We start from the raw sequence: 56988 nt of genomic DNA on the forward strand, positions 1-56988 counted from the left end.
AAGATGGGTGCAAGAAACCGCCTGCAATGGAAACGGGTGCTGACCGATGCTAACGGATGGAACAATCCAAAAAATTGTGAGCTGTGGCGGAGTGAGTGGGCAAAGGTGTGTAATGAACATCTTCCTTTGCATAATCAGGTTGATCACCGTTCTTATGAAAAACAGGGAAAACTCCAGATTCCTACCATCCATGAAGGTGCTGACGCAAGAAAGATTGAACAAAAATTTCTTGCCGGGCAGGAAATAAAAGGTTCGTGGAAAGTAGCGGAAAATCAAATCATAAAACAGCAAAACACGTTATTGCAAAAGATACTGGACACCTTTGGAAAAGTATCAGGTGCATTATCATTATGGAAGGAGCGATTAAATGACATTAGAAGAAAGCCGGGAAGTCATTCCCATGATGGAATCAATGATAAACCAGATCGAGGAACAGCAGAACCTTATGGCAGAGATGGTACAGGAATTACAGGAAAAAGACAGACAGCTTCTGTCCTTTCAGGAGCAGAACCAGAGTTTGCAGATATTAAGCAGCGAGTTATCCGGACTGCTGAATCTTTTGCCAGATACAGAAGAACTGCTTTCCCAGATCGAACAGCAGAAAAACAGAATCGAACAGTTGGAAACCGAGAATCAGCAATGGCAGGAATTAACGCAGAAGCTGAACAACGAGAACAGCTTATTGCTGAAACAGAGCAGAGAATTACTGACCTTAAACAGCAGATAGAGAAAGTGAGGGATATAGATGCGAGAATGCGTAAACTTAGAGAACGTCGGTCAAGTGGAAGAACTTCTACAGATGACAGAACAGATGCAGGACGAACTGGATCAGAAAGACCAGATGATTATGGAACTGAACAGGCAGCTAAACAGATCGCTGACCTTGAACGAGAAATTGAACAGCGAAAACAGAGTCGAGAATATCGAAGCATTGCGGACAAGATTGAGGAAAATAGAAGAACAATTAGCCAACGAGACAGACAGCAGGAAAAGAGCCGACGCAGAAGTCGTGGCATGGAAATTTAGGTATGAAAAAGCGGAACAGGCAAAACGCTATGCACAGACACACCAAAAGACAACAGAGGTAGCTGTTGAGAAAAAAGTGCCCTATGAGAAATGCGATAACTGTGACCGCACTGCTTACCAAAAAGCAAAAGAAAAATGCGATAACCGTAAAATTCAGTTAGAGAAAAAATATAAAAATATGACGGCTGGTTATGAAAGTATCCTGTTTCTGCTGGCATGGTACAGTATAGCCATTACACTATTCACTGCTATCCTTTCTCCAGTTTTCTTTAGTGACTGTATTAGCTTTTTCAGTATGTTTGCTAAAGGAATCTTAAGCCTGTTTCAAAAATTTGTTGCAGGTGCAGATTCTTTCGGACAGTTAAGCAGTGGAATTTCAAATAGTATCATTTCAGGGATTGTGTACTGGCTGATTGTAAGTATTGTTATGGGAATTTTATTTATCATAACGGGATTGCTGATAATCGGGACTGGCTATCAGGTGGGGAAAATCTACCGGAAATATTGCTGGGATATTATCAGCATCATGGTGGTGATAATGAGTACAGCTATCATAATCTATTTCGGAAAATGGATAAAATCAATTATTCCGATAAACCTCATTATGTTGCTACTTCTGGTACATGCGGTTTATATCGGAATCCGATGTTATGTGAAAAACTGGCGAGGAAAACGAGGATATTTTTAAAGTAAAATGGGCAGGTAAAACTGCCTGTTTTTCACAAAACAAATATACTTATTTTTAGTTATCCAGATTTTTAGAGTCTGTGAAAACTGTTCTTTGATTTTTAACACTATTTTTTATAATCTTCCAAATGAATCTGTTTTGATTGATTGACAATTACCGAGCTATTCTAGTATATTTAATCCATAAAGCAGATACAAAATCGCAGATGTGCAGGTGAACAGACATGAAAAATATCCATAGCATTGAATTTTATACTGGAAGCAAGGAAGAACTGCTTCCCGGTTTTGAAAAAGATTTTCCCTATATCGCTTCAAGGGCAGAACTTGACAAGTATATCGGACATTATGTACCGTGGCACTGGCACAAGACAGTGGAACTTTTTTATATGGAAAGTGGTAGCGTTGAATATGATACGCCGGGAGGAAAACTGTTGTTTCCGGCTGGAAGCGGCGGCATAGTAAATTCCAATGTACTCCATATGACAAAAGCAATATCACAGAAAGAAAAGAATATACAGCTACTTCATATTTTCGATGTTTCCCTACTTGCCGGGGAACAGGGAAGCAGGATTGAACAAAAATATATTGCGCCTATCATAACAGCCCCACAGATTGAGGTAATTCCGCTTTTTCCAGGCAATGCAGAAGAAGAAAGGATTTTGAAACTGCTTGCCGCTTCATTTCGTTTATCCAGTGATGAATTTGGATATGAAATAAAACTGCGGGAAACCCTAACAGAAATATGGCTCATGCTTTTTGAACTATCCCGTCCTATGCGTGAAAAAAAGGGGGAACATAATAAAAGCAACGATAAAATAAAGCTGATGATGATATATATTCACGAACATTACAGAGAGAAAATCTCTATCCCGGAACTTGCGGCAGCAGCATACCTAAGCGAAAGGGAGTGTTATAGAGTGTTCCATGACTGTCTGCACATGACACCCGTAGAGTATATAAAGGCTTACCGTCTGCAAGCTGCCTGTCAGATGCTAGCAAAGGGTCAGGAAACAGTTACCGTTATCAGCCATGAGTGCGGTTTGGGGAGTAGCAGTTATTTTGGAAAGGTTTTTCGAGAATACACACATTGTTCACCCACAGAATATCGGAGAAAATGGCAGAATAGTGATAGATAAGGGCAGAAAAGAAATATTTTTTCTATTCCTTTTGCATTATAATGATACCTGTAAAGTAAATCCGTCATTTACAGGAGGTGAATGCAAAGTGGTAAAACTGAACATTCTGAACATGAAAAATTTTTTAGATACGGTCAATAGCTGTTCCGGCAAAGTAAATATGCTCTGCCCGGATGGTAAAAAACAAAACATCAATGGGGAAGAAAAGATACAGGGCAGTTTGTGGCGGCAATACTCCCAAAACAAAAACTGTTTGCGGCTTGTTTTAGAAGTTCCGAATCCAACGGACTATATGAACATTGTTTCGTACTATGCCGGGGATTGCTGATTTATCTGTAAATATTTCATCATAAAGGGGCTGGACAGTTTATCTTCCAGCCCCGCCCTTTTGAAAGGAGTTAAAAATGGAGTTGAACCTTCAAACCGCAGAATTGGCATTAAGGGAAGCGTCAGAATCCAATCCGGGAGCATGGGCAGATCATTCCCGGTTTGTAGCCGAAGCCTGTAAAAACATTGCATCACATTGTAAAGATTTATCTTCTGAACAGGCATATATTTTCGGGTTATTGCATGATATTGGCCGCTATGCCGGAGTGAGTTCGGAAAGGCATCTGATAGACGGCTATCGTTACTGTATGGAGCGTGGGTGGGGAAAAGCCGCACAAATATGTATATCCCACGCATTTATGATACAGGATATTGCCACATCTATCGGAGAGTTTGATGTCAGTGATGAGGATTACCTGTTTATGAAAGACTTTGTTGCAAATGCGGTATATGATGATTATGACCGTCTTGTACAGTTATGTGACGCATTGGCTATGCCTTCGGGGTTCTGTCTTTTGGAAAAGAGATTTGTAGACGTGACAATGCGATACGGCGTTCACCCAGCGACAATAGACAGATGGAAAAAGATTTTAGAGATTAAAGAACGGTTTGAGGATCAGATTGGCTGTTCTATCTATGCCCTGCTTCCGGGCGTTATGGAAAACAGTTTTCGTTAAGGGGGGATATTGTGTATTACGAATCCAGTGATTTTTTGGAAACAGCGGACAGCGATACGTTAAAGCAGATTGCCCGCACAAGGGAATTAACACGGAAATATTATTTTTCTGATTATGGAGATACAGAAAAACGCACTTCCATTCTTCGGGAGCTGTTGGGCGGAATAGGGGAAAATGTGGCAATCGACACGCCTTTTCATTGCGACTATGGAAAAAATATTTTTTTGGGAAATGATGTGATCGTCAATATGAATTGTACCTTTGTGGATAACAAAACTATCCGAATTGGCGACAGGGTATTGATTGCGTCAAATGTGCAGATTTATACATCTTCACACCCTGTCTTACCACAGGAAAGGTTTGTGCCGGATTGGAGGGAACGTCAGACAACATTTTTTAGAACCTATGCACGTCCGATAGAAATAGAAAGTAATGTCTGGATTGGCGGCGGCTGTATTCTTCTGCCCGGAGTCACTATAGGAAAAAACAGCGTGATAGGGGCTGGAAGTGTAGTTACCCTCCCTATCCCGCCTAATTGTGTTGCAGTAGGAAATCCATGCAGGGTGATACGTTATTTTGATACAGACAGGGAAAGGTGGCAGCATGAAGTATAAGCATATCGTTTTTGACATTGACGGCACTCTGATTGATACGGAATATGCTGTATTACATTCTTTACAGGAAACTATAAAGGGATTGTCCGGGAGAGAGATACCATGTTCTGAACTAAGATTTGCGTTAGGGATTACAGGAACAGACGCTTTGAAAAAACTTGCGATAAAAGACACTTCCTATGCGATAGAATTATGGGATAAAAATATGCGTAACTATACAAATAACATTAAAGTATTTGACGGAATCGTTGAATTATTGAAAAATCTTCTAAGTCTGGATTATGAAATGGGGATTGTCACATCAAAGACAAGGGAAGAATTTACACATGATTTTTGTCCGTTTGGTATCAGTCATTATTTCAAAACAATCATATGTGCAGACGATACACAGGAACATAAACCCAATGCCGCACCGATTTTGAAATATGTGGAATTATCAAAAACAGACCATAGGAAAGTACTTTATATCGGAGATAGCAAATATGACAGTAAATGTGCGGAAAATGCGGGAATTGATTTTGCTTTAGCAGTATGGGGCAGTCATAATAAGCACATAAAAGCAGATTATTTTTTAGAAAAACCTGCCAATCTGTTATCTGCTATCACTTCAGAGAAATTTTATTAGCGATGAAAGATCGACCGAAAATGACTCCGAGGTATATTAAAAAAACTTGCTTGATCAATTATGGTGATTTTGATTAAGTAGCCTGTATGTAAAATAAAGCATACAGGCTACTTGTGGTTTACAATTCCAAAGAATCTTCTGCATCTACCCACATTTGCATATTACCATCAAGATATAATCGTACATATTCAAGTGGCTCATCAATAGCAAGTGTATTTAATGCGCAGTCTGATCCAGGAGTGGTTTTTAAGTTCTTCTCAGCTTCCCAACAGTCAATGCGGAGCATATAACCGGCATTGGTATAAACATCAATGCTGTTTCTGTGTGGATTGTATTCTGCAAATATTGTTCTCATCGTATCTTATCTCCATTTTTTTAATAATCAGTTATAGAGTTAAATATCGAAAACATTTCAATCAGTTCACCATGTTGTTATTGTTATATGTTATACTGTGTTATGAAATTTTCTTTCCCTTAATTTTTCCCATATTAAGGTTCATGAAAGCTAATGGGAGAATGTAACACAAGGGAAAGAGTAAGGGAAAGTACACTTGCTACAAACTTAGTGTTTTCAAGGGTTTGCGAAGAATTTGATAATCAAATATAATAGTTATTAAATTTCCTAAAATAAGTGGAATATCAACTGGAATTTTCAAATTAGTCTTTGCAAATAACCTTTGAACCTTCACCATCAATTACAATTCCCTGACGATTGTTAATCGGGCATAGATTCAAATCCGAAAACTCAGTCATTATTTTCTCGGTAACTTTCTTAAATGGTGCTGTAAGATAATGCGGAAGAACATAGAAATCAATCAAATCAAGCCCTGCATCATCTTCTTGTGAGTAGTCCTCTGGCTTTTCATCCATTTGCTCGATATATTGGATGCTTGGAGCGCATATAATTGCGCCTGCCGACTCGCCGATCATCACTTTTCCATTTGCCAATTCCTTTTTCAGTAGCCCATCAGTTCCCGTTTTACGGAGCTGATCCATAAGAAAGAAAGAATTTCCGCCGGTAAAATATATCACATCTGCTTCTTCAAAAACAGACTGTATCGTTGAATAAGCCTCCGTTGAAATATCAATTTCAGTTACGATTGCTCCCAACTTTTTGAATAATTTTCGAGCCGGGCCGACATAACCGGTGTAGCCTTCACGCAGTGAAGCTGTTGGAATAAATGCGACTTTCTTATTTTCAATTTCTTCCTTTATCAGACTTCCCACACTTGAAAAGTGCGAACATAAAAATAGTTTCATCAATATTCTCCTTTATAAATCCCGATTTGTTGTTCCTTTCAGGCGCACCTGCGCCGCCTTTCTTCCTGCCGTTTCCGGCACTGTGGGGAAGGGTTTGGAAAGGGAAACCTTGTGTCCCTTTCCTCGTCTGCGGAGGTTTGGAACCCATTACGAAACGGGTTCCAAGTTTTTGTTACTTTTTAGCATAAAAAGTAAGGATGGAATGCTTTGTTTTGCCGTAAAAGCTCTAAACTGGCGAACCGCTAATGTTGGCTAACCATTCTATTTTGGCGCGACTGCGCCCAATCAGTGCGAAGCACTGCTAACCATTGGTTCTGAAATCCCGATTTATTGTTCCTTTCAGGCGCACCTGCGCCGCCTTTCTCCCTGCCGTTTCCGGCACTGTGGGGAAGGGTTTGGAAAAAGCGGCGCGGCTATACTTGTCTGCAACTTCCAATCGAATCAACATTTTTTCTCCGCACTTCATCGAATCAGATGCAGTGCATATTCCAGATCCTTCTTATGCACATAAATTTTATACTCCCATGCAAAGCTCTGGTTAAATCCTGCACTCCACATATTCGCCTTCTGCATTCCGCCCTGCATATTTGTTGTTTTTATCGTATAATCAATTCCGTTTTCAGCCAGAATCCTGCGCACCTCTGCCTGCCGTTCCATACTCAGGGTAACTAGCAATTCTCTCCTGTTCAAAATTGTCAGCATACGCATCCGCCCCCTTTTTCTTCCATTTTATCATATCCCCCTCCAAAAGAAAAAGCCATTTTCCACCGTTTCGATAGAAAATGGCTTTTTTTAGTTATTCCTCAAAATGCAGCACGCCTACATAAGGCAGATTTCTATATTTCTGGGCATAATCCAGACCATACCCCACCACGAAGGCATCGGGAATCGTAAAGCCTGTATAGTCCGCCTTGATATCCACCACGCGGCGGTCAGGCTTATCCAGCAGTGTCACCAGCTTCAGCTTTTTGGGGTTTCTGCTGATAAGAAGCTCCTTCAGCTTTTTCAGTGTTCTGCCGGTGTCAATGATATCCTCCACAATCAGCACGTTCTTGCCTGTAATATCCGCATCCAGATCCATCTTGATATTGATATTGCCGGAGCTTTCCGTACTGTTGCCATAGCTGGAAACGCTCATGAAATTCATGGTGACGGGCATCTTCATTTTCTTTGCCAGATCCACGATGGTCACAACTGCGCCCTTCAGCGCACAAACCAGCTCCACCTGCTCATCTCCAAACTCCTGATATAATTCATCTGCCAGCTCTGCCATTCTCCGGTCAATCTGTTCCGCAGAAAGCAATACCTCGATTCTCTCTTTCATTCCTGTACCCTCCGTATTTGAATCCATACTTTTCGGTCGGTCTGTTCCTCCGCACCAAAGGCTTCCTTCAGCCTCGGCACCCAAATCACCGTATCCCCTGCCACAAATAAGGGATATCGCTCCCGTTCGGCTCTGGGAATCTTTGCATCAATGAACAGCTCCTTGATTTTTTTCCTGCCCCTTCGCAGAGGAATCATATCCCCCTGCCTGCGCGTGCGGCAGAAAAGTGTATGCTCTATTTTATCATAATCAAATACATTCGTACAGGTTTCGGCAGAAATTTCAACTTTTTTTTCATCCAGAGAGACCAAAACGGCAATGCCTGCTTCGGGAATGAAGATTTCCTCCTCCAATGGCAGGGCATAGCAGAACCCCCTTGGCGCATCTGCCGCCCTTCGGGAAAGCACCAGTGTGCCATATCGGTTTTCTGCACGCAGTCCTTCGGGAAAATCAAGCTGTTTCCCGCTTTCCTTCCGAAGTAAATCCTCTAACGCCGCAAGCTGCTTTGCGGAAATATCCTTTTTCTGAAACTGCCCCACCGTCTGCCGCAGGATGCGCCGCCGCATGGCAGGATGAAGCGCATTTAGCCCTTCTATGGAAAGAGAAACCTCCTCAGGCAAGGAGGGCAGCTGTACCTCCTTCCAAAAAAGTGCCGTCTGCTGCTCCAGAAAATCCTCCTCCTCTGCCAAAAGAGAAGCCGTTTTTGCAATATGCGCCACCGCCTGCGGATTGATTTCCTCCAGAATCGGCAGAACGCGCAGCCGCAGCTTATTTCGAGTATAGGCTTCCTCTCGGTTTGTGGCATCCTCTCGCCACTCCAGTCCGTTTTCCCTGCAATAGTCCTCGATTTCCTCTCGGTCGCAGAACAGCAGGGGGCGGCAGATATTCTCTCTGACGGGTGCCATACCTGCAAGCCCCTTCAGTCCTGTCCCTCTGCAAAGCCGCATCAGAACGGTTTCCGCCTGATCCCTTCGGTGGTGCGCCACGGCAATGCAGCCATCCTCGCCTGCCGCCTGCCGAAAGGCGGCATAGCGCAGAAGCCGCCCCGTTTCTTCCTCGCCAAGCCCACGCGCCTTCGCCTCCGCACGCACGTCATAGTGCTTTACGATACAGGGAATCCCCAAATCGGCGCAGAAGCCTTCCGCAAAACGAGCGTCCTCGTCTGCCGCTGCTCCGCGCAGGCCATGGTGGATATGTACCGCGGTGAGGGAATCCCATGCAAATTCCTTTTGCAGGCTGTGCAGAACGTGGAGCAGTGCAACAGAATCCGCTCCACCCGAAAGCCCAATCACAAGCCTTGCGCCCTTCGGCACCATCTGAAATTGTCGCAGTGTGTTTCGTACCTTTTTCCGCATGTTCGTCTCCTTCTCGGAATCCTCTTTTTCCCCGAAAATTCCTCTTTCCCATTACTCTACACGATTGCGGAAAAAAAGACAACCCAAACGTAGTCTCAATTCATACCTGCTTCTGCCAGAATCGTCCGGCAAGAACGGTCATATCGTCCCGCCTGCCGTCCCTGCGCTCCTTTTTTGCCTCCTGCAAAATATATTCCGCCGCGTCCTGCGGGTTTGACATCGGGAAGGCGGTCAGCTTCGCCTTGAGCCATGCGCCCGTCTGCTCCTCGCCGCCGAGGGCATCGGTAATCCCGTCCGTCACCATCAGAATCATGTCCCCATCCTTGAGGCGCATTTCATTTTTCTCCGGCTCTACCTGCTTGAGGATGCCCGCAGGCAGCGTCACCGCACGCAGAGAGATGATGCGGTCTCTCCGCCAGATAAACGATGCCACCGCGCCCAGCTTGATGAATTCGGCATGCCCGTCAAACAGGTTCACATGGCAGATATCGAGGGTCGCATAGGCCTCCTCTCCCCTGCGCAGCAGAAGCGCAGAATTGATCATCCGCACCGCAAGCGCGCGGTCAAAGCCTGCCTCCGTGAATTGCTCCAGAAGCTCAATGGCAATGCGGCTTTCCTTCGCCGCCTGCTCTCCCGTCCCCATGCCATCGGAAAGAGCAAGCAGGGCGTTGCCCCGTTCCGTTTCCAGAAATGCCGCCGCATCTCCTGTCGGCCTTCCTTCCTCCGCAGGGGCATAAACCGCCGCCGTCGTGAGGGAAAAGGCAGGTGCCTCCCGAAACAGCAGGCTGCATTCCCTCCCCTTCGCATCCACCGAGCAGGTGCCCTCCTCCAGCAAAACCATGGGGCAGCCCATCGTTTTTCTGACCAGTGGCAAAACCTTATCCTTGCAGCTGCCCTTTCCGCCGCAGGCAGGCAAAACCACCCTCACCTGCTTGCGCCGATGAGCCTTTTCCTCTGTAATGATGACCTCCTTCGGGGAAAGCCCCTGCTTTTTCAGCGCATGGCGCAGCTCCTTTTCTGCACCTTCCAGAAAAATACAGTTCAGCTCCATCTGCCCCGAAAGGGATTCCATAATTTCTCCCACCGCCAGAAGCTGTTGTCCGACCAGCTCGCGGCACTCCCTCAGGCGGCTTGTCCATAAGCAGTCCCTTCTGTACAGTCCATACACCTCATTTATGGTGTCCACAAGGGTGTCCACTCTTGGACAGGTGTCCGCAAATTCCTGCGGCAAATCGGATGCCCGAAACCGCCCCAGACTGTCGCAGTGAGAAAGTGCGGCAAAGGTCATGCCATAGGTTTTGTATAAATCCTCCTCCCAGCAGAAATGCGCCAAACCGCAGTCCTGACAAGCCTTTCCCGCAATGGTATCAACCAGCCTTGCAATCTCGCCTCTGTCCTTTCGTTCCCCCTCCCGAACAAAGGTTTTCGCCAAAGCATCAAATGCCGCGGATACGCCCAGAAGCTTCTCCTCCGTCAGCTCCTTCATTTTTGTATACCTGTCTTGGGGGCCTTCCGTTTCCCGCAGACCGCCGTATTTTTCCAGCAAAGCCTTGGGGAACAGGGAAAACAGCAGCGCCCCGCTTATCAATCCTCCTATCCAAATCGGGTTCAGCAACGTCATATCTATGTAAAACAGAAAAATGCAGGGGGCTAGCAGCATTGCAAGGGCAGAGGCCAACCTGCCCAGATCTCTCATGCAGCCCGCCAACATTCCCCCTAAAGCGAGGGCAGCGAAAAGAGGCAGCTTGGCACCGCCGGAAAGCAGCAGCAGAAGCCCCAGAAACACACCGGCAGCCGCACCGCCGCCGATCCCCTCCTGCCTTGCGGCAAGAAGCAGAAAAAACGCAGATGCCATCGGCAGCAAAAATGCGCCGATCGGGCGGTTTTGCAGGGACGCAAGCCCTGCCAGAACGCCCCCTGCCAGAAGCAGGAGCGAAAGCATTTCCTCTCTGGAGGGAATCACGGCTTTCCCATGCTCCAACAGAAGCACCACGCCCTTCTGCAGCAGATAGCTGATGCCGAGCGTCAACGCGCCCTCCACAGCGGCAATGGCAAAATAGAACCCCAGACCCTGTCGGCTGACGGCAAAAAAGATACCTGCCAGCACCGAAGCAAAGGTGCCGAGAAGGGCCTTCTTTCCCATTTCCTGCCGTTCCAGAAAACGCCCCAACGTAAGCTGAATGGCAAGCGCCGCCGCAAGCCCTGCACCTGTTTTCAGCGGTGCATGAGAAAATGCCCCCAGCCCGACCGCAAGCCAGACCGCCCCAAAGAGCCACCCCTCCCCGAAAAAGGCGGAAAGATAGGCAAGCCCCATCGGGCGCAGCAGTCCCATCAGCTCAATCCTGCCCCAGAACAGCCCCATCAGGCAGAAGCCGCCGCCCTGCAGCAGGGTCTTCCACGGAAACGGCTTTTTCGGCTCCTTTTTCGGCAGGAGCATTTTGCCGAAGCGCGGTGTTTGTTCCGTATATTCCAATGTGATTTCTGTCTTTTCCATACTGCTTCCCTCCATACGCCCATTCTAAACAAACAGAACCGCTTTTTTTGTCAAAACGGGGCGAGGACGAAAAGAAAGTTTCGACAAAAGCCGCTACGCTTCATCCGCAGCGCATAAAGCCTTCTGTGCAGACGCAAAAAAGGGTATCTCCTCTCGGAGATACCCTTTCTTTATATACATTCTATTTTTAACTTACTTCATCTGTTCTGCAACGATTTCCTTTGCTTTTTCCAGTGCATCGGCAATCTTGGATGCGTCCTTGCCGCCTGCCTGCGCCATATTGGGACGACCGCCGCCGCCACCGCCGCAGACTGCTGCTGCCGCCTTGATGATATTGCCTGCATGTGCGCCCTTCTTCACAGCATCATCGGTTGCCATTGCCATCAGGCTTACTTTGCCGCCTGCCGCGCCTGCCAGAACGATTACGCCGCTGCCAAGCTTATTTTTCAGCTGATCACCAAGGGTACGCATTGCGTTGGCATCCATATCCTTGACCTCTGCCGCAAGCACTGCCACGCCATTGATATCAACCTTCTTGCTCAGCATTTCATCCGCAGCGCCGCCTGCCATTTTTGCTTTCAGCTTTTCCAGCTCCTTGGAAAGTTCCTTCTGCTCTGCCAAGAGCTGTTCCACTCTTGCCACCAGCTTATCGGGAGAGGTTTTCACCATCTGTGCCAGTGTACGCACCTCATCCTCCTGCGCCTGATAATGCAGGAGTGCGCCTTCGCCTGTCAGCGCTTCGATACGTCTGACACCTGCGGCAACGCCGTTTTCGGAAACAATTTTAAAGGAACCAACCTGTGCCGTATTTTTCAGATGTGCGCCGCCGCAAAGCTCAACGCTGTAGCCGCCCATATCAACCACGCGCACGATATCGCCGTATTTCTCGCCAAAGAGCGCCATTGCGCCCTTCTCTCTTGCCGCATCAATGCTCATTTCCTCCGCAACAATGGGATAGCTTGCGAAGATAGCTTCATTGACCAGTCTTTCCACCTCTTTGATTTCATCCGGTGTCATAGCGGTGAAATGGGTGAAGTCGAAACGCAGTCTGTCTGCGCTGACATAGGAGCCGGACTGCTCAACGTGTGTCCCCAGAACAGTTCTCAATGCCTTCTGCAGCAGATGGGTTGCGGAGTGGTTTCTTGCGGAAGCCATTCTGTGTTTTTTGTCGATTTCTGCACAGGCAATATCGCCAACGGTAACGGAGCCTTCCTCTACCACGCCCTGATGCGCGATTTTGCCGCCGATTACCTTCATGCAGTTTGTTACCTTAACAACGCCGTTTGCGGTTTTGATGATACCATGATCGCCAACCTGACCGCCGCTTTCTGCGTAGAAGGGGGTTCTGTCAAGGAATACCACAACGGAATCCTCTGCCTGCGCGCCTTCTGCAACGGCATCGTTTGCAACCAGAGCAACGATTTTTGCATCCACTACGGTATCCACATCATAGCCTGCGAATTTTGTTTCCAGATCGGTAGGCAGCTCATCGTATACGGTTACGGCTGCGCCCATGTAGCCCTCGCCGCCTCTTGCCTTACGCGCACGATCCTTCTGTGCCTGCATTTCCTTCGCAAAGGCCTCCTCATCCACGCGCATGCCTGCTTCTTCCAGAATTTCCTTTGTCAAATCAACAGGGAAGCCATAGGTATCATACAGGCGGAAGGATTTTTCGCCGCTCATCACGGTTTCGCCTGCGGCTTTCATTTCCTCCATATCCTCCTTGAGGATTTCCATACCCTTATCGATAGTCTTATAGAAGCTGTTCTCCTCGATGGAAAGAATCTTAAAGATATAATCCTGCTTATCCACCAGCTCAGGATATGCTTCGCCGCTACAGGTGATAACAGCCTTGGAAAGCTCTGCAAGGAATTCACCCTGAATACCCAAAAGCTTGCCATGACGCGCCGCACGACGCAGCAGTCTTCTCAATACATAGCCGCGCCCTTCATTGGAGGGCAGAACGCCGTCTGCGGTCATGATCGTAACGGAGCGGATATGGTCTGTAATGATACGAACGGAAACATCAATCTTATGCTCCTTGCCATATTCCACGCCTGCCTTCTGACAAACCGCATCGCGGATATATTTTACGGTATCCACATCGAAAATGGAATCTACGCCCTGCATGATGGTTGCCATACGTTCCAGACCCATGCCGGTATCTACGTTTTTATGATCCAGCTCGGTATAGGTACCGTCCTCATGCGCATCGAACTGTGTCAAAACCAGATTCCAGAATTCCATGTATCTGTCGCAGTCACAGCCAACGCCGCAGGTAGGGCTGTTGCAGCCATATTCGGGACCGCGGTCATAATAGATTTCCGTACAAGGACCACAGGGACCTGTACCATGCTGCCAGAAGTTATCCTCCTTGCCAAGCTTCTTGATTCTGTCCCAAGGCAGACCAACCTTTTTATGCCAGATTTCGCCTGTTTCGTCATCCTCCTCATAGATGGTGACATACAGCTTATCCTCAGGGATTTCCAGCCATTTGGTAACAAACTCCCAGGACCAAGGGATGATTTCGTTCTTAAAATAATCGCCAAAGGAGAAATCGCCCAGCATTTCAAAAAATGTGCCGTGGCGCGCGGTTTTGCCGACATTATCAATATCCCCTGTACGGATACATTTCTGACAGGTTGTGACACGCTTACTGGGGGGTGTTTCCTGCCCTGTGAAGTATGCCTTCATGGGTGCCATACCGGAGTTAATCAACAGTAGGCTCTTGTCGTTACGGGGAACGACGGAAAAGGATTTCAGACGCAGATGGTCTTTGGATTCAAAGAACTGCAGAAACAGCTCTCTGATTTCGTTTACACCGAGATTTTTCATAGCTTTTCCTCCTTAAAAAGATAAAAATATAATTCCCACAATAAAATCCTGTTTTTTGGGTAATGAAAAAAATCCCTGTTCCGAAGAACAGGGACGAATTTACCGTGGTACCACCCTAGTTACGGCTTTGCTGCCGTCACTCGAAATCGTTAACGCCGATTTACGCCGCAATATACTTTTTTATTCCACTGCGGAGCCTGTTTCCTTTGACGAAACAAGAGAAACCGAAAAGACTGCTTCCATTCTGTGCTGCTGAGGCTTTCCCACCAAGCTGCCTCTCTCTGAAAGTCCGAACCAAAATGTACTCCTTCTTTTCCTGACTTTTTTCTGTTTTTCTAATAATGATTTGATTATAGGCACTTGAAATCCGTTTGTCAAGGCAGTGTAAGAAATTTTTCCTCCAGCATGGCGCGAATCATATCCCCGATGCGCTTCAGCCCAACCTCTATCTTATCATCACTGAGGTTCAGGAAGCTGAGACGGATATGGCGATTTTCCTCGCCGCTGATATCATACTGACTGCCGGGGGTAAGAATGACGTTCTTTTCCAGCATACGGCTGCAAAGCGCTTCTGCGCCCACGCCAACGGGCAGCTCCACCCAAAGGCTGACACCGCCGTTTGGCTGTCCGTATTTCGCCACATCGGAGAGATATTTTCTTGCGGCGGAAAGCATTTTGCGGTATTTCTCGCCGCCGTAGCGTCTTGCCTGTGCGGCATGCTCCCCCCAGCCAAATTCGCGCAGATAATATTCCAAGGCTCTCTGGATAAAGCCGGAGGTGGAAATATCTGTCGTATATTTTGCTTCCATGACTGCCTGATGGATTTTCTTCGGCAACACAATCAGCCCCATGCGCAGACCGGGCATGAGGATTTTGGAAAAGCTTTTGATATAAATGACACGATTTTTATAATCTAACGCCTTCAGGGGAACAATCGGCTCCTTATCATAATGGAAATCGTAAAAATCGTCCTCCTCGATGATATAGGTATCGTATTTTTCTGCCAGCTCAAGCAGGCGGCGTTTTTTCTCCATGGAATAGGAGATGCCTGTCGGGGTCTGATAATATGCCATCATATAAATAAAACGCGGATGATACAGCTTGAGGAAATTTTCCAGAATGACCATATCCATGCCATCCTCCTCCAGAGGAATCTCTATCAGCTTGCCCCCACGGGACAGAAATGCACCCGCTGCACCGTAAAACGTGGGCTTTTCCACAAAAACAACATCCCCATAGCGCAGCATTGCCTTTGAAATGATATCAATGCCCTGCTGTGCGCCGGAGATAATCTGCACGTTTTCCGGAGAGGTTTTGATGCCATAATTCATAAGATAACGGCAAAGCTGCTCGCGCAGGGGGGCATAGCCCATGCTGTCCATATAGCGGAAGGCTCCGCCCTTTTCCCTATCCAGCACCGCATTGAACGCCTCCTTAAACGCATCCACAGGGAACATTTCATTCGGCAGAGAGGTGCTTGTAAAATTGATGGCATTTTCCATGGAAAGACCACTTTCAAAGGAACGGAGATTGCGGCTTGCCACAGGCTCCGGAATATGCTCCACAGGCAGGGGCGAAACAAAGGTGCCGCTGCCCACGCGCGAATAGACCAGCTGCTTTTTCTCAAGCAGCTTATACGCATTGACAATCGTAACAGAATTCACTCCGAAATGCTCCGCCGTTTTGCGGATGGGCGGCAGCTTGCTGTTGGCAAGCAGAACACCATCCGTAATCATCCCCTCAATGCCCTCTGCCAGCTGCTGATAAAGAGGAACGGCACTTGATTTATGCAGCTGTAGCTGAAAAATTTCTACCATATTAAATATACTCCAAATCGTTAAAATCTCATTTTACTTTTCTGCGTCATACCGCTTTCTGCCCGATGCCCCTGCAATGCCCATGGCTTCTCTGTACTTTGCAACGGTGCGGCGACAAATCTGCACGCCCTCCGCGGTCAGGCGCTCCGTCAGTTCCCGATCACTGAGGGGTTTTGTTTTTTCCTCCGCATCAATGATGGCACGCAGGCGGTTCTTGATGCTGTCCGCAGAAACATTTTCCGCCGCTTCCGTCTTTGCCATTGCCTTGGAAAAGAAGGTATGCAACGGGAACGCACCGCGTTCACACTGCAAATATTTTTCCTTGACCGCACGGCTGACAGTGGATTCATGGATATTGAGCTGCTCTGCAATATCCACCAGACGCAAAGGCACAAGCTGCCCCTGCGGCTCTGAGAAGAAATCCCTCTGCTTTTCCACGATGGCTTCCACCACCTGCTGTAAGGTGCTTTCTCTGCGGCTGATGCACTGCAATGCCCACTCGGCACGCTTCAGCTGCTCTGCAATATATTCCTCCGTCTGTGCATCCGCTTTTTCGCGCAGCAGCTTCACATAGCTGTGGCTGACGGTAAGACGGGGCATCACGGTTGTATTTGTAGTAACGATAAATTCCTCGCCCCTGCGCTCCACCAGAACATCCGGCACAACATACTGCACATTTCCCTCCCCCGCAAAGCCACTGCCTGGCTTGGGCTGACAGGAGCGAATTTCCTCCAGCGCACGCATCAGTCGTTCCATGGAAACCTTTTCTGCCTTCGCGATATAGGAAAGGCGGTTTTTCGCCAGCTCATCCAGATAATTTCTTGTGATCTTCATGGAAAGAGCAGAGGCGTTTTTCTGCTTCAGCTGAATGAGCAGACACTCCTGCAAATTTCTTGCCCCCACACCGGAGGGCTCCAAGGCTTGAAACTGCGCCAGAATTCTTGCGGCAGTGGATTTTTTCATCGGATATTTTTCCATCATCATTTCGATGGCATCCTTTTCCAGATAGCCGCTTTCGGCAGTACTCTCCGCCAGAAACCGCAGAACAGCCTTATGTCCTGCCGGAATTTTTTGTATATTTATCTGAAAAAGGAGAAATTCGCGCAGACTCTGCCCCTCTTTTCTGCCGAAGGCATTCGTTTCGCGCTCCTTTTCCTCCTGCTCATGCTCCATGCGGTAAAGGCTGCGGTTCTGCTCATCCGCCTCCTCAAGCCATTCCAGCTTTTGCAGCAGCTCCGTATTTTCCTGCTGCATGGGTTCCTTTTCCTCATTCCATTCCACAAGGGGGTTCTCCTCCGCAAATTCTCGGATATATTCGGAAAGGGTCACGGCATTCATCTGCAAAATCTCCACAGACTGCTGCATTTTCTGTGATAAAATCTGTTTTTGCTGTACCTGAAGCGACAGCTCCATAAAAAAATCCCCCTTTCTTGATGCTTGATTGCATTTATTTTATCATAAAATCTAATATAATCCCACCATTTTGTTTAATTATCCCTAAAAAAGCAGAGAAAATATGCCAAGATTATGGTAATAAATTAACATTTACTTTTATAGATAATAAGTGTAAACTATATGAGATGATTCATTCGCATACAAATTATTTTTTGTTTTGCGGATGTCTCAGCAATATTATAACGCAAAGATCAGATTTCGACATTATTTTGTGGAAGAAGGGTTCTTTTCTGGAATAATCAGGTGAAAATTTCTTTTGAAAAAAAGTTTTTTCGCCTTTTTTCTGCAAAATTATTGAGAAATTCTTATTTTTGTATTAAAATATTGCTGTTATATTATAGTTATTTTCTTACAAAAGTATAACTTTAAACCAGCGCCATCCCTGGCGCACGACAAATTTGAACAGAGGGGGATAATATGCAAGCTTTAACGTTCAAACGTGGTGTACATCCTCCTGATGGGAAAGAACTGGCAAAAGACCAGCCCATCAAGGTGATTATGCCCAAAGAAAACTCTGAGTTGTTCTACCCTATGAGCCAGCACATCGGTGCTCCTTGTGATCCACTGGTTGCCGTTGGCGATCATGTAAAGGTAGGACAGAAAATCGCTGAGTCCGGCGCATTCATGTCTTCTCCTATCTTCGCCTCCGTTTCCGGCGAAGTTGTAGACATCAGACCTATGCTCGTACCCGGTGGTGCAATGGTAAAGGCTATCGTTGTAAAGAACGACGGCAAAATGGAAGAGATCGAAGGTCTCAACGAAGGTAAGGATTACACAACCATGACAAATGACGAAATTTTGGCAGCAATCAAAAATGCCGGCGTTGTTGGTCTGGGTGGTGCAGGTTTCCCTACACACGTAAAACTGAACCCTCCCAAGGACACACCCATCGATCACATCCTCATCAATGCGGCTGAATGTGAGCCCTACCTCACATGTGACTACCGCCTGATGCTGGAAGAACCCGAAAGAATCGTAAGAGGTTTACAGATTATGCTGAAGCTGCATCCCAATGCAAAGGGCGTAATCGGTATCGAAATGAACAAGCCCGAAGCAATCGCTTCCATGCAGAAGGCATGCGAGGGCATTGATAACATCACTGTTCAGCCTCTGGTAACAAAATTCCCTCAGGGCTCCGAAAAACACCTGATTTACGCTATCACAAAGAGAGAAGTAAAATCCGGCGCACTGCCCGCATCCGCAGGCTGTATCGTAGACAACGTAGATACTGTTGTTGCAATCGAAAGAGCAATCTGCAAGGGCAGACCTCTGATGAGAAGAATCGTTACCGTTTCCGGTAAGGGTATCAAAAACCCCGGCAACTACAAAATCAGAATCGGTATGACACTGAGAGATCTGGTAGATGCCATTGGCGGTTTCAATGAAGAAAACCCTCCCGTAAAGCTGATTGCAGGTGGTCCTATGATGGGTCCCACACTGTATACTTTGGATGTTGCGTCTGTTAAGACAACCTCCGGTCTGCTTTGCTTCACAAAGGACGAAGCATACATTCCCGAAGAAAGAAACTGCATCCGCTGCGGTAAATGCGTAGAGCATTGCCCTATGGGCCTGATGCCCTTCATGCTGAATGCCTTTGCAATCAAGGGTGACGGCGAAGGCTTTGTAAAGCATCACGGTCTGGATTGTATCGAATGTGGTTCTTGTTCCTACGAATGTCCTGCGAAGCGTCAGCTGGCGCAGTCCATCAGAGCGACAAAGAAAATCGAAGCAGGCAAGAAGGCAGCAGCCGCTGCAGCAGCAAGAGCAAAAGCAGAGGCTGAGAAAAAGGCCGCTGAGGAAAAGAAATAAGAAGGGGGAGAATAAAACATGGCTAATTTTGTAGTATCCGGTACCCCTCACGTGCGTTCCAAAGAATCCATCCAGAGCATTATGCGTGATGTTATCATCGCTCTGGTTCCTGCAACAGCAGCGGGTATCTATTATTTCGGCCTGAGAGCACTGATTCTGATTGTAGCTGCAATCATTTCTGCTGTTTTCTTTGAATGGCTGTATGAAAAAATCACAAAAAAACCTGTTACAATCAACGACCTGTCCGCAGTTGTAACCGGTCTGTTACTGGCAATGAACCTTCCTGCATCTGCTCCCGTATGGGTTGCAATCGTAGGTAGTGCATTTGCTATCATTTTTGCAAAACAACTGTTTGGCGGTCTGGGCCAGAACTTCATCAACCCTGCACTGGCAGGTCGTGCGTTCCTGTTGGCTTCCTACCCCACAGAAATGACCACATGGGTTGTTCCCAACGGTCTTGCAGCAGATGCTGCTACATACGCAACACCCCTGGCACAGCTGAAAAACGGCGCACTGGATGCTTCCCTGAAGCAGTTGGTAATCGGTCAGGTTGGCGGTACCATCGGTGAAACCTGTGCAATCGCTCTGATTATCGGCGGTATCTACCTGCTGTACAAGCATGTAATCAGCTGGAAGATTCCCGTAATCTACATCGCAACCGTATTCATTCTGTTCGCAGTAATCGGCAGACACGGCATGCGTATGCCTTTGCAGGAAATCTTCGCCGGCGGCGTTATGCTGGGTGGTATCTTCATGGCAACTGACTACGCTTCTTCTCCCGTAACCCCTAAGGGTCAGGTTATCTTCGCTGTCGGCGCAGGTCTTTTGACTTACCTGATTCGTACTTTCGGCGGTTATCCGGAAGGCGTATCCTACTCTATCTTGATTATGAACTGCTGTGTACCTCTGATTGAAAGATTCACAGAACCTACAATCTTCGGTGCACTGCCTAAAACAAAGGAGGCGAAATAAGCATGGACTCTAAAGCAGTAGTTAAACCCGCGATCGTTCTGTTGCTTATCTCCGCTATCGCAGCCGGTATTCTGGGTGTTGTATCCGAAGTAACCGCTGCTCCTATTGCTGCACAGAACGAAAAATCTCTGAATGAAGGTATGCAGGCAGTTATGCCCGACGCATCCTCCTTCGAGCTGCTGGATGCTGATCTGACAGGCACAATCACAGCAGTATACAAAGGCGATAACGGCGGTTTCGTTATCACAACAGAGCCCGGCGGTTTCGGCGGCGCTGTAAAAACAATGGTTGGCATTGATGCTGACGGTACAATCACAGGTCTGCGTGTAACAGGTCACTCCGAAACAGCAGGTCTGGGTGCAAAGGCAACCGATCCTTCCTTCTACGAACAGTTCACAGGCAAGTCCGGTTCTGTTTCCGTAACAAAGGATGGCGGCGAAATTGTTCCCATCACAAGTGCAACAATTACTTCCAGAGCAGTTTGTGTCGGTGCGCAGGAAGCTCTTGATTGGGTCGCAGCGAATGGAGGTGCTTATTGATGGCTAACCCTATTAAAATTATCAAAAACGGCATTATCAATGAAAACCCTACATTCGTTCAGGTTATTGGTATGTGTCCTACTCTGGCGGTTACATCTTCCGCTATCAATGGTATCGGCATGGGCCTTTCCACAACAGCAGTACTGATTTTTGCGAACCTGTTTATCTCTCTGCTGAGAAAGGTAATCCCCGATACAGTACGTATCCCTTGCTTTATCGTTGTTATTGCTACATTCGTAACAATCATCGAGTTCCTGCTGAAGGCTTATCTGCCTGCACTGAACGCATCCCTGGGTCTGTACATTCCACTGATCGTAGTAAACTGTCTGATTCTGGCGCGTGCCGAAGCATTCGCTTCCAAAAATGGTCCCGTTGCTTCCGCATTCGATGGTATCGGTATGGGTCTTGGTTTCACCATCGCTCTGGGCTGTCTGGGTCTGGTGCGTGAATTCATCGGCAGCGGCACACTGTTCGACGTAACAGTTCTGCCCGAAGCATTCCCTAGAACACTGCTGTTCGTTATGGCTCCCGGTGGTTTCTTCACACTGGCTATTCTGATGGCTATTCTGAACCATTTCAGAAACAAAAAAGCATAAGAAGGAGGGGAAAATAAATGAATCTGATTTTGTTAGTATTGGCTGGCATTTTCGTAAACAACTACGTTATGTCCCAGTTCTTAGGTATCTGCCCCTTCCTCGGTGTTTCCAAGAAGGTAGATACAGCAGCCGGCATGGGCATGGCTGTAATCTTCGTAATGGCTCTGGCAGCAGCAGCAGCATGGTTGGTATACAACCTGATTCTGGTGCCTCTGAACATTACATTCCTGTATAACATTGCGTTCATTCTGCTGATCGCATCTTTGGTACAGTTCGTAGAAATGTTCCTGAAAAAATCTGCACCTGCTCTGTATCAGGCTCTGGGTGTATTCCTGCCCCTGATTACAACAAACTGCGCAGTATTGGGTGTAGCCGTTACAAATATGCAGAAGGGCTACAACTTCATCGAATCCGTTCTGAACGCAGTTGGTGGTGCTGCCGGTTTTGCTCTGGCAATCATCCTGTTTGCCGGTATTCGTGAAAGAATCGCTGACAATGAAACACCGAAGGCCTTCGATGGTTTCCCTATGGCTCTGATCACAGCTGGTCTGATGTCTATCGCATTCCTGGGCTTCTCCGGTCTGATCAAACTGTAATAGAGGAGGGTAAAAGAATATGGATCCAATGAGTATTTTATTTCCCGTTCTGAGTGTCGGCGGTATGGGCGTTGTTTTCGGCGCTTGCTTGGGTGTTGCGAGTGAAGTTTTCAAGGTTGAAGAAGACCCTCGTATCGGTCAGGTTTTGGAATGTCTGCCCGGCGCTAACTGCGGTGGTTGTGGTTTTCCCGGTTGTGGTGGTTGTGCATCTGCAATCGTTGCCGGTACAGCTCCTGTAAATGCCTGCCCCGTTGGTGGCGCAGCAGTTGCTGAAAAGGTTGGCGCTATCATGGGTGTTGCAGCTTCCTCTGCTGAACCCGTTGCCGCTTTCGTAAAGTGCGGTGGTACTTGCGATAAAGCAAAAAATAAATACGATTATTTCGGCATTGACGATTGTAACATGGCTGTTCAGCTTGCAGGTCAGGGTGCAAAATCCTGCTCCTATGGCTGTCTGGGTCTGGGCAGCTGCAAGAAGGCTTGTGCCTTCGGCGCAATCGAAATCGTTGACGGTGTTGCAGTAATTGATAAAGATAAATGTGTTGCCTGCGGCAAATGCGTTTCCACTTGCCCCAAACACATCATCGAGCTGCTGCCCGCTAAGAAGAAAGTGAAAGTACAGTGCTCCTCCAAGGATATGGGTAAGAATGTAATCCCCAACTGCTCCGTTGGTTGTATCGCTTGTAAGATTTGCGAAAAGAACTGTCCTTTCGACGCTATTCATGTAATTGATAACCTTGCTGTTATTGATTACACCAAATGTAAGGCTTGCGGCATCTGTGCAAACAAATGCCCTAAGGGCGTGCTGACAGGCAAGAGACCTGCACAGCCTGCGGCTCCCGCCGCTGCTGCACCCGCAGCGCCCAAGGCTGCTCCTGCTGCTGAAGCTCCCAAGGCTGAAGCTCCCAAGGCTGAAGCACCTAAGGCAGAAGAAGCTCCCAAGGCTGAATAATTCAGACTTTTCAAAGACTCTCTGAGAAATCAGGGAGTCTTTTTTTGTTGCTAAAAAAATCTTTTATGATTCTGTTCGCTTTACCCCTCTGGAAAAGTATGCTATACTAAATCAGTTATAAATAAATGAATTTTTTCTGTAAAGGAGGATTTGCTATGAGAGGACGTTCCTCACAAAATATCTGGATACTGGTGCTGCTTATGCTTGCAGGCGTGGTTCTGGGCGGCTTTATCGCAAAACTGGTCGGCGGTGTTTCCGCACTCAGCTGGCTTGCATACGGCAACAGCTTTGGGCTTTCCTCTCCGCTTATGCTGGATTTAGGCGTGCTGACATTGCAATTTGGGCTGACCATCCGCTTTACCATTGCGGGTATCATCGGCATTATTCTGGCGTTTTTCATTTACAGAAAGCTATAATGATTTTCAGGGGGCAAACGATTTTGCCCTTTCCTTTTTTTTCAGGAAAAACCATTCTTTTTTTATGAAAAATACGGTTCTTTTCTTGAAAAGAATACAAAAAAGCGGTATGATAAAATGTAAGACAAAATTTAAGAGATACCATAGCTGCCGCACACACGGCGGCGTTTCCAATAATGAAAGGGGTAAAAAGAATATGATGTTCAATGCCAAAGATATGGGAATTGACTTGGGTACTGCCAATACCCTTGTCTATATGAGAGAAAAAGGAATCATCGTGAATGAGCCTTCCGTTGTTGCCATCAACACGGACACCAGAGAGGTTCTGGCTGTCGGCAACGAAGCGAAGGATATGATCGGGCGTACCCCCGGCAATATCGTTGCCATCCGCCCCATGAAGGACGGCGTTATCGCAGACTTTGACGTAACACAGGCTATGCTGCGTTATTTCATCAATAAGGCGTATGTACGCTCTCTCTTTGGGCCCAAGCCTCGCATTGTAATCTGTGTGCCTTCCGGCGTAACAGAGGTAGAAAAGCGCGCCGTTCTGGAGGCTGCCATTGCCGCAGGCTCCAAGGAAAAGGACACCTATCTGATTGAAGAACCCATGGCAGCGGCGATTGGTGCAGGTCTGCCCGTTGCAGAGCCCACCGGCAGCATGGTTGTTGATATCGGCGGCGGCACAAGCGAGGTTGCTATCATTTCCCTTGGCGGCATTGTTACAAGCACCTCTCTGCGTGTGGCAGGTGACGCACTGGACAGCGCGATTGTAAACTATATCCGCAAGGAATTTTCTCTGGCAGTCGGTGACCGTACCGCAGAGGAAATCAAGATTACCATCGGCTCTGCGTATCCTCTGGACAGAGAGGAAAAAATGGAAATCCGCGGACGCGATTTAGTCAGCGGTCTGCCCATGACCATCGAAATCAATTCCATTCACATTCGCGAAGCACTGGCGGAGCCCGTTGGCTCTATCATCAACAGCATTAAGCAGACCCTGGAGGCAACCCCTCCCGAACTGGCTGCGGATATCATGGAATACGGCATTACACTGACAGGCGGCGGCGCGCATCTGCGCGGACTGGATAAGCTGATTACCGCGGAAACAGGCATGCCCGTTAATATTGCAAACGAACCCCTGAACTGTGTTGCTCTGGGCACAGGGATGGTTCTGGAACAGGTAGATAAGCTGAAATCTGTTCTGATTTCTCCCAGAAAAGCATTATTCTGATTTTAAACACACCGAAAGGAGCATTTCACGTTGCAGGAGTTTTTCTTAAAACATAAAAAACGCATCATTGGTGCGGGCATCGCCATTCTGGTTCTGGTTACCGTGATTGCCAGCGGTATAAAGCTGAATGCCACTCTGCTGGAAAGCGCCATCGGTGTTGTTGTCACCCCGTTTCAGGATTTGACAACTGGCATCAGCAGTTGGATAGACGATACGGTGACATCCGCCCGCAACAAAACAAAGCTGAAGGATGAAAACGAGGAGCTGAAGCAGCAGATTGCAGAGCTGACAAATAAAAACAGAAAGCTTTCCATGTATGAAACGGAAAACGAGCGTCTGACCGCTCTGCTGAAAATTGCGCAGAAATACCCTACCTATGACAGTGTCGGGGCACGCGTGATTGCAAAGGACCCCGGCATCTGGTATGACGGCTTTACCATCAACAAGGGCACAACAAGCAGTATCAGCGCAAACATGGTTCTGATTGCGCCGGAGGGCTTAGTTGGTAAGGTTCTGGAAAGCGGCGCGACCTTCTCCAAGGCGCAGTCCATTCTGGACAGCCGTTCCTCTGTGCCTGCGATGAGCGTGCGGACGGGCGATTTGGGCGTTGTCAAAGGCAATTACAGCCTTGCAAACCACGGTCTGTGCAAAATGGAATATATCGACGGGGACGCGGAAATCATGGTAGGCGACGAAATCGTAACCTCTCAGCTTTCCGATATTTACCCGGAGGGGCTTGCCATCGGCAAGGTACTGGAAATCGAGACCGACACCAACGGGCTGACGAAATACGCTGTGATTGAGCCTTATGTAGACCTAAAGCATCTGGATACGGTTCTGGTTCTGGATAAGGGCGCAAAGCAGAGTGGCAAAAGCACAGCAAAGACAAATACACAGGCAAATCCCGACGTGGCGGAGCCGACAGACCCGACCGACCCTGACACGGCAGAGCCTGACACAACGGGGGTGGCGGAATGAGAATCATCATCACCACTCTGATTGTGGTACTGAATTTTATTTTGCAGACCACGCTCTTCCCCTACCTTGCCATCCAAGGGGTATTCCCGAATACCGCCTTGATTATTGTAACCTCCTATTCCCTGCTGCGCGGCAGTAAGGAGGGCGCATTAGTGGGCGCAGGCACAGGGTTTCTGATGGATGTGTTTTTCCACACCTACATCGGCTTTTATACCGCGCTGTATCTTTTGATTGGATTGATTTTCGGACGAAGCCAACGCAGCTTTTTCCGCGAAAATTATATTCTGCCGATTATTTTCTGCGCGATTGCCACAATCTTTTATCAGGCAGTGCTGTATGTTTCAAGCTTTGTGTTCCAAGGAGAAGGAAATATTCTCTATTTCCTCTTCCACGTGCTGCTGCCAGAGCTGGTCTATATGACGATTGTAACCGTTCCGCTGTATCGGGTGCTGTTTGGCATCAATGAATGGCTGGAGTTGAAAGAAAAGTATAAATACCGCCTTTTTTAAAGGCTGAAATCTGTTTCCCATCAGGAGGAAGCGATGAGAAGATATCTTGAGCATTTTTTAGATTTATGTAAAAACAGAATATTTGTAATGCTGTGCGGCGTGATTGTGCTTTTCGCGATTATCGTGCTGCGTCTGTTTTCCCTGCAAATTATTCACGGGGAATATTATGACGAATCCATTACGGCGAGCGTTTCCAAAACACTGCCTGTGGCGGCCTCCCGCGGGAATATTTATGACCGCTACGGCAGACCGCTTGCTGTCAATACGGTTGCATACTGCGTACAGGTGGACGGCAGTGTTACCCTAGAGTTGAACAGGGAGGAACGCAAGACGCTTGCTACAGACCTGACCGACTGGCTCTGGGCAGACGGACACCATAAGGTAGATTCCCTGCCCATCACCACATCCTCGCCCTATTCCTTTACCTTTAAAGGAACGGATGAGGAAAAGGAAAAGCAGGAAAAAAGCTGGAAGGCCTCCATTGGTCTGGAGAAAAAGCAATATAAGCTGAGCGCAACGGAATGTCTGAAATATCTGTACGAAAAATATGATGTACCCGAAGGCTACACTGCGGCGCAGAAGCGCACCTATCTTTCCCTTGCCATGAGCGATGACCGCAATCTGATGGCGCTGACCTTGGCAAGAAAGCTTTCCGAATTCGGCGAAACGATTGATGATGAGCTGCCCCTGGACACCGAGGCACCCTATGCCTTCCAATTTAACGGCAACACCAACCGTGAAAAAAGCTGGAAGCAGAGCATGCTGATGAAGGGCAAGGAATTAAACTATAATTCCAGAAAAACTCTGGATTATCTGCGGGATTTCTTCGGGCTGCCAGAGGGTCTGCCCGAACAGCTGGTGCGTGATACACTGGGGATTCGCTATTCCCTCTATCTGAAACGCTATCAGCAGTATCAGACGGTGACGATTGCAACGGATATTTCCGATAAAACCCTTGCCTACGTCGAGGAAAATCAGGATACCTTCCCCAATGTTGTCATTGATACGGTATCTCTGCGGGATTACCCCGAAGGGGAATATTTCTCTCATATCCTTGGATATATCCGCCAGATGACGGAAAGCGACTATGCCCTCTATAAGGATGAGGTGGATGCAGAGGGCAATCCGCTTTACAGCCAGACAGATGTTGTCGGGCAGGACGGCATGGAAAAGCTTTACGAAAAGGAGCTGAACGGCGTGGACGGGAAGGTTCTGATTGAGGTAGATAATCAGGGCAGACGTATGAGCGTGATTGATTCCACGGAGCCTGTTGCCGGAAAGGATGTTTTCCTGACACTGGACAGCAAGCTGCAAAAGGTTGCGTATGATACACTGGAAAGCGAATTGCGCACGGCGGTTCTCAGAAAGCTGACCGGCGGCGGCAAGACCTACGCCTCCAGCACGGAGCTATTCACTTCCATGATTAACATAAATCACATTTCCGCTCAGAAAATGATACAGGCGGAGGACGGCGTGCAGAAGCAGGTTTATCAGAAGCTGAAGCAGGCAAACCCGACCTTCAGCCCCACGCAGGATGATGCGGTTGCGGTTGCGAAGGAATTCCTGATTGACGGTCTGGAAAAGGGCTCTATCAGCCTGAAAGAACTCATGCTGATGATGATTGAGCAGGGAAATCTGAGCGTAACAGAGGAGGAAAAGGCCTCCATCGAAAATGGCGCATCCCCTACCGCTCTCATCATCAAAAAGCTCAGCAATGGGGAAATGTCCCCTGCGGATACGGGGCTTGACCCCTGCACCGGCTCTGTTTTCGTGACACAGGTTGGCACGGGTGAGGTGCTTGCGAGCGTCACCTACCCTTCCTACGACAACAACGAGCTGGTCAATACGTTTAATAACGCTTACTATAATGACTTATTGCAGGACGGCAACACCCCACTGGTCAACCGTCCGCTGAAGCAGAAAAAGGCATCCGGCTCCACCTTCAAGATGATTACTGCACTGGCAGGTCTGGAAACAGGCACGATTACGCCAAGCACGACCATCGTGGATAAGGGGCTGTTCAAGGATGCAGGTGTACCCTATGCGCGCTGCTGGATTTATTCCAACACCGGCGGCACCCATGGGCCTGTGAATGTTTCCCATGCGCTTGAGGTTTCCTGTAACTATTTCTTCTATGAGCTGGGCTACCGCTTAGGCAGCACCGCAAACGGCAGCGACAGCAATAAGGCAATTACCACGCTGAATGAATACATGGCAGCGTTTGGTCTGAATGACTATACCGGCGTAGAGCTGGACGAATACGGCCCGACTATGGCATCTCCTGCCAATAAGGAAAAGGCAGTGAAAACCTTCAACCCCGATGCCACCACAAGCCAGACCCGCTGGACAGACGGTGACACCATCCGTACTGCCATCGGGCAGTCCATCAACAGCTACACACCGGCACAGATTACGAAATATGTTTCCACCCTTGCAAACGGCGGCACGCTGTATAAACTGCACATGGTGGATCACATACAGAATGCTGACGGCACACTCCATTCCGAGGTGGAGGAAACGGTCGAAAATGTAACAAAATTCAAGGAGGAAAATCTGCAGGCTGTTTATCAGGGGATGTATCTGGTAACAAACGGTTCCCATGGTACACTCCGTACCGCCTTCAATGACCTGCCCGTAAAGGTGGCAGCGAAGACGGGTACTGCCGAAGAGGACAAGAACCGCAGCTCCCATACCTGGTTCGTCTGCTTCGCACCCTTTGATGATCCGCAGATTGCCATTACTGTTATGATTCCCTTCGGCGAAGGCAGCGGTACACCTGCGCCTGCGGTTGCGAAGGCAATTATCCGCGAATATCTGGGGCTGGATTACACCCCCACAAACACCACAATGCAAACAGTTCTGGCAGAATAACAACAGGAGGGGAAAGTATGTATAATGAAAACTATGTGATCTTTAAGGGTACAAAGGACGGTGTCACCGTTATCTTTGACCCGGAGGTATCCTTTGAAACCCTTTGCACACAGCTGGAAAAAAAGGTGGCGGAGGCAGGCAAATTCTTCGATAACGTAAAGACCTCCCTTGCCTTCAAGGGGCGTGTGTTTACGGAGGAGGAGGAAGAAACCCTCTTAAAGATTATCGCAAAGCATACCACGATGGAAATTACCTTCGTGAAAACAGAAAACAACGAAATCAAACGTCTGAGCGACCTTCTGGAGAAGGAGCTTGCGCCCTTTAATCTGGCAAAGTTCCACAAGGGCTCTCTGCGCAACGGGCAGAAAATTGAATTTGAAGGCAGCGTCATCGTGGTTGGGGATGTCAACCCCGGTGCAGAAATCAAGGCAGGCGGCAATATCATCATTTTGGGGCAGCTCAAGGGCATGGCACACGCAGGCTGCAAGGGCATGACGGATGCCTTTGTTTCCGCCATTTATATGGCACCCGTACAGCTGCGCATTGCGGATATCATCACCCGTTTTCCCGAAGAAAACAAAAAGGGCCCCAAGCCCCCTGAATATGCCTTTGTGCAGGATGGGCAAATTTTTGTTATGGCACTTTCCTAAGAATTGGAAACGCTGTCGAATCATGGGAAAAGTTCTCCTGTTTTGCTAAAAAAAAGGAGTGCAAAATCAGCACATTTTTGTTAATATAGTAATAGGAATCAGATATTACCGAAAAAAATGTGCAAACGCGTAAAATAAACTTCTGAGATTAGGAGGAACATCAATGAGTGAAGTAATCGTAATCACCAGCGGCAAGGGTGGTGTCGGCAAAACCACAACCAGCGCAAACCTTGGCTGCGGTCTGGCAGCATTAGGCAAAAAGGTTGCATTGGTAGATGCAGATATCGGGCTGAGAAATCTGGACGTTGTTATGGGTTTGGAAAACCGTATTGTATATGACTTGGTAGACGTTGTGGAGGGCAACTGCCGCCTGAAACAGGCTTTGATTAAGGATAAGCGCTATGATGGGCTGTTCCTGCTGCCTGCCGCACAGACAAGAGATAAGGACGCTGTTTCTCCCGAACAGATGCAGAAGCTCTGTGACGATTTAAAAGAGGAAGGCTTTGATTTTATCGTACTGGACTGCCCCGCAGGGATTGAACAGGGCTTCAAAAACGCCATCGCCGGCGCAGACAGAGCCATTGTTGTCACAACCCCTGAGGTTTCCGCTGTGCGCGATGCCGACCGTATCATCGGGCTTCTGGAGGCAAATGAGCTGAGAAACCCTACCCTCATTCTGAACAGACTGCGCATCGATCTGGTGCAGCGCGGCGAAATGATGAATATTGAGGACGTAGAGGAAATTCTTGCGATTGATATTCTGGGTGTCGTTCCCGATGATGAAAGCATTGTTATCGCAACCAACAAGGGTGAGCCTGCCGTTATGAACGAAAATTCCAAGGCAGGACAGGCTTACAGAAATATCGTTCAGCGCCTTCTGGGCAATGATGTGCCCCTGATGAGCTTTGAACCCGAACCCGAAACCTTTATGGACAAGCTGAAAAAGCTCTTCCGTAAATAAGCCTGTGCGAAGAAAGGAAGTGTAACGATGGATTTCTTTAGCTTTTTCCGCAAAAAACAGACACCGCCCTCCGGCAGTGTTGCGAAGGATAGATTAAAGCTGGTTCTGGTGCATGACAGGGTGAACTGCTCCTCTCAGGTACTGGAAATGCTGAAAACGGATATCATCAAGGTCATTTCCAATTACATGGAGATTGATACCGATGAGCTGGATATCCAGATTACGCAGACGCAGTCCGAGGATAACAACGGCACCGTTCCTGTGCTGTATGCGAATATCCCCATCAAGAGCATGCGTAAGATGAATCACGAGGATTAAAGCCCTATTAAAAAGACCAACACAAAAGACCTTCAAATACAGGGAAACCTTTGAAGGTCTTTTCGGGTTTTCTCTATCACACCAAGCCCTTCGTTGGTATGATAGACAAAATCCGAAAAATCATAAAAAATACCGGGAGTTTTTATATATGGACATCAAAAAATATCTTCAAAATCTGGATTGGTGGCTTGTGGGGGCGGTTTGCCTGCTTTCCCTGTTCGGCTTAATCTGCATTGCGAGCGCAACGCGTATCAATCTGGGGGAAAGCCCTGCCAATGTCATCAAGCAAGGCGTATTCTTCCTCATTGGCATTGCGCTGATGGTGATTGCAGCCAATGCGGATTATGAATACATCTCACAATTTACCATTCCGCTTTATATCGTGAATATTTTGCTTCTGGTGACAGTTCTTCTGGTCGGCTCCGAGAGTAAGGGCGCGACTCGTTGGATTGCCCTTGGGCCTCTGACCATTCAGCCCTCGGAATTCGCCAAGGTGATTATGATATTCTGCTTAGCGAAGGTCATAACCGAGCGGCAGAAGCAAATCAGCGACCTGAAAACCATCGGGTTTCTCTGTGTTTACACAGGGATTCCGCTGCTTCTGATTCAGAAGCAGCCTGCGCTTTCTGCCAGCCTGGTTCTGGTTGCCATCTTCTGCATTGAAATCTTCATTGCAGGTCTGGATTGGCGCATCATCCGCAATGTCTTAGTGGTTACGGTGCCGATTGTCGCATTGATTCTCTTTGACGTAAGCAGGGAGCATCCCCTCTTTACGGATAAAATTCTTGCGGAGCATCAGTTCAACCGTATCCTTTCCTTTGTGGACCCCAGCCGCGATCCCAGCCTGTATTATCAGACAGAAAAATCCATTTCTGCCATCGGTTCGGGGAAATTTCTGGGCAAGGGTCTGTTCCACGGCACGCTGAACCAGTTAAGCTATCTGCCGGAGCCACATAATGATTTCATTTTCTCCGTAATCGGGGAAGAATTTGGATTTCTTGGATGTATATTTGTCCTCGCCATATTGCTTTTTATCGTTTTTCGGTGTATAGTAATAGCAATATCGGCCAGGGATACCTTCAGCCAGCTGGTTGCTGCGGGCATCGCCGGCATGTTTGCGTTCCAAACCTTCGTAAATATGGGCGTTGCGACAGGCATCCTGCCGAATACCGGCATGTCATTACCCTTTATCAGCTACGGCGGCAGCTCCATGTGGACAAACATGGTCGCCCTTGGGCTGATGCTGAACATAAGAAAAAAAGAAACAAAATCGCTATTTGAGGGAGGTTTGTTATGAATATTGGTCTGATTGCACATGATAATAAGAAAAAACTGATGGAAAACCTTTGCATCGCTTACAGACATATTCTGTGTAAGCATGATATCTACGCCACAGGCACAACCGGTCGTCTGGTGGAGGAGGCTGCCAATCTGGTGGTGCATAAATATCTTTCCGCACACTTGGGCGGCGAACAGCAGATGGGCGCGCAGATTATCAATAATGATATTGACCTGATGATTTTCCTGCGAGATCCCGTTTCTCCGCATGCGTACGAATCCGAGGTAAATTCCATTCTGCACCTGTGCGATATGCACAATATTCCTCTGGCAACCAACCTTGCAACGGCAGAGGTTCTTCTGCTTGCACTGGACAGAGGCGACTTGGACTGGAGAAACGTAATGCGCTGACCCCTGTTTGAAAAGATGAGAAAGGAATGCGAAAATGGAGCTTTACTTTAACGGCAGAAACCTATTGATTATCGTCGGGTATTACCTGATTATTAACCTGATTCTGTATTTTACAATGGTAATTGATAAAAAAAGAGCCATAAAGGATGGGTGGCGGATTCCCGAAAAGAATCTTTTCCTTCTGGCTGTTCTGGGCGGCGGCATCGGCGGTCTGATTGCGATGGTCTTCAAGCGCCATAAAAACAAGCATATTGATTTCATTCTGACCTTTACCGTTACAGCAATTCTGCACATGGTTGTGGCATTCTTGCTGATTGGGAAATTTGCATTTGTTACAAAATAAAAAATGAAGGATAAATCCGTATTGGATTTATCCTTTTTATTTTATCGTTCGCTCCACAATTCCACAAGTCTGCATTTGATTTTCGGCGTAACCTTCTTCTGCTCCATAGCAGAAACCACGAGAAATTCCTCCTTTGTCAGCGTATTCTGAAGCCGCACATGGCTTTCCTCTGTGGAATAGCCCCACGCCGCATCCACATAGCACATCTGCGGATAGAGCACGCACCACCAATTCTTCCCCTTGGCTTCGCCAATCTCAATTCGCAGGGCATCATACACCCCTGCCGGAAAAATTAAATCGCCATATTTCTTAAAGGGAAATTCCTCCCGTACCAGAGACACGCGGACGGGATAAGTATACCCCTGCGCCAGCACCTCCGCCTCCGCCGTTTCCGAAATTTCCTGCTGTGCGTTTTTGAGTGCCGCAAGCGTTTCCTCCTTTGAGGTACAGGTTTCCAGTAAATCGCCATATTCCTGCAAAACCCTATCGCGCACCGCAAGCTTGAGGGTCTGGTCTGCCTCGCTGTCGCTATTTGCCAGCACATGAAAGCGCACCACCTTGCCGCCAATCCCCTTCTGAATCATATCCGCATAGCCCTCTGTCCAATGGGCGGCGAACAGCAGACTCAGCAGTACCCCAAGCACCACCGCCGCAAGCCAATACCATTTTTCCTTTTGCCAAAGCTCCCTGAGCGTCTGTTTCCAATCCATCCCGTTCTCCCCTTTTCTGATTTGTTCAGATACAGGATTTCCAAGTTTTTCAAATTTTAATCAACGCTTGCGCCCCATATCCGTAATCTGCACCTTTGGGACAACACGAAACACCATCCGCTCCCAAAGCTGCTCTCGTGTGCAGGCTTTTGCAAGCTGCGGCAGGGCGCGCTCTGCCCTCGGCAGAATACCGAGGAAATCCACCCCTTCGGACAACGCTGTTTTTATCGTATGCTCGACTTCCTCTTTTATGCTTGCGGAAAAAATACTCTCCAACTCCGTTTTCTGCTCTGCGGAAAGCAATTCGCCCCTGCCGCCCTGCAGGGTTCCCTCTACGGAAAGCGTCACGGTGCAGAGAACGGTGTCCCCTGCCACCTGAAAATCGTAGTCCGCCTTTGTTTTTGTAACCGCCAAAGGCAAAACCGCCGCTTTATACCTTCCTTCCAGAACCGCCCCCTCGGCATCTCCCAGCAGGAAAAGATAACCGCGCTCCTCTTCCTCATTCAGAATAGAAGCACCCCTTGCGGACACTGCCATGCCGCCGCCAAGCCGCAGCCTTTCCCCCTCTGCGCGAATCCGCGGAAGCACACCATTGCCGCCCCGCTCCACACGCTCCGTCAGAAAGGTATCCAAATCAATCCCCTTCGTGACCGCCACCTCCTCGGCGGTATTTTTATAAAAATCCCAGAGGAACAGACCTGTCTTGCTGTCCTCCTTCATGGCCTTTTCCACGCAAGCCGCCGCAGAATCCGCCGCCAGAAGCATCACCTTCTCCGAAACCGCCTGACTGCGCTCCAGCTCCCCCAGAAGGGCATCCAGTCTTGCGCTGTCCTGCAAAAGACCTTCCCCCAAGATAACGGTTTTCAGCTGCCCCAAATCCGTCTTACGAGAGGTGTAGGTATCCACCTGCGCGACCGCCCCCGAAAGGGTTTCACTCTCCGCGGCATAAGTTTCTGCCTCGCCCGTTTCGATATTCGCAGGCGCAAAGGTGAAGTGACAGCCGTTTTCTGCCGCCGTGTCTACCCCAAGGGTGATAATAAATGCCCTATCCTCCGGGTCCTTTTTATCCCAGCAACCGGTCAGAAAAAAGGGGACTGCCAACGCCAGCAAAACAAATTTTTTATACATCCTTTTTCTCTCCCTTCCTGCCAAGCAAGAGCAATAAAACCGGCAGTCCCACCAGATACGCCAGATTCAGCCAAGGCGAAACGGCAAGCCGCAGACGCTGTGCCTCCATAAGGCTTTCGGGCAGAAATGACAACGCGAACAAAGCCGCAAGCACCACCCAGAGCCAAAGCTTTCGCTTTTTTTCCGCCTGTCTGCATAGCTGCGTCCCCAGAAGGGAGCCGAAAAACACCACACCCGAAAGAAACAGCACCGCCGATGCCATCCAGAACCAAAGCAGAAGCAAATCCTGTCTGGTCAGAAAAACGCCCGTAAAGCTGACACGCTCCAACATCTGCAATGTCGGCAAAAGCTTTGCGGCAAGCATCCCCTCGCCGTAATTCGCCAGACAGAGAAGCACGATGACCGTCACCACTGCCGTTATCAAAAGACAGCCTTTCCAGACTGCGAAGCCGACAGGCTTTTTCAAATCCGGATAGATAAAATAAAGAAAAACGAGCCCCCTAAATACAATGCTCATCTCTGCAAGCCCTGCCCCGATGCCCGAAGGAGAAGGCAAGGCAAGCGGCAGAACACGCGCATACCGCGTAGAAGCCGCCACCGCCAGAAGCACCAGAAGCAAGGGAATTGCGACCAGAAAAAAGAGGATTTCCGCCGTTCTTCCCCGACATTCCGTTCCCTGCGCCGCAAGCGCACCTGCGACCAGAAGCAACACCAGGGAAAGCACCCAGACAGGCGTTGCAGGGAGCATAAAACGGCAGATAATTTCGCTGAAAATCCGCAGTTCAAGCATCCCGTCAAGCAAAATCTTTCCTGCCAAGCCAAGCAAAAGGATTGTCCCGATACCATTGCCGCAGACGCTCCGGCACCAATCGACCACCGTACCATTGGGCATGCGCCTTCCTACTGCCGTCAGCAGAAGGGAGGCAGCCGACACCCCCAAGCCGCCAAGCAAAGCCGCAAAAAAGCACCCTCTGCCGCTTATCTCGGCCAGCTCCGCCGGAAGAAAAAGGACAGCAGTGCCAAAGCAATCCAGTAATAACAGCATTTGCAGCTGTCTGATAGAAATTTTCCGATTCTCCGCAAACATCATTCCTCCTCCTTCCGCCGCCGTACATCGGGACGTGTAAAAATCGGCCTGCGCTTCATTTCGGAAAGCGGCAGACGAAAAATGCTGTCCTCCCAATCCATGTCATCATTGACGGAGGAGGAGCAGAAGGGATACAGATAAGGGATGCCATAGGAGGTGAGACTTGCCAGATGCGCCAGAAGCAGCAGCAGTGCCGCCCAGACCCCAAACAGCCCGAACACAGCCGCGAAGAAAATTACAACGTATTTGCTGATGCGCAGACCCGAAACAATCGAAACATTCGGAATCACAAAGGAGCAGATGCCCGTCAGCGCGGAAACAATCACAACCGTCGGACTGACAATCCCTGCATCCACTGCCGCCGAACCGATGATAATGCCGCCGACAATGCCAATGGTAGAGCTGACGGGGGATGGCAGACGAATTCCGCCCTCACGCAGAAGCTCAAAGGCGATTTCCATAATCAGCACCTCACCAATGACAGAAAGCGGAATGGTTTCTCTCGTTGCCGCAACCTTGAGGGCAAGCGCGGTTGGCAAAAGCTCCGGATGATAGACCGCAAACGCAATATACAGCCCCGGAAGCGTAACCGTCAGAAACGCCGCCACAAAGCGAATCAGCCGAATAAAGCTCATAATCTCCCAGCGGTCATAATAATCCTCTGCCGCCTGAAAGAAGGTATTCAGTGTTGCCGGCAGAAGGATGGCATAGGGTGTATTATCGGGCAGAAGTGCCACGCGCCCCTCCAGAAGGGCGGAGGAGGTCTTATCGGGGCGCTCCGTCATCTGCAGCTGAGGAAAGGGCGAATACTGCCGCTTCTCCAACAGCTGCTCCGCATAGCCGCTGTCCGGCAGATGGTCTAAATCCAGACAATCCACCTGCCTTTCTATCTTTTGCAGCAGCTCAGGACGCACCAAATCCTCCATATACAGCAGTGCCACATCCGTTTTGCTCCGTCTGCCCACCTTCTTCCGCTTCACCTTCAGCCGTGTATCCCGAATTCGCCTTCTCGTCAGCACCACATTTACAGACATCAGCTCCGTAAAGGCATCCTTCGGCCCCTGCACAACCACCTCGGTTTCCGCCTGATTCACGCCGCGCGTGGGGAAATGCTTCGTCGAAGCCTGCAAGGCGAAATCATCCCCATCCATCAGAAGCACCGTATCCCCCAGAAGAACGGCATCAAAAACCTCCTCCATCGTGGTGATTTTTGTCAGCTCCCCGATGGCAATGACCTCCTCCATCAGACTCTGTAGCAGTCCCTCCGTTCCCTGCATTTCACAGCGCGCCATCACATTTGTCATGATAAAATTCTGAATGGCATCCCCATTCACGATATTATCCGTATATGCAAGAAAAAGCGTGCCCTCGCCGCCGCGGATGCGAAACTCACGCATAATGATATCACCGCAGTCACGAAAGGCTTCCTGCATCACCTGTTTATTTTTCTGCAACTCCTTCTTTATCTGCATCCCTTTTCACCGCCCAACCATTTTTCCTAGTTTGCGAAGGAAAAGGAAATCTATGCAAAAAAAGAAGCCCCGGGCATATTTGCTCAAGACCTCTTTGCATTTTATTTCTATTTTACTGCGCCTGTGTGGTGTTGCCAAGAAGGCTGGGGTTTTCAAAGGTAAATACCAGCATATCGTAATTATAAATCAGCTGATTCAAGCTGTTCTGTGCGGAAACAACGCCCATTTCCGCCTGCTCTACAGCTGTTTTTGTCACATTGCCTGCCCGCAGATTAATCTGCGCCGCGCGATAATCTGCCTGTGCCTTTGTCAGAGAGGACTGTGCAGAGGTAATCTGTGTTTCCATCTGCTGCAACTGCAGATACGCATTGCGAATTGCCATTTCCTTATCGGTTTTTGCCGTTTTCAAATTACGCTTTGCGGTGTCATAATTATATTCCTGTGTATTGGAATCCAGACGCGTATTCGATTCACCAACATAGTTTTTCGTAAACTTCGCAGAATCCAACGCAAGCTCCTTCAGCTGAATGGTCAGATCCTTTTTCAGTGCCGCGTTGAGATACTGCTCCATCGGCAGACTCAGCTTATAAGGCGTATAGGTAACGTCATAGACATATTCAAAACGGGCATCTGCCTTTTCCCCCATCAGGTCATTCAGCTTGATGTAAAGCTGCTCCATGCTTGTCTCCAGCAGTGCCACATTATCCTGCGCCTGCTTTGCCGCAATCTCCAGCTGATTCAGGTTATACTTGCTCAGAAGACCCAGACGGTTCTTTTCCTGCCCCTGTTCATACAGCTTTTTCTGGATTTCAGCGTTTTTCTTTGTCAGAGACAGGGTATCCTCATTACTCTTGATGGAGGTAAAATAGGATTTTACGGAAACCTCCAGACCAAGGTTTTGCAGATCCTCGCCGATTCTTGCCTGCTTTTTGCCCTGCTCTGCCTGATAAACGGCAGAAACAACCTTCTGCCAGCCATCATTCACCCATTTTTTATATTCCACATTTGGCACAGTAACTGTGCCGCCTGCGCTTCTGTCGATGTCATCCAGTGTATTATCCAGATAATCCAAGGTATCCTGAATTTCTCTCAGGTCGGGGCTATGCTTTTTCGCCTTCGCCAATGCTTCCTCTGCGGTCAGCTTCGGCAGCTGCAATGCCGCCTTCTCCTCCTCTGTCAGCTCCTTCACAGGTGTCACCTGCACGCCCTGCTGCGCCGCGGAAAGAGCCTCAGCCGCAAACACAGGCACACACTGCGCCCCGCAGATGCTCACCGCAAGGGTCAGCGCCAGTGCGCCTTTTGCCTTATATAACATATTTTTCATTGCTCAACCTCCGTTTTTCGTTTTAAACTAAAACTAATTATACCATATAATCTGAAAAAATCCAGTAAAATCCTCAGATTTCGGAAGAAAGTTTTTCATGAGCGGCGGTTTCGCGCAACGCCTGATTAAACACTGCCCCCAGAAGCAGTGCCGTCAGCGAAAGATTCAGCCAGATGAGGAAGGCGATAATTGCCCCGATAGAGCCGTAAATCACGGAATAGTTCCCCATGTGGTCTACATAATACGAGAAAAATACGGAATACAGCATCCAGAAGGATGTAGAAAGCAGCGCCCCGGGAAAAATATACCGCCACTTCGGCGGCTGACTCGGCGAAAGATAATACACTGCCGAGGTCAACAGAATCAGCGCAAAGCCCATGGAAAGGAAACGCGCCTTTGTCCAGAAGGAGATAAATTCCACCGTAATCGGCAGAAACTGCGCCACATAGTTCAAAACAGAGTCCCCGATAATCATCAGAAACAGCATTGCAGGAATCAGAAACAGAATGAATATTGCCAGCAGCAGCACCCGCAGCGTATGATGCGTCGGCTTTTCGCCGCCATAGATATCCGAAACCTCCTCCGTCATATTTCTTACCGCCCGAAACGGAAACCACAGCGCAAACACCACACCAAAAGTGAAAATTGCCCCATTGGATGCCTCCGTCATGTGGGTAATCGTCCGGTTCAGCAGCGTGATTACATCCGCAGGCAGAAACGCCGCCGCCTCGCCCTCAAGCGAAATCATCGGCAGATGCAGCAGCCCCAAAATGGAAATCAGCGCAACCAGAAAGGGGAAAATCGCAAACAGGAGATAATACGTCAGTGAAGCTGCTCGCTTGCCGACATCCTTCGTGATATAACCGCGGACGGTATTTTTCAAAACTCGCCTTACTCTTTGCATACGGTTCAACCCTTCCTTGCCTGTGCCCGATAGGCAATTTTCAGCATCCATGACTCAGGTAAAAGCTTTTCTCCGACATAGGTCATTTTCATCAATGCCCCAGGCAGGACAACCACCTTGCCGCGGAGCATCCCCTCTATCCCTGCCTGCGCGACTCTTTTCGCGGAAACGCCGCCAATGGAACGGCGTACCTTTGCGCGCGCATCAAAATTCGTCTCCACATGTCCGGGGCAGAGAGCCGTCACTGTCACCCGACTTCCCTCCTGCCGCAGCTCCTCGGAAATGGCCTCGCTCAGCCGCAGCACATAGCCCTTTGTCGCATAATAGCCGGACATCAGCGGCCCTGCCAGAAAGCCCGCAGAGGATGCCACATTGAGGATACGCCCACTGCCACGCTTACGGAAATCTGCCAGAAACAGCTTTGTCAGAATCTGCACCGCGCGCACGTTCAAATCCAGCATATTCAGCTCCGTTTCCAGCGGAACATCCCATGTTGCGCCATACGCCCCGAAGCCTGCGTTATTGATGAGGATATCAATTTCTTCCGCCTTCACCGCGTCATACAGCCGATAGCAGTCCTCTGCTTTGGATAAATCCACGGCTATCGTCCGCACTGCCACAGGCAGCCGCTTGGCAAGGCTTTTCATCTTTTTTTCGTCCCTGCTGGCAATGATTAAATCCACGCCCCGTACAGCTAATATTTTCGCCATTTCACGCCCGATGCCGCTCGTTGCGCCCGTAATCAATGCTTTCACAACAGTTCCTCCCTTTGTCATTTTCTTTATCTGTATCCATTATACAGATACCTTCTCTCTTTTTCAATTTTTTAAAGAAGAACAAGCAGAGAAATTTTTTCTGCAAACAAAAAATCCCTGTGCCGCATTCATTCAGCAGAGGGATTTTCAATGCTTATTTTTTATTTTTCGTTTTTCAGTTCCTTTGTCACTGCGTCATATTCTTCCAGAACAGCCTGTTCGGGTGCCTGTGTTGCAAGGCTGACAATAATGATTGCCGCCAGAGCCAGCAGGAATGCGGGCAGCAGCTCATAAATGCCCCAGATACCGCCCATGGGACGAATCAGATATTTCCATACGAATACCATCACACCGCCGACAATCATGCCTGCCAGTGCGCCCTGCTTATTGGAGCGTCTCCAGAACAGCGCTGTCAGCACAACGGGGCCGAATGCCGCACCGAAGCCTGCCCATGCGAAGGATACGATACCGAAAACGGAGCTGTTGGGGTCTCTCGCAATGAAGGCTGCAATCACGGAAATTACCAGAACGGAAACTCTTGCCGCCTGCATTGCCGCCTTTTCGGAAATATTCACACGGAAGAAGCCGCCCAAAAGGTTATGGGAAATACTGGAGGATGCCGCCAGAAGCTGAGAATCCGCCGTGGACATGGTTGCCGCCAGAATACCGGAAAGCACAATACCTGCAACGATTGCCGCAAGGCAGCCATGCTTGCTCAGCAGGTCGGAAATGCATACGATAATCGTTTCGGATGCACTGCCCTCCAGAAGGGGAACCGCGCCAACCTTTGTCATCGCATTCCCGATGATACCAATCAGAATGGCAACGCCCATCGCAATGACAACCCAGATAACCGCAATTCTTCTGGATAATTTCAGCTTATTATGATCCTCAATCGCCATGAAGCGCAGCAGAATATGGGGCATACCGAAATAGCCCAATGCCCACGCCAATGTGGAGCAGATGGTCAGGAAGCCGTAGGGAGATGCGGTCTTGCTGACGGGATTGTGTGTCATGGTCAGGCTCAGATAGCCTGTCATGCTTCTTGCGTTATCCATTACGGCATCAAAGCCGCCTGCAATATGAATCCCGAAGAATACGATAATCAGCAGCGCAATACTCATCACAATCCCCTGAATCAGGTCTGTGGTGCTTGCTGCAAGGAAGCCGCCCATCGCGGTATACAGCACAATAACAATCGCACTGATGACCATGGCAGGAATATAATTCACACCAAACAGGGTGCTGAACAGCTTGCCGCATGCAGCGAAGCCGCTTGCTGTATAGGGGATGAAGAAAATAATGATAACCACAGCCGCAATGCACATCAGAATATTCTTCTCATCATGATATCGACGGGAGAAGAAATCCGGAATTGTAATGGCATCCAGTCTGTGTGTATAAATACGGATTTTCTTTGCGACAACCAACCAGTTCAGATATGTACCGATGGCAAGCCCGATTGCCGTCCAGCCAACATCCGCCACACCGCTTAAATATGCCAGACCGGGCAGCCCCATCAATAAGTAGCTGCTCATATCCGATGCCTCTGCGGACATTGCCGTAACAAATGGGCCAAGCTTTCTGCCGCCCAGATAGAAATCGCCTACATTTTCATTTTTCTTGGAACAATAAATCCCAATGATAATCATGCCGCCCAGATAGACCAGAATTGTGAGCATGATTAAAACCTTTGCTGAAATCATGTTACTTTACCCTTCCTTCGTTTCTTGTTTTTTCTGTTTCGTCTTGCTTTTGCGGCTATTCTATCATACTTTCCACCAGAACAAAATACAGAACAAAGTCCGAACAAAAAACAGAACGACAAAACAAAGAATAGCCAGAAAGACTGCAATTTCAATCTTTTCTGACTATACGATTTCCAGAACTTATTTCTATCCGAAAAAAAATCTTTTTTATTATTCGCCGTTTTTCGCTTTTTTCACACGAAAACTGTTCAAAAAAACAGGCATCATGCTTTTTGCGTATTGGCAAAGGGAATAATCCCCGTTGCTGATGCACCAGTCATAAATCAGCGCACGCTCACAGAGCGCATACGCCTTTACAATTTCGTTCACGGAAACATCCTCTCTGAGCTCGCCCTTCTTCTGTCCCTCCGTCACAATCTGCCGCAGCAGCTTGTAATAGATTCTGTTATGGTCGAGCAGGTGCTTTTCTCCCGTGGTAATCAGCTGAGAGGCATAAAGCCTTGCCGTCAAATCAAGGGAAATGCTGTCATCAATCATCAGAAACATCTCCCGATTCAGATACATCAGCTGCTCAAAGCTGTCCATTTCGGGGTCAAGCGTCGGAATCAGCTCCTGATATTTATCATCAAATAAATCGGAAAGGGAGCTTAAAAGGGCATCCTTGCCGCTGAAATAATGATAGAAGGAGCCCTTGGAGGTTCCCGATTCCTCTACGATTTCCTCCACCGTTGTATCATCATAGCCGTTTTCATAGAATAGCTTCCATGCTGCCGAAACGATACGGCTCTTGGTGTTTCTGGTATTCTTTTTTGCCAAGGCATCCGCCTCCTTTTATATCAAAGCCGAAACCCTGTTTCAGCCCAGGGGGGCTTCCCCCTTATACCTTCTTCCATTTCAGACTGATAAGATCATGCTCACGAATCGTCCGCACCAGCCGCTCCCGAAAATCCACCGCCAGAATATCCCTTTCATCGAGCATTTCCAGCCCAAGCATCTTGCATCGCTGATATGTACCCGTTCCCTCCTGCTTTTCCTTGCTGAAGGTCACAATAATGCCCTTGGAGAACCAACCGCCCAACCGCTTTTTTGCAATCAGCAGCTCATTCAGCGCCGCAGTATCCGCATCCTTCAGCTTGCAGGAAATGAAAACAGGCAGGGAATCCTCCATCAGCATAACGTCAATTTCGTTTCCGCCGATTTTCAGCCCGTCATACACATTCCAGTCAATCATCGTTCCAAGCTTCACATCCTCAAACGCACCGCTGCTTGCCGCCGCCACATAGACATATAATTCCAGCCATACGCCGTAGTTGATGCAGTATTGTTTATCCTGCAAGGAGTTGAACCGTATCCAAACCCCATTCTTATCCAGACTTAGCTTCTTGAAAAAGCCGTTTTTCTCAAATTCCAGAAGAATTTCATCCTTCGGGGAAACAGGCTTTCCGCTTTTGGTATGGATATTTCTGCGGCTTTCCATCTGCAAATCATGCGAAAAGCCTCTCGCCGCCACCGTCTGCAGCCAGCTGCAGGTTACCTTCCAATCCCGCAGATGGCGGAACAGAAACCGTGCCATATTGTTGATGGCATCATAGCGTTCCGGTCTCGGCGGCTGATGGGATTCCCCCATAAAGCACGCGCCCTTGGCATCAATGAAGTTCTCCAGCGTCAGCGTTGCGATATCCGTCAGCTTTTCATCCGTTTCAATATCCGTAATGCAGCCCTTCACCAAATCCGTATGTACCATGCGAATTCCCATTTCAAGCCCTGCCTGATATGCGCCAATCATCATCAGCTCACTGCCGCCCGTCAGCTCCAGCGTGCAGTTTGCCGCCTCGTACCGCTCTGCCACACGGCAGACCGCCGCACACAGGGTTTTCACAGAGCTGATGTCTACAGGAATATCCTCCACAACGATATTGGGCATGTTTTTCTGAAAGCAGGTCACCAGAGAACGAAACGCATCCCTATCGTCCATTCCCTTATCATAGAGATACACCACCCTATCGGGCCGCAGGGTCAGCGGCGCAACGATATTTTTCAGCGTATCCTTATCATATAATTCAATCAAAACCTTCATACAGGACTCTCTCCTTTCGGCAATTTATTCCTCTATAATGGTTTCCTCCTCAAATTTCACTTCTTCCTGTGCTCTGTCTTTTTTGTTTCTGCCACTGAACACAGCACCGAAATTCAGCTTATTGACTACTCCGGGTGCCATATCCACCAGCTTGGAAAGCGCATCCTGATTCTTCACATTGATCAGCTGCACTCCGTCGGGGCGAATCATCAGAATCGCGGAGGGGGTAATTCTTGCGCCCATGCCGCCTGCCGCATTGGCACTTTCCTTTGCGCCGACCCCTGCGCCCACTGCCACATCAATCAGGGGCAGAAGCGTCATATCGCCAACTACAATAGCATCCCCCACAACCGTTTTTGTGGATACCAGATCATCTACTTTATGAAATAATACATCTACCGCCTCATTAAAATCCTTGCTCATGCTGTTTCTCCTTTCGCATCCGCCTTTTTCCCTCTGAAATATCTGATTTCCTTTCGGATTGCCCTTCTGACGGGCTTTGTCAGCCCAAAGGCAAGCACTGCCCAAAGCAGTCTGCCGAGTACAATTTTTCCTTTTACCCGTATTTCAATATCCTCCACGGTTGCTTTCGTGAAGTCTCCTTTTATCTGTATGTCATTACCGAATTTCGTAACCAGAATCCCTGCCAGACCGAGCAGATAGCCTGTTGTCGGCGGGTCTCCCGTCCCGATGGTTGCCTTGAGGAAGAAATTCCCCGGCAAAATCCCCTTTAGCAGCCGCTTCAACAGCTTCCCAAACGCTTTGAAAATCTGCTTTTTATCCTCAATGCTCCAAAGCTCCTTTAGAATCGGGGGAATTTTTCCCTTCTTCTCCGGTTCCTCTGCTTTTTCCTGCTCCTCTCCCGTAAAGAAGGCATCGTCCTCGATTTCCTCCGGCGCAGGCGGCTTCTCCGCAATCTCCGAAAGCTTTACGCGCCGCATGGTTTTCGGCTGTTTTTCCGCCATTCTCTGCGGCTTCGCCTGCTTTTTCGGCTCCTGTTTCTTAGGTTCCTGCTTCGGCTGCTCTTTTTTAGGCTCCGGTTTTGGCTCTGCCGGTTCCGGTTCCTCTTTTGATTCTTTTTCCGCCGCATGTATTTCTATCGGCTCCGGCTCTTTCCTTTTCTTCTTCTTTTTCTTCTTTTTGGGCTTCTCCTCGCCGCCGACGGGTGTAAACCAAAGCACCCTCAGCTTGAGCCGACTGCCCCCCTCAGGTGTATAGCCGCCATCGGCACGGATTGCCCCAAAAAGCCATGACACACCAAAAGAACCGCTGACCGCCGCCCTTTTCTCTCCCTCCAGATGATACCTGATGGGCGAAAGCAGCACCACAAGCACCATAAGCAGAAGGAGAAGCAGCAGCACCAGCAGCAAAATGCCGATTCCCTTTAAAATTCCGAATAAAATCAACTTTATCATAGCAATCCTTTTTATTTCAGCCTTCTTTATTTCAGCCTTCGCCGCAGTGCGCCTGCCATCAGCCAGAACAGAAGGCTGACCGCCAGAAACATTCCTGCAATCCGCAAGGCAGTATCCCGAAAAAACCCTTCGGGCACAATGTTGATTAACAAATCCGTTTTCGGATTCAAATACCAGTCCATGTTATCGAAAAAAATCAGATGGAAATAGGTGAAGTATTTTGTGAAATCCATCGAAATCAAAGCTCCAAGCCCTAGCATGGTGCAAAGCACTCCCGCAATGCCCCACTGCAGCATCCTAAGAAGTACCGCCTGTCTTTTTTTCAAACAAAGAAACGCCGCCGCCAAAACGCCGACAAATACCGCCCCTCTGCGCAGTGCCAGCCCCTGCAAAAACAGCTCCCGTACATCCTGCATGTGGCGTTTTTCCTTGGCATTGAAAAATTCCCTCTGCACGCCGCCGATGACGGCTTCCACATTCAGATTTTCCCTGTCGCCCTTCAGATAGTCCATCATTTCATCCGTCACAGAAAGCAAATCAGACAGCCTCATATCCACGCGCTCTGTGACCGCATATTTCTGATATTCCTTCGCAAAGTAGCCATCCACCCGATACAGCAGTGTTTCCGTTACGGTAATCAGCACTGCAAACAGCAGGCAGAAGGCAACCAGAAGCCCCAGAATATGATAAAAAATCTTCGTAAGCATTTTTTATAACATCAGCTCCCTTGGATTGGCAGGATTTCGCCCCTCCTCCTGCGCTTTTTCCGCCATAAAAAGAAGTAAATCCACTGTCTCCTCTCTGCCCATGGCAATGCCTGCAATTTTCGCAGGGCGGTTTTTATTTCGCGTATGAAACAGCTCATGGGAGGAAAGCAGCTCCAATCTGTTTTTGTCCTCAAAATAGACGATGCAGTACAGCCGCAGGACAGGAACCTCGCGGCGCAGACTGTAAACAATGGTTTCCAAATCCGACACATTGCCGCCGACAAATAAATTTTCAATCAATTCCATAGTCCCACAGCCCCTTTCGTCCGTTTTGAAAAACACCTATAGCTTCGTTTAGTATATCATAAATTTCAAAACGGGAACAGGCATTTTCTTTCTTTTCAAAAAAAGAACTGCCTTACGGCAGTCCTCCTTACATTTTGGCTAATACTGCTTCCAGCTCCTCCAGTCGGTCTATGGGATACATCCGCAGAAGCTCCTTATACTGCGCTGCGCTCAGCCCCGGCGTTTCCGTATAAATCGCAATCTTGCCTGCCACATCCGTCTGTGCAAATTTCAGCTTGAGTTTCATAAAATCATCCCTTTGCATGTATATCCTCTCCTTTTTTCTTCTTGAAAATTTCACTGAGCCCCATCAGCAGCAGAAAGCCCCCAAACAGCTTTTTCAGTATCTCCGATTCCAGCGAAACCGCCAAAAATGCCCCTGCCGCCGCCCCTGCCAGACCCAGAAGTGCAAGCGGCTTTGCGGTTTTCAGATCAAGCGTTCCGTTTTTACGGTGCGTAATGAGCGCCATAACTGCCGTCGGGATAAAATAAATCAGATTCACGCCCTGCGCCTGCTGTTGGTTCACCTCTGTCAGAAAAAGCAGTGCCGGAATCAAAATGGTGCCGCCGCCAATTCCCATACCGCTGATGATGCCCGAAAAAAAACCAATCGCCGCTACACCCCACATCATAAGATTAACCTCACTGCCGCCGCAAGCATGAATGCCCCGAAAATGCGGTGCAGCCACACCCCGCTGACACGCTGCAGCAGCTTCGCCCCGACAAAGCCACCGACCAGTCCCCCTGCCGATGCCCAGAGCGCAATCCGCCAGACTGCGCCCAAATCCGCTTTCCAGAGATAAACCCCCAGAGAGAGCAGGGATAAGGGCAGAATCACCGCAATGGCGGTCGCATGCGCCTTATGCTCCTCCACCTTCAAAAACCGCTCCATCGCAGGCACCACGATTGTGCCGCCGCCACTGCCGAATAAGCCATTTGCAAAGCCTGTCACAAGACCGATTGCCGTCCGTTTGCATTTTTTTGTCAAAACCGCCGCCCCCTTTCGCCCTTAGTATGGAAAATCATCCTTTTTTTATGTATGTCTTTTCCGTTTCCCATTTCCAAAAAGAAAAAAGCGTAAACGGAGATTCTCCGCCACGCTCTCTTTCTTAATCGACCACTCTGTTGGTGTTGTTTTCTGTTTTGCTGCCGGCCTTGCTGTCCTTATCCTTTGTTTTTCTGTCCTGCCCTGTCAGGTCATCCCAGGTGTCCTCTAAATCCTGCCCAAGGGTAGTACCGGTGCTGTCATTTCGTGTGCCGTAGGTGGTATAATTCGCACCATTATCCATGCTTCTGCCGCTGTTGATGCCGTAGCCGTCCCAGTAGGCTGCGCCGCCGTTTGCATATCTTCCGTTGCCATAGCCATTGTTATAGCCATCCATCGTGCCGCCCAGATTCGCTCCTGCGTTGCCGCAGCCGCCGAGCAGCAGCATCACTGCCGCCAATGCGGAAAAAAGTCCTGCCCTTCTGCCAAACATAAAATCCCTCCCAGATATTTTTGATATTTTTATTGCAATACGTTTTGATTGCCTTGTTATTGTTTCCGTTCGCTGTGCGAAAAACCCCGTCTTTTTCTGGCAGAGCCTGCAAATTTTAACAAAAAAACGTGCCTGCTCATATCATGCCTTGCGGAAGAAAATATCTGCTTCGCAGTTGCTTTCTTTCCCTGCAAACATGGTATAATAATAAAAATATTGTTTGAAATTTGATTTTGAAAAAGGAGTGATCCTCTATGGCAAACAGAAAAAGCGGTATCCTCCTGCACCCATCCTCCCTGCCGTCCGCATTCGGCGTGGGTGATTTCGGGCAGGCGGCATATACCTTTCTTGATAGGCTCGCAGAAGCCAAGCAGACCCTCTGGCAGATTCTGCCTCTCGTCCCCACCGATGCAGGCGGCTCACCCTATTCCAGCGCCTCCGCCTTTGCCGGCAATCCCCTGCTCATCAGCCCGGAGCTGCTTCTGGAAGAAGGTCTCTTGAGCGAAGCGGACTTGCAGAACGCTTCCGTTCCCCCTGCCGCAAGGGTTGATTACGAAAAAGCGGCAGCGGTCAAGCTGCCCCTGCTCGAAAAAGCCTTTCAAGCCTTTCAGCAAAAGGAAGCCCCTGCGGATTATGCTGCCTTTCAGGCTGAAAATGCCTACTGGCTCGATGATTACGCCCTCTATACTGCGCTGAAGCAGCATTTTCTTTCCGTCCGCGCCACAGAAGAAGCCGCTGAGGGCTTCGACCTGTTCTGCGAGGAATGTGCAGGGCTTTCCCTTTCCGAGGAAAAGCTGCATGAATATTATGACAATGTTTCCTGGGTCTCCTTCCCACGCGGATTGAAAAGGCGAAACGCTCTTTCTCTGAAAAAATGGAGAAGGCAGCTTGCACCTGCCATCGAAAAGGAAATTTTCCTGCAATATATCTTCCAAAAGCAGTGGCAGGCAGTGAAGGCCTACGCCAACGAAAAAGGCATTTCCGTCATCGGGGACGCGCCCATTTTCGTCTCCTATGACAGCGCAGATGTCTGGGCGCATCAGAAGCTCTTTCGTCTGGACAGCAAGGGCTTCCCGACCTGTGTCACCGGCGTGCCGCCCGATTATTTCAGTGAGACGGGACAGCTTTGGGGCAATCCGCACTATGCTTGGCGGGAGCACGAAAAAACAGGCTTTGCGTGGTGGCTTTCCCGTATCCAAAAGAATTTGCAGGATGTCGATATCCTTCGCATTGACCATTTCCGCGGCTTTTCCGCCTGCTGGGAGGTCGCATTTGGGGCAGAGAATGCACGCGGCGGCAAATGGGCTTCTGCCCCCGGCGAAGCATTTTTTACCCTGCTGAAAGAAAAGCTCGGCTCTCCCCTCCCTCTCATCGCGGAGGATTTGGGCATCATTACAGATGAGGTTGCCGCCCTGCGCGACTTCGCAGGACTCCCCGGCATGCGGATTTTGCAGTTTGCCTTCGGGCAGGGAAAAAACAACCCCTATCTGCCCCATTGCTACGATAAAAATACCGTTGTCTATACCGGCACGCATGATAATGACACCACAAACGGCTGGTACCAAGCGGCAACAGAGCAGGAAAAGGATCACTACCGCCGCTATCTGAACGTGGACGGCTCCAATGCGGCATGGGATTTTATCCGCCTTGCGCTTTCCTCTCCTGCGGATACCGCCATTTTGCCCCTACAGGATGTGCTTTCCCTCGGCACAGAGCACCGCATGAATATTCCCGGCACAACAAGGGGCAATTGGGGCTTCACCTTCTCCTTCGATTGGTGGCAGGAGGGCTTTTCCGAAGGACTGCGTTATCTTTCCGCCCTTTTCGGCAGAAATGAGCAGACAGAAAAAGCAGCGGAGGAAACCGACGAATTTCTTCGTTAAGTTGCTTTTCCCCTTCCTTTGTGCTACAGTAATAAGATGTAAAAATATGTGCAAAAACCTTTTCTGAAAGGGAGGAAAAATATATGTGTGGCTTTTGCGGCTTTACCGGGCAGATTGCTTCGCCCGAGGAAATTCTGGAATCAATGAAAAATAAAATCATCCACAGAGGGCCTGACAGTGACGGTTCCCATCTGGATGACGGCATTGCCATGGGCTTTCGCCGTCTCAGCTTTGTGGATCTGGAGGGCGGCAGTCAGCCCATTTATAACGAAACAAGAGATATGGTTATCACCTTCAACGGCGAGATTTATAACCATAGAGAATTAAGAGAGGAACTCGAAGCCAAGGGGCACGTCATGGGCAGCCGTGCCGATACCGAGGTGCTGATTCACGGCTACGAGGAATGGGGCGAGGAACTTCTGCAAAAGCTGCGCGGGATGTTTGCCTTCGTTATCTGGGACAAGAAAAACAAATCCATCTTCGGCGCAAGAGACTTTTTCGGCATCAAGCCCTTTTATTACACCATTGCCAACGGCAATCTGATTTACGGCTCCGAAATCAAGGCAATTCTGGCGCACCCCGATGTCAAAAAAGAGGTCAATCCCATTGCACTGGAAAATTATCTGACCTTCCAGTACAGCGTTCTGGAGGAAACCTTCTTCAAAGGCATTTTCAAGCTGATGCCTGCGCATTGCTTCACCTTCAAGGACGGCAAAATGGATATCAAACGCTATTGGGAGCCTGTGTTTGAGGCAGACCACAGCAAATCTCTGGAGGAATATGTGGATGAAATCGATGCAGCTATGCAGGATTCCATCAAGGCGCATAAGGTTGCGGATGTCGAGGTCGGCTCCTTCCTTTCCAGCGGCGTGGACAGCTCCTATGTTGCTGCCTGCTTCCATGGAGACAAGACCTTTACCGTCGGCTTTGATTACGAAAAATATAACGAAATCGACTATGCGAAGGCATTGTCCGAAAAAATCAAAATTGATAACTACAGCAAGCTGATTTCCAAAAAGGAATACTGGGATTCCATCCCCACCGTGCAGTATCACATGGACGAGCCTTTGGCGGATGCCTCTGCCATTGCACTTTATTTCGTCACAAAAACCGCATCGGAGCAGGTAAAGACCTGCATGAGCGGCGAGGGCGCAGATGAGCTGTTCGGCGGCTATAATATCTACCGCGAGCCGCATGACCTGCTTCCCCTGACACGCCTGCCCCGTCCCATCCGTAAGGGTCTGGGTGCCATGGCGCAGAAGCTGCCGAAAATGAAGGGCAAAAACTACCTCATCCGCGGCAGCAAGGATTTGCAGGAACGCTTTATCGGCAACGCCTTCATGCTCAATGAGGCAGAACGCGAGCGCATCCTCAAGCACCCTACGGGCAAATACCCCCATACCGCGCTGACAAAGCCCTTCTACGATAAGGCGAAGGACCTGGATGATGTCACCAAAATGCAGTATATCGACATTCATTTCTGGCTGATTGGGGATATTCTTCTGAAAGCCGATAAAATGAGCATGGCGAACTCCCTTGAGGTGCGTGTGCCTTTTCTGGACAGAGTTGTGTTCGATGTAGCGCGTAAGGTTCCGACAGAATACAAGGTCAATAAGGAAAATACGAAATTTGCCATGCGGCAGGCGGCACACCGCTATCTGCCCGATATGGTCGCAGAAAAGAAAAAGCTCGGGTTCCCCGTTCCCATCCGCATCTGGCTGAGAGAGGAAAATTACTATAACATGGTAAAGGAAGCCTTCCATAGCCCTGCGGCAGAGGAATTCTTCAAGGTGGACGAAATCATGAAATATCTGGACGAGCATAAGGCAGGGAAGGCGGATAACAGCCGTAAAATCTGGACAATCTATATGTTCCTCGTTTGGCATAAGCAATTTTTTGGTTAAGGCAAAAACAAAAAAGACCGATTTCTCAATGAGATTTCGGTCTTTCTTTTTATGCCTGTTTTCTTCTAAATATTTCCTTCCAGTTCAGCACTGAAAGCAGCACCGCGCCAAACACAATCAATCCCCCGATCAGCACGCGCGTGGTAAAGGGATCGCCATACAGCACCACGCCGCAGAAATACCCAATCACCGATTCCATGGAAAGCAGCACCGCCGAATGGGTATCGGAAGTATATCTCTGCGCAATATTCTGTAGGGTATACGCCCCAACCGTATTCACAATCATCAGATATGCCATCGCACCCACACCGACAAGCGGATACGCCTGCGGCATTTCCCCCAGAATCAGCATTGTGATAAGGGAAAGTCCTCCTGCCGTCAGATATTGATAAAAGGACATTGCCAGAGGGCTCACCTTCTTCGCACAAATCCCCGTTGCCACAATCAGAAACGAATACACCAGTGCAAACAGCAGTGAAAGTGCATCCCCCAATTCCACACGCAGGGAGCCGCTCAGAGAAATCAGCCCAATTCCGAAAAGCGCCATTGCCCCTGCGGCAAAAGCCTTATTCTGTGGACGCTTGCGCAGCACAAGCCACGAAATAAACGGCACAATTATCACATACGTTGTCACCAGAAATGCCTGCTTTGAGGGCGTTGTGTAGCGCAGCGCAATAATCTGCAGCGGCTGTGCCAGAAAGAGCAGTCCGCCCAGAATCATTCCTGCCTTGATATCCTCTTTCGTACTGCTCTTTACTGCGCGGCGAAACAGAAGTCCCATCCAGACCGCCGCTCCCAGAAACCGCACCGTCATAATCCAAAAGGTCGGGAACGCCTTTGCCGCCATATCCCCTGCGACAAAGCCCATCCCCCAGAAGGTCGCCGCCAGCAAAAGCGCAAAATCCGCCAGCAGCATTTTTTTCTTCTCGTCCATCTCTTTGCCTCTTTCTAATAGGAAAAAAGGTGTAACCCTATCATTGGGATTACACCTTAGCTTCTTCATACTGCCTTCTTCGCCTGCGGCGAAGGCACAGTGTTATTTTTTAGAACTTCAAATCATCCATATCCGCGGAACCAATCGGCACTGTTGCGCCGCAGCCGGGACAAGGGATTTCCGTCTGCATCTCCATGGTCTGTTCATCTACATCGAGCTCCTGTCCACACGAAGGGCAGTTAAAGGAATAGAAGAAAATGGGCTCATCTGTTTCGTCCAAATCCTCATCCTCCATCACGAGATCCTCATCGTCCATGAAGGTTTCCAGCATGAAAGCCATGTCATCCAGAACATCCAGAATCCCATGGAAAATCTTTCCTTCCTTGCTCTCGGCAGGAAAATCACTCCCATCACAAAGACCTCTCAGATAGGTAATCTTCTTTTCAAAATATTCCATTTGTCATAGCCTCCAAATCAAATGCAAGTGTCTGTTCAGAATTATTCTTTGGATCTGCCCAGATATTCGCCTGTTCTTGTGTCAATCTGAACCTTTTCGCCGGATTCGATGAACAGAGGAACCTGAATTACCAGACCTGTTTCAACAGTAGCAGGCTTCAGCGCGCCCTGTGCTGTGTTGCCTGCGAAGCCGGGCTCTGTATCTGTGATAACCAAATCTACGAACTGAGGTGCTTCTACCAGGAAGGGAGCGCCTTTGTAGAACTTAATGGTTGCTTCATCATTTTCTCTCAGATATTTCAGTGCTTCTTCTACCTGATCATGGTGCAGAGGAATCTGGTCGAAGGTATCGTTGTCCATGAAGTAGTACAGCTCACCATCATTATACAGATACTGCATCTTCTTTGTTTCGATGTGTGCCTTGGGGAATTTATCGTTGGGGTTGAACGCTTCTTCTCTTGTAGCACCTGTCAGAATATTTTTGTATTTTGTTCTTACGAAGGGAGAGCCTTTCCCGGGCTTAACGTGCTGGAAGTCCAGAATTACATGGGGCTCACCGTTCATTTCAAAAGTAATGCCTTTTCTAAATTCACCTGCAGAAATCATGATATTTCCTCCTCAAATTATTTATCATTTTTATAAATCCAAAATCGATGTTTATTCTATCGTTCCAAAAATAAACATATCCTTCTATATTCTAATAGATGAAGCTACATTTTTCAATAAAAAATTAAAAAAACAATGCTTATTTCCCGTATTTCTTGAAATAAACCTTCATCACCTGACGCTCTGCACCGCGTTTTACCTTTGTAATAAGCTGATCTCGGTTGCAGATAGGCGCAGTCATGATGCAGAGCAGTCCGCCCCGGTGTCCGCACCACATGTCCGTAAAGACCTGATCGCCGACCATGGCAGTGGTTTTGGGTGTTGTCCCCATGATTTCCATTGCCCGATTCAGCTTCTTGATGCCGGGCTTGCCTCCCTTATGGATTGCCAGCGCACCAAGCCTGCGGTTAAACAGCTGCACACGCTCCTTGGTATTATTGGACAAAATGCAGAGCTTAAATCCCTCTTTTCGCAAAAAAGCAAACAGCTCCACAATTTCCTCATCCGGCTCTGCTACATCGAAGGGCGCAACGGTGTTGTCAATATCGAACACCAGACCGCGGATGCCCAGTTTTTTCAGATCCTCCAAGGGCAGCTCAAATACAGATTTCACATAAATATCCGGAAAAAAACGTTCCAGTAGTGCCATAGATTACTCTCCTTCTCTGCCTGCTTTCCAGTAGGCGTTTTCATCAATATCCCCCAAACGCTCGCCGCTGAGATAGCGAATCATCACATCATCCACCTCGCCAAGCACCCCATAGGTCAGCTCAATCCGCTTTGCGCGGAGAATATTACGGGCAGAGGAACGGATGTTGCCACAGATAACGGCGTTAATATCCTGCTCTGTCAGAAAATCCGCAATGGCGGTTTTCCCAAGCGGAACAACCTCCTTTTTCTTCACCAGCTCGATTTCTATTTCATAAATCGTAAATTCCGCCGCACGGCTGTACTGCGGATCGATTCTGTTGTTTTTTGTGGGAATTGCAACACGCATCAAAAATCCCCCTTTCTTGCCATATTTTATTATTTTATCTTTTTTCGCCTATGTTTGTCAATTTCTTTGCGTATTTTCGTAAAACATTGTACAATACTATGGAAGAAAGCCGTTTTTACGGCACGAAAGGAGCTTGTTCAAATGGATGAAAGAATCAAAACATTAGCATATAACCTCGTGCATTTTTCCTGCAAACTGGAAAAGGGCGAAAAGGTCTGGATTTCCTGCAACGGCGTGCATCCGCTGCCGCTGGTGAAGCAGATTATCAAGGAGACCTACAGGGTGGGTGCGATTCCCTTTGTAAAAATGATGACAAACTCTCTGGAACGGGAGCTGCTTCTGGGTGCAACAGAGGAACAGCAGAAAATCATGGCAGAGGTGGACTGCCGCCTGATGGAACAGATGGATGCCTTCATCGGCGTGCGTGGCGAGGACAACCTGACAGAGCAGTATGACGTGCCTACAGAAAAAATCGATATCCAGAACCGTTTGTATGATGACCCTGTGCATCATCAGATTCGTGTGCCACATACAAAATGGGTGGTACTGCGCTACCCCACAAATGCCATGGCTCAGTCCGCCAAGACCTCTTTGGAGGATTTCGAGGATTTCTATTTTAATGTATGCAATCTGGATTACGGCAAAATGGGTGATGCCATGGAGCATCTGGTGGAATTGATGAATAAAACAGACCGCGTGCGTCTGGTGGCAAGGGGTACGGATATTTCCTTCTCCATCAAGGATATTCCTGCCATCAAGTGTGCCGGCGGCTGCAATATCCCCGACGGCGAGGTTTATACCGCACCGGTGCGCGATTCCATCAACGGTGTGATTACCTATAATACCCCCTCCGAATACAACGGCTTTACCTTTGAAAATGTACGCCTGGCCTTCAAAGACGGGAAAATCGTAGACTGCGACGGGAATGACAAGGAGCGTCTGGAAAAGGTATTCAACACAGACGAGGGCGCAAGATATGTGGGCGAATTTGCCATTGGCGTAAACCCCTATATCACAAAGCCCATGAACAACATTCTTTTTGACGAAAAAATTGCAGGCTCTATCCATTTTACGCCCGGCAACTGCTACGAGGATGCCCCCAACGGCAATAAATCCGCAATCCATTGGGATCTGGTGCTGATTATGACACCCGAATACGGCGGCGGCGAAATCTGGTTTGATGATGTGCTGATTCGCAAGGACGGCAGATTCCTTCTGCCCGAGCTGGAATGCCTGAACCCCGAAAATCTGAAATAAGGCAAATGAAAAAGGATACCCGAAACACCATGCTTCAGGTATCCTTTTTTTAATCTTTGATTTTAAATCTGACTTTTATTTTAAAATCCTTATAAAAATTCTCAATATCATAAAATACTCCCATGATTTTATCAAGAAAATATTCTCTTATGTCCTTTGGCAGCTGATATACCCCTCGAATGATAATAGCAGTTGTCGTTTCCGGCTTCCAGGAACCGATATAATCACACCCCATATCCCAGAGTGCATCCAGATTTTCTCCATAAAAGCCGGGAAAATGAAATGTATCTCTAATCCTCCAATGTACTTCCGTAATATATTTACAGCCTGTAAAATCCAAAACAATCTGTCTTTCTTCCATTTTATTCCTCTCACTCGACTTTTATTTTCTGCTCCGATTGCTTTTCATGTTTTCCAGTTTACACTTTTCATACGATAAAAACAATCCTCTCCTTTCAAAAAGAAGCACACAGGAAACAAAGCGTTTCAGCTTTTTCCGTAGAAAAGGAAATTTTTAAATTCCTTCTCACTGTATCCATTGACAGAAAAGAGGGAAATATAGTAGAATGAAATTTATTAGAACAAGAGCAATGAAAAGGAGAGTAGGCGGCAACGCTATGCCACAGAGAGCCTCGACAAGCTGAAAAGAGGCGCAGGAGCAACCGCTGAAGATGGCCTTGGAGCTTCGCACCGAATATCCCCCGGATCATAAGGCTGCGACGGGTGCGCCCGTTATTGCGCAGGAGTCCTCGGACTTCATGAGGTTTTTTCCGCGAGGGGA

61 protein-coding genes and 2 other annotated features (1 of these 63 only partly in view) are annotated in these 56988 nt (G+C 48.4%); of the genes, 27 read left to right on the forward strand and 34 right to left on the reverse strand.

Features of this window, described 5'->3' with window-relative positions:
- From GPK49_RS05885 to GPK49_RS05915, 7 genes are all read left to right on the forward strand, one after another.
- Positions 1 to 1026 (forward strand): MobA/MobL family protein (locus GPK49_RS05885; protein WP_215677014.1); only part of this gene is annotated, 1026 nt, incomplete at its 5' end.
- Positions 1010 to 1714: a DUF6040 family protein gene (locus tag GPK49_RS05890; protein ID WP_215677015.1), complete on the forward strand. Its 705-nt coding sequence runs from the start codon at positions 1010 to 1012 to the stop codon at positions 1712 to 1714. The genes GPK49_RS05885 and GPK49_RS05890, both read left to right, overlap by 17 nt.
- Positions 1715 to 1937: 223 nt before the next feature.
- Positions 1938 to 2849 (forward strand): AraC family transcriptional regulator, encoded by a 912-nt coding sequence (locus GPK49_RS05895; RefSeq protein ID WP_215677016.1) that lies wholly within the window; start codon positions 1938 to 1940, stop codon positions 2847 to 2849.
- Between the two features lie 88 nt (positions 2850 to 2937).
- Complete coding sequence (locus GPK49_RS05900) at positions 2938 to 3177, forward strand: hypothetical protein (protein WP_016304805.1); 240 nt, start codon at positions 2938 to 2940, stop codon at positions 3175 to 3177.
- A 76-nt stretch (positions 3178 to 3253) separates the two neighbouring features.
- Positions 3254 to 3853 (forward strand): HD domain-containing protein, encoded by a 600-nt coding sequence (locus GPK49_RS05905; RefSeq protein WP_215677017.1) that lies wholly within the window; start codon positions 3254 to 3256, stop codon positions 3851 to 3853.
- An 11-nt stretch (positions 3854 to 3864) separates the two neighbouring features.
- The gene (locus GPK49_RS05910) at positions 3865 to 4467 is read left to right on the forward strand and encodes a sugar O-acetyltransferase (RefSeq protein WP_215677018.1); all 603 of its coding nucleotides are present in this window, start codon (positions 3865 to 3867) and stop codon (positions 4465 to 4467) included.
- Complete coding sequence (locus tag GPK49_RS05915) at positions 4457 to 5092, forward strand: HAD family hydrolase (RefSeq protein ID WP_016304801.1); 636 nt, start codon at positions 4457 to 4459, stop codon at positions 5090 to 5092. Before GPK49_RS05910 ends, GPK49_RS05915 begins: the two co-directional genes overlap by 11 nt.
- Positions 5093 to 5210: 118 nt before the next feature.
- Here the strand turns inward: GPK49_RS05915 and GPK49_RS05920 are convergent, their stop codons facing one another.
- From GPK49_RS05920 to rpoN, 10 genes are all read right to left on the reverse strand, one after another.
- Positions 5211 to 5447 carry a DUF6061 family protein gene (locus GPK49_RS05920; RefSeq protein WP_215677019.1) on the reverse strand — a complete coding sequence of 79 codons (237 nt, stop codon included), beginning with the start codon at positions 5445 to 5447 and terminating at the stop codon, positions 5211 to 5213.
- Between the two features lie 302 nt (positions 5448 to 5749).
- Positions 5750 to 6352, reverse strand: a complete 603-nt coding sequence (locus GPK49_RS05925) for a Type 1 glutamine amidotransferase-like domain-containing protein (RefSeq protein ID WP_215677020.1) — start codon at positions 6350 to 6352, stop codon at positions 5750 to 5752.
- 301 nt (positions 6353 to 6653) lie between these two features.
- A complete protein-coding gene (locus tag GPK49_RS05930) occupies positions 6654 to 6797 on the reverse strand; it encodes a hypothetical protein (protein ID WP_215677021.1) in 144 nt (47 codons plus the stop codon).
- A 17-nt stretch (positions 6798 to 6814) separates the two neighbouring features.
- Positions 6815 to 7054, reverse strand: a complete 240-nt coding sequence (locus GPK49_RS05935; protein ID WP_215677022.1) for a hypothetical protein — start codon at positions 7052 to 7054, stop codon at positions 6815 to 6817.
- 94 nt (positions 7055 to 7148) lie between these two features.
- Positions 7149 to 7676, reverse strand: coding sequence for a hypoxanthine phosphoribosyltransferase (hpt, locus tag GPK49_RS05940; RefSeq protein WP_124984556.1), 528 nt, complete (start codon positions 7674 to 7676; stop codon positions 7149 to 7151).
- Positions 7673 to 9031, reverse strand: a complete 1359-nt coding sequence (gene tilS, locus GPK49_RS05945; RefSeq protein WP_215677023.1) for a tRNA lysidine(34) synthetase TilS — start codon at positions 9029 to 9031, stop codon at positions 7673 to 7675. The genes hpt and tilS overlap by 4 nt, the downstream gene beginning before the upstream one ends.
- 100 nt (positions 9032 to 9131) lie before the next feature.
- Positions 9132 to 11525, reverse strand: a complete 2394-nt coding sequence (spoIIE, locus tag GPK49_RS05950; protein ID WP_215677024.1) for a stage II sporulation protein E — start codon at positions 11523 to 11525, stop codon at positions 9132 to 9134.
- Between the two features lie 192 nt (positions 11526 to 11717).
- Positions 11718 to 14360 (reverse strand): alanine--tRNA ligase, encoded by a 2643-nt coding sequence (gene alaS / locus GPK49_RS05955; protein WP_215677025.1) that lies wholly within the window; start codon positions 14358 to 14360, stop codon positions 11718 to 11720.
- Positions 14361 to 14446: 86 nt separating this feature from the next.
- Positions 14447 to 14687: a binding site (T-box leader), on the reverse strand.
- A 47-nt stretch (positions 14688 to 14734) separates the two neighbouring features.
- Positions 14735 to 16177 carry a MocR-like pyridoxine biosynthesis transcription factor PdxR gene (pdxR, locus tag GPK49_RS05960; RefSeq protein WP_215677026.1) on the reverse strand — a complete coding sequence of 481 codons (1443 nt, stop codon included), beginning with the start codon at positions 16175 to 16177 and terminating at the stop codon, positions 14735 to 14737.
- Between the two features lie 33 nt (positions 16178 to 16210).
- Positions 16211 to 17590 carry an RNA polymerase factor sigma-54 gene (gene rpoN / locus GPK49_RS05965; protein ID WP_215677027.1) on the reverse strand — a complete coding sequence of 460 codons (1380 nt, stop codon included), beginning with the start codon at positions 17588 to 17590 and terminating at the stop codon, positions 16211 to 16213.
- A 459-nt stretch (positions 17591 to 18049) separates the two neighbouring features.
- Here rpoN and rsxC point away from each other — a divergent pair, with 459 nt between their 5' ends.
- The 17 genes from rsxC (at position 18050) to GPK49_RS06050 (ending at position 33059) form a co-directional block, all read left to right on the forward strand.
- Positions 18050 to 19441 (forward strand): electron transport complex subunit RsxC, encoded by a 1392-nt coding sequence (gene rsxC / locus GPK49_RS05970; RefSeq protein ID WP_016407095.1) that lies wholly within the window; start codon positions 18050 to 18052, stop codon positions 19439 to 19441.
- Between the two features lie 18 nt (positions 19442 to 19459).
- Positions 19460 to 20413 (forward strand): RnfABCDGE type electron transport complex subunit D, encoded by a 954-nt coding sequence (locus GPK49_RS05975; RefSeq protein ID WP_016407094.1) that lies wholly within the window; start codon positions 19460 to 19462, stop codon positions 20411 to 20413.
- Positions 20414 to 20415: 2 nt separating this feature from the next.
- Positions 20416 to 20952 carry an RnfABCDGE type electron transport complex subunit G gene (locus GPK49_RS05980; RefSeq protein WP_016407093.1) on the forward strand — a complete coding sequence of 179 codons (537 nt, stop codon included), beginning with the start codon at positions 20416 to 20418 and terminating at the stop codon, positions 20950 to 20952.
- Positions 20952 to 21548, forward strand: coding sequence for an electron transport complex subunit RsxE (rsxE, locus tag GPK49_RS05985; RefSeq protein WP_016407092.1), 597 nt, complete (start codon positions 20952 to 20954; stop codon positions 21546 to 21548). The genes GPK49_RS05980 and rsxE overlap by 1 nt, the downstream gene beginning before the upstream one ends.
- 17 nt (positions 21549 to 21565) lie before the next feature.
- Positions 21566 to 22144 (forward strand): electron transport complex subunit RsxA, encoded by a 579-nt coding sequence (gene rsxA / locus GPK49_RS05990; protein ID WP_016407091.1) that lies wholly within the window; start codon positions 21566 to 21568, stop codon positions 22142 to 22144.
- Positions 22145 to 22163: 19 nt separating this feature from the next.
- The gene (gene rnfB / locus GPK49_RS05995; protein ID WP_215677028.1) at positions 22164 to 23093 is read left to right on the forward strand and encodes an RnfABCDGE type electron transport complex subunit B; all 930 of its coding nucleotides are present in this window, start codon (positions 22164 to 22166) and stop codon (positions 23091 to 23093) included.
- A 155-nt stretch (positions 23094 to 23248) separates the two neighbouring features.
- Positions 23249 to 23509 (forward strand): DUF4321 domain-containing protein, encoded by a 261-nt coding sequence (locus GPK49_RS06000; protein WP_016407089.1) that lies wholly within the window; start codon positions 23249 to 23251, stop codon positions 23507 to 23509.
- Between the two features lie 196 nt (positions 23510 to 23705).
- Positions 23706 to 24740 carry a rod shape-determining protein gene (locus tag GPK49_RS06005; RefSeq protein WP_118581038.1) on the forward strand — a complete coding sequence of 345 codons (1035 nt, stop codon included), beginning with the start codon at positions 23706 to 23708 and terminating at the stop codon, positions 24738 to 24740.
- A gap of 30 nt (positions 24741 to 24770) precedes the next feature.
- Positions 24771 to 25718 carry a rod shape-determining protein MreC gene (gene mreC, locus GPK49_RS06010; protein WP_215677029.1) on the forward strand — a complete coding sequence of 316 codons (948 nt, stop codon included), beginning with the start codon at positions 24771 to 24773 and terminating at the stop codon, positions 25716 to 25718.
- Positions 25715 to 26227, forward strand: coding sequence for a rod shape-determining protein MreD (mreD, locus tag GPK49_RS06015; RefSeq protein ID WP_215677030.1), 513 nt, complete (start codon positions 25715 to 25717; stop codon positions 26225 to 26227). The genes mreC and mreD overlap by 4 nt, the downstream gene beginning before the upstream one ends.
- A 33-nt stretch (positions 26228 to 26260) precedes the next feature.
- Complete coding sequence (locus GPK49_RS06020; protein ID WP_215677031.1) at positions 26261 to 29098, forward strand: penicillin-binding transpeptidase domain-containing protein; 2838 nt, start codon at positions 26261 to 26263, stop codon at positions 29096 to 29098.
- Between the two features lie 17 nt (positions 29099 to 29115).
- Entirely contained in the window at positions 29116 to 29748 is a 633-nt protein-coding gene (gene minC, locus GPK49_RS06025; RefSeq protein WP_118581050.1) for a septum site-determining protein MinC, read from the forward strand.
- Between the two features lie 163 nt (positions 29749 to 29911).
- Entirely contained in the window at positions 29912 to 30709 is a 798-nt protein-coding gene (gene minD / locus GPK49_RS06030) for a septum site-determining protein MinD (RefSeq protein ID WP_016407083.1), read from the forward strand.
- 27 nt (positions 30710 to 30736) lie between these two features.
- Positions 30737 to 31027 carry a cell division topological specificity factor MinE gene (minE, locus tag GPK49_RS06035; RefSeq protein ID WP_016407082.1) on the forward strand — a complete coding sequence of 97 codons (291 nt, stop codon included), beginning with the start codon at positions 30737 to 30739 and terminating at the stop codon, positions 31025 to 31027.
- A 148-nt stretch (positions 31028 to 31175) separates the two neighbouring features.
- Positions 31176 to 32324, forward strand: a complete 1149-nt coding sequence (gene rodA, locus GPK49_RS06040; protein ID WP_215677032.1) for a rod shape-determining protein RodA — start codon at positions 31176 to 31178, stop codon at positions 32322 to 32324.
- Positions 32321 to 32716, forward strand: a complete 396-nt coding sequence (locus tag GPK49_RS06045; RefSeq protein ID WP_016407080.1) for a methylglyoxal synthase — start codon at positions 32321 to 32323, stop codon at positions 32714 to 32716. The genes rodA and GPK49_RS06045 overlap by 4 nt, the downstream gene beginning before the upstream one ends.
- Before the next feature lie 34 nt (positions 32717 to 32750).
- Positions 32751 to 33059: a DUF1294 domain-containing protein gene (locus tag GPK49_RS06050; RefSeq protein ID WP_016407079.1), complete on the forward strand. Its 309-nt coding sequence runs from the start codon at positions 32751 to 32753 to the stop codon at positions 33057 to 33059.
- Positions 33060 to 33100: 41 nt separating this feature from the next.
- Here the strand turns inward: GPK49_RS06050 and spoIIR are convergent, their stop codons facing one another.
- From spoIIR to GPK49_RS06140, 18 genes are all read right to left on the reverse strand, one after another.
- Positions 33101 to 33769, reverse strand: coding sequence for a stage II sporulation protein R (gene spoIIR / locus GPK49_RS06055; protein WP_215677033.1), 669 nt, complete (start codon positions 33767 to 33769; stop codon positions 33101 to 33103).
- 60 nt (positions 33770 to 33829) lie between these two features.
- Positions 33830 to 34897, reverse strand: a complete 1068-nt coding sequence (locus GPK49_RS06060; protein WP_215677034.1) for a Ger(x)C family spore germination protein — start codon at positions 34895 to 34897, stop codon at positions 33830 to 33832.
- The gene (locus tag GPK49_RS06065; RefSeq protein WP_215677035.1) at positions 34890 to 35984 is read right to left on the reverse strand and encodes a GerAB/ArcD/ProY family transporter; all 1095 of its coding nucleotides are present in this window, start codon (positions 35982 to 35984) and stop codon (positions 34890 to 34892) included. The genes GPK49_RS06060 and GPK49_RS06065 overlap by 8 nt, the downstream gene beginning before the upstream one ends.
- Positions 35984 to 37456 (reverse strand): spore germination protein, encoded by a 1473-nt coding sequence (locus GPK49_RS06070; RefSeq protein WP_215677036.1) that lies wholly within the window; start codon positions 37454 to 37456, stop codon positions 35984 to 35986. Before GPK49_RS06070 ends, GPK49_RS06065 begins: the two co-directional genes overlap by 1 nt.
- A 112-nt stretch (positions 37457 to 37568) precedes the next feature.
- Entirely contained in the window at positions 37569 to 38780 is a 1212-nt protein-coding gene (locus GPK49_RS06075) for a TolC family protein (protein WP_215677037.1), read from the reverse strand.
- A 73-nt stretch (positions 38781 to 38853) separates the two neighbouring features.
- The gene (locus GPK49_RS06080; protein ID WP_160117354.1) at positions 38854 to 39684 is read right to left on the reverse strand and encodes a YihY/virulence factor BrkB family protein; all 831 of its coding nucleotides are present in this window, start codon (positions 39682 to 39684) and stop codon (positions 38854 to 38856) included.
- A 5-nt stretch (positions 39685 to 39689) separates the two neighbouring features.
- The gene (locus GPK49_RS06085; protein ID WP_118581074.1) at positions 39690 to 40439 is read right to left on the reverse strand and encodes an SDR family NAD(P)-dependent oxidoreductase; all 750 of its coding nucleotides are present in this window, start codon (positions 40437 to 40439) and stop codon (positions 39690 to 39692) included.
- 161 nt (positions 40440 to 40600) lie between these two features.
- On the reverse strand, positions 40601 to 42145 hold the full coding sequence (locus GPK49_RS06090; RefSeq protein WP_215677038.1) for a sodium/proline symporter: 1545 nt from the start codon (positions 42143 to 42145) through the stop codon (positions 40601 to 40603).
- A gap of 213 nt (positions 42146 to 42358) precedes the next feature.
- Positions 42359 to 42964, reverse strand: a complete 606-nt coding sequence (locus GPK49_RS06095; protein WP_016407070.1) for a TetR/AcrR family transcriptional regulator — start codon at positions 42962 to 42964, stop codon at positions 42359 to 42361.
- A 61-nt stretch (positions 42965 to 43025) separates the two neighbouring features.
- A complete protein-coding gene (locus GPK49_RS06100) occupies positions 43026 to 44225 on the reverse strand; it encodes a Card1-like endonuclease domain-containing protein (protein ID WP_215677039.1) in 1200 nt (399 codons plus the stop codon).
- Positions 44226 to 44249: 24 nt separating this feature from the next.
- Entirely contained in the window at positions 44250 to 44648 is a 399-nt protein-coding gene (locus GPK49_RS06105) for a GerW family sporulation protein (protein ID WP_016407068.1), read from the reverse strand.
- Complete coding sequence (locus GPK49_RS06110) at positions 44645 to 45640, reverse strand: hypothetical protein (RefSeq protein WP_215677040.1); 996 nt, start codon at positions 45638 to 45640, stop codon at positions 44645 to 44647. Before GPK49_RS06110 ends, GPK49_RS06105 begins: the two co-directional genes overlap by 4 nt.
- Before the next feature lie 26 nt (positions 45641 to 45666).
- Entirely contained in the window at positions 45667 to 46347 is a 681-nt protein-coding gene (locus tag GPK49_RS06115) for a TIGR01906 family membrane protein (protein ID WP_118581089.1), read from the reverse strand.
- Positions 46348 to 46350: 3 nt separating this feature from the next.
- The gene (locus GPK49_RS06120; protein WP_016407065.1) at positions 46351 to 46653 is read right to left on the reverse strand and encodes a hypothetical protein; all 303 of its coding nucleotides are present in this window, start codon (positions 46651 to 46653) and stop codon (positions 46351 to 46353) included.
- Between the two features lie 127 nt (positions 46654 to 46780).
- A complete protein-coding gene (locus GPK49_RS06125; RefSeq protein ID WP_016407064.1) occupies positions 46781 to 46957 on the reverse strand; it encodes a hypothetical protein in 177 nt (58 codons plus the stop codon).
- Positions 46944 to 47324 (reverse strand): sulfite exporter TauE/SafE family protein, encoded by a 381-nt coding sequence (locus tag GPK49_RS06130; protein ID WP_318283853.1) that lies wholly within the window; start codon positions 47322 to 47324, stop codon positions 46944 to 46946. The genes GPK49_RS06125 and GPK49_RS06130 overlap by 14 nt, the downstream gene beginning before the upstream one ends.
- Positions 47321 to 47680: a sulfite exporter TauE/SafE family protein gene (locus GPK49_RS06135; protein WP_016407062.1), complete on the reverse strand. Its 360-nt coding sequence runs from the start codon at positions 47678 to 47680 to the stop codon at positions 47321 to 47323. The genes GPK49_RS06130 and GPK49_RS06135 overlap by 4 nt, the downstream gene beginning before the upstream one ends.
- A 121-nt stretch (positions 47681 to 47801) precedes the next feature.
- Positions 47802 to 48170 carry a hypothetical protein gene (locus GPK49_RS06140; RefSeq protein ID WP_215677041.1) on the reverse strand — a complete coding sequence of 123 codons (369 nt, stop codon included), beginning with the start codon at positions 48168 to 48170 and terminating at the stop codon, positions 47802 to 47804.
- 254 nt (positions 48171 to 48424) lie between these two features.
- On the opposite strand from GPK49_RS06140, the gene malQ reads away from it, so the two are divergent.
- A complete protein-coding gene (gene malQ / locus GPK49_RS06145; protein WP_215677042.1) occupies positions 48425 to 50053 on the forward strand; it encodes a 4-alpha-glucanotransferase in 1629 nt (542 codons plus the stop codon).
- A gap of 83 nt (positions 50054 to 50136) precedes the next feature.
- On the forward strand, positions 50137 to 51957 hold the full coding sequence (gene asnB / locus GPK49_RS06150; protein ID WP_118581104.1) for an asparagine synthase (glutamine-hydrolyzing): 1821 nt from the start codon (positions 50137 to 50139) through the stop codon (positions 51955 to 51957).
- A gap of 49 nt (positions 51958 to 52006) precedes the next feature.
- Here the strand turns inward: asnB and GPK49_RS06155 are convergent, their stop codons facing one another.
- From GPK49_RS06155 to GPK49_RS06175, 5 genes are all read right to left on the reverse strand, one after another.
- On the reverse strand, positions 52007 to 52891 hold the full coding sequence (locus GPK49_RS06155) for a DMT family transporter (protein ID WP_215677043.1): 885 nt from the start codon (positions 52889 to 52891) through the stop codon (positions 52007 to 52009).
- Positions 52892 to 53000: 109 nt separating this feature from the next.
- Positions 53001 to 53348: a CD1247 N-terminal domain-containing protein gene (locus tag GPK49_RS06160; protein WP_016407057.1), complete on the reverse strand. Its 348-nt coding sequence runs from the start codon at positions 53346 to 53348 to the stop codon at positions 53001 to 53003.
- 41 nt (positions 53349 to 53389) lie between these two features.
- Positions 53390 to 53953 carry an elongation factor P gene (gene efp, locus GPK49_RS06165; protein ID WP_016407056.1) on the reverse strand — a complete coding sequence of 188 codons (564 nt, stop codon included), beginning with the start codon at positions 53951 to 53953 and terminating at the stop codon, positions 53390 to 53392.
- 139 nt (positions 53954 to 54092) lie between these two features.
- Positions 54093 to 54602, reverse strand: a complete 510-nt coding sequence (locus tag GPK49_RS06170; RefSeq protein WP_016407055.1) for a YqeG family HAD IIIA-type phosphatase — start codon at positions 54600 to 54602, stop codon at positions 54093 to 54095.
- Positions 54603 to 54605: 3 nt separating this feature from the next.
- A complete protein-coding gene (locus GPK49_RS06175; RefSeq protein ID WP_016407054.1) occupies positions 54606 to 54950 on the reverse strand; it encodes a NifB/NifX family molybdenum-iron cluster-binding protein in 345 nt (114 codons plus the stop codon).
- 141 nt (positions 54951 to 55091) lie between these two features.
- Here GPK49_RS06175 and GPK49_RS06180 point away from each other — a divergent pair, with 141 nt between their 5' ends.
- The gene (locus tag GPK49_RS06180; protein WP_215677044.1) at positions 55092 to 56207 is read left to right on the forward strand and encodes an aminopeptidase; all 1116 of its coding nucleotides are present in this window, start codon (positions 55092 to 55094) and stop codon (positions 56205 to 56207) included.
- 49 nt (positions 56208 to 56256) lie between these two features.
- Here GPK49_RS06180 and GPK49_RS06185 read toward each other — a convergent pair whose 3' ends face one another.
- Complete coding sequence (locus tag GPK49_RS06185; RefSeq protein ID WP_118581113.1) at positions 56257 to 56568, reverse strand: barstar family protein; 312 nt, start codon at positions 56566 to 56568, stop codon at positions 56257 to 56259.
- Between the two features lie 220 nt (positions 56569 to 56788).
- Positions 56789 to 56988: a binding site (T-box leader), on the forward strand; it runs 43 nt beyond the window's last position.

Origin of the sequence: Clostridium sp. MCC345 (genome assembly GCF_018785345.1) — a bacterium.
GTDB lineage: Bacteria > Bacillota > Clostridia > Lachnospirales > Anaerotignaceae > Anaerotignum_A > Anaerotignum_A faecicola.

Bases quoted from the DNA above. Each gene is read 5' to 3' on its own strand.
- GPK49_RS05895 (WP_215677016.1), top strand. From the start codon at position 1,938: ATGAAAAATATCCATAGCATTGAATTTTATACTGGAAGCAAGGAAGAA.
- GPK49_RS05905 (WP_215677017.1), top strand. From the start codon at position 3,254: ATGGAGTTGAACCTTCAAACCGCAGAATTGGCATTAAGGGAAGCGTCA.
- GPK49_RS05915 (WP_016304801.1), top strand. From the start codon at position 4,457: ATGAAGTATAAGCATATCGTTTTTGACATTGACGGCACTCTGATTGAT.
- GPK49_RS05920 (WP_215677019.1), bottom strand. From the start codon at position 5,447: ATGAGAACAATATTTGCAGAATACAATCCACACAGAAACAGCATTGAT.
- GPK49_RS05925 (WP_215677020.1), bottom strand. From the start codon at position 6,352: ATGAAACTATTTTTATGTTCGCACTTTTCAAGTGTGGGAAGTCTGATA.
- GPK49_RS05935 (WP_215677022.1), bottom strand. From the start codon at position 7,054: ATGCTGACAATTTTGAACAGGAGAGAATTGCTAGTTACCCTGAGTATG.
- hpt (WP_124984556.1), bottom strand. From the start codon at position 7,676: ATGAAAGAGAGAATCGAGGTATTGCTTTCTGCGGAACAGATTGACCGG.
- tilS (WP_215677023.1), bottom strand. From the start codon at position 9,031: ATGCGGAAAAAGGTACGAAACACACTGCGACAATTTCAGATGGTGCCG.
- spoIIE (WP_215677024.1), bottom strand. From the start codon at position 11,525: ATGGAAAAGACAGAAATCACATTGGAATATACGGAACAAACACCGCGC.
- alaS (WP_215677025.1), bottom strand. From the start codon at position 14,360: ATGAAAAATCTCGGTGTAAACGAAATCAGAGAGCTGTTTCTGCAGTTC.
- pdxR (WP_215677026.1), bottom strand. From the start codon at position 16,177: ATGGTAGAAATTTTTCAGCTACAGCTGCATAAATCAAGTGCCGTTCCT.
- rpoN (WP_215677027.1), bottom strand. From the start codon at position 17,590: ATGGAGCTGTCGCTTCAGGTACAGCAAAAACAGATTTTATCACAGAAA.
- rsxC (WP_016407095.1), top strand. From the start codon at position 18,050: ATGCAAGCTTTAACGTTCAAACGTGGTGTACATCCTCCTGATGGGAAA.
- GPK49_RS05975 (WP_016407094.1), top strand. From the start codon at position 19,460: ATGGCTAATTTTGTAGTATCCGGTACCCCTCACGTGCGTTCCAAAGAA.
- GPK49_RS05980 (WP_016407093.1), top strand. From the start codon at position 20,416: ATGGACTCTAAAGCAGTAGTTAAACCCGCGATCGTTCTGTTGCTTATC.
- rsxE (WP_016407092.1), top strand. From the start codon at position 20,952: ATGGCTAACCCTATTAAAATTATCAAAAACGGCATTATCAATGAAAAC.
- rsxA (WP_016407091.1), top strand. From the start codon at position 21,566: ATGAATCTGATTTTGTTAGTATTGGCTGGCATTTTCGTAAACAACTAC.
- rnfB (WP_215677028.1), top strand. From the start codon at position 22,164: ATGGATCCAATGAGTATTTTATTTCCCGTTCTGAGTGTCGGCGGTATG.
- GPK49_RS06000 (WP_016407089.1), top strand. From the start codon at position 23,249: ATGAGAGGACGTTCCTCACAAAATATCTGGATACTGGTGCTGCTTATG.
- GPK49_RS06005 (WP_118581038.1), top strand. From the start codon at position 23,706: ATGATGTTCAATGCCAAAGATATGGGAATTGACTTGGGTACTGCCAAT.
- mreD (WP_215677030.1), top strand. From the start codon at position 25,715: ATGAGAATCATCATCACCACTCTGATTGTGGTACTGAATTTTATTTTG.
- GPK49_RS06020 (WP_215677031.1), top strand. From the start codon at position 26,261: ATGAGAAGATATCTTGAGCATTTTTTAGATTTATGTAAAAACAGAATA.
- minC (WP_118581050.1), top strand. From the start codon at position 29,116: ATGTATAATGAAAACTATGTGATCTTTAAGGGTACAAAGGACGGTGTC.
- minD (WP_016407083.1), top strand. From the start codon at position 29,912: ATGAGTGAAGTAATCGTAATCACCAGCGGCAAGGGTGGTGTCGGCAAA.
- minE (WP_016407082.1), top strand. From the start codon at position 30,737: ATGGATTTCTTTAGCTTTTTCCGCAAAAAACAGACACCGCCCTCCGGC.
- rodA (WP_215677032.1), top strand. From the start codon at position 31,176: ATGGACATCAAAAAATATCTTCAAAATCTGGATTGGTGGCTTGTGGGG.
- GPK49_RS06045 (WP_016407080.1), top strand. From the start codon at position 32,321: ATGAATATTGGTCTGATTGCACATGATAATAAGAAAAAACTGATGGAA.
- GPK49_RS06050 (WP_016407079.1), top strand. From the start codon at position 32,751: ATGGAGCTTTACTTTAACGGCAGAAACCTATTGATTATCGTCGGGTAT.
- spoIIR (WP_215677033.1), bottom strand. From the start codon at position 33,769: ATGGATTGGAAACAGACGCTCAGGGAGCTTTGGCAAAAGGAAAAATGG.
- GPK49_RS06060 (WP_215677034.1), bottom strand. From the start codon at position 34,897: ATGTATAAAAAATTTGTTTTGCTGGCGTTGGCAGTCCCCTTTTTTCTG.
- GPK49_RS06065 (WP_215677035.1), bottom strand. From the start codon at position 35,984: ATGTTTGCGGAGAATCGGAAAATTTCTATCAGACAGCTGCAAATGCTG.
- GPK49_RS06070 (WP_215677036.1), bottom strand. From the start codon at position 37,456: ATGCAGATAAAGAAGGAGTTGCAGAAAAATAAACAGGTGATGCAGGAA.
- GPK49_RS06075 (WP_215677037.1), bottom strand. From the start codon at position 38,780: ATGAAAAATATGTTATATAAGGCAAAAGGCGCACTGGCGCTGACCCTT.
- GPK49_RS06080 (WP_160117354.1), bottom strand. From the start codon at position 39,684: ATGCAAAGAGTAAGGCGAGTTTTGAAAAATACCGTCCGCGGTTATATC.
- GPK49_RS06090 (WP_215677038.1), bottom strand. From the start codon at position 42,145: ATGATTTCAGCAAAGGTTTTAATCATGCTCACAATTCTGGTCTATCTG.
- GPK49_RS06100 (WP_215677039.1), bottom strand. From the start codon at position 44,225: ATGAAGGTTTTGATTGAATTATATGATAAGGATACGCTGAAAAATATC.
- GPK49_RS06105 (WP_016407068.1), bottom strand. From the start codon at position 44,648: ATGAGCAAGGATTTTAATGAGGCGGTAGATGTATTATTTCATAAAGTA.
- GPK49_RS06110 (WP_215677040.1), bottom strand. From the start codon at position 45,640: ATGATAAAGTTGATTTTATTCGGAATTTTAAAGGGAATCGGCATTTTG.
- GPK49_RS06115 (WP_118581089.1), bottom strand. From the start codon at position 46,347: ATGCTTACGAAGATTTTTTATCATATTCTGGGGCTTCTGGTTGCCTTC.
- GPK49_RS06120 (WP_016407065.1), bottom strand. From the start codon at position 46,653: ATGGAATTGATTGAAAATTTATTTGTCGGCGGCAATGTGTCGGATTTG.
- GPK49_RS06125 (WP_016407064.1), bottom strand. From the start codon at position 46,957: ATGCAAAGGGATGATTTTATGAAACTCAAGCTGAAATTTGCACAGACG.
- GPK49_RS06130 (WP_318283853.1), bottom strand. From the start codon at position 47,324: ATGATGTGGGGTGTAGCGGCGATTGGTTTTTTTTCGGGCATCATCAGC.
- GPK49_RS06140 (WP_215677041.1), bottom strand. From the start codon at position 48,170: ATGTTTGGCAGAAGGGCAGGACTTTTTTCCGCATTGGCGGCAGTGATG.
- malQ (WP_215677042.1), top strand. From the start codon at position 48,425: ATGGCAAACAGAAAAAGCGGTATCCTCCTGCACCCATCCTCCCTGCCG.
- asnB (WP_118581104.1), top strand. From the start codon at position 50,137: ATGTGTGGCTTTTGCGGCTTTACCGGGCAGATTGCTTCGCCCGAGGAA.
- GPK49_RS06155 (WP_215677043.1), bottom strand. From the start codon at position 52,891: ATGGACGAGAAGAAAAAAATGCTGCTGGCGGATTTTGCGCTTTTGCTG.
- GPK49_RS06160 (WP_016407057.1), bottom strand. From the start codon at position 53,348: ATGGAATATTTTGAAAAGAAGATTACCTATCTGAGAGGTCTTTGTGAT.
- efp (WP_016407056.1), bottom strand. From the start codon at position 53,953: ATGATTTCTGCAGGTGAATTTAGAAAAGGCATTACTTTTGAAATGAAC.
- GPK49_RS06170 (WP_016407055.1), bottom strand. From the start codon at position 54,602: ATGGCACTACTGGAACGTTTTTTTCCGGATATTTATGTGAAATCTGTA.
- GPK49_RS06175 (WP_016407054.1), bottom strand. From the start codon at position 54,950: ATGCGTGTTGCAATTCCCACAAAAAACAACAGAATCGATCCGCAGTAC.
- GPK49_RS06180 (WP_215677044.1), top strand. From the start codon at position 55,092: ATGGATGAAAGAATCAAAACATTAGCATATAACCTCGTGCATTTTTCC.
- GPK49_RS06185 (WP_118581113.1), bottom strand. From the start codon at position 56,568: ATGGAAGAAAGACAGATTGTTTTGGATTTTACAGGCTGTAAATATATT.